General features: G+C 64.1%; 40 protein-coding genes. 23 read left to right on the top strand and 17 right to left on the bottom strand.

Annotated elements, in window-relative coordinates:
- Window positions 1–205 precede the first annotated feature (205 nt).
- The 5 genes from fabB to EGJ22_RS17290 all read right to left on the bottom strand — a co-directional run bounded on the left by fabB (window position 206) and on the right by EGJ22_RS17290 (window position 7,130).
- On the bottom strand, window positions 206–1,426 hold the full coding sequence (fabB, locus tag EGJ22_RS17310; protein WP_029887743.1) for a beta-ketoacyl-ACP synthase I: 1,221 nt from the start codon (window positions 1,424–1,426) through the stop codon (window positions 206–208).
- A gap of 11 nt (window positions 1,427–1,437) precedes the next feature.
- The gene (gene fabA / locus EGJ22_RS17305) at window positions 1,438–1,953 is read right to left on the bottom strand and encodes a 3-hydroxyacyl-[acyl-carrier-protein] dehydratase FabA (RefSeq protein ID WP_008089108.1); all 516 of its coding nucleotides are present in this window, start codon (window positions 1,951–1,953) and stop codon (window positions 1,438–1,440) included.
- Window positions 1,954–2,161: 208 nt separating this feature from the next.
- The gene (locus EGJ22_RS17300; RefSeq protein ID WP_029887742.1) at window positions 2,162–4,096 is read right to left on the bottom strand and encodes an ATP-binding protein; all 1,935 of its coding nucleotides are present in this window, start codon (window positions 4,094–4,096) and stop codon (window positions 2,162–2,164) included.
- Window positions 4,093–4,983, bottom strand: a complete 891-nt coding sequence (locus EGJ22_RS17295; protein WP_009683175.1) for an ABC transporter substrate-binding protein — start codon at window positions 4,981–4,983, stop codon at window positions 4,093–4,095. The genes EGJ22_RS17300 and EGJ22_RS17295 overlap by 4 nt, the downstream gene beginning before the upstream one ends.
- A complete protein-coding gene (locus EGJ22_RS17290; protein ID WP_029887741.1) occupies window positions 4,983–7,130 on the bottom strand; it encodes a TonB-dependent siderophore receptor in 2,148 nt (715 codons plus the stop codon). The genes EGJ22_RS17295 and EGJ22_RS17290 overlap by 1 nt, the downstream gene beginning before the upstream one ends.
- A 157-nt stretch (window positions 7,131–7,287) precedes the next feature.
- Here EGJ22_RS17290 and EGJ22_RS17285 point away from each other — a divergent pair, with 157 nt between their 5' ends.
- The 14 genes from EGJ22_RS17285 to EGJ22_RS17220 all read left to right on the top strand — a co-directional run bounded on the left by EGJ22_RS17285 (window position 7,288) and on the right by EGJ22_RS17220 (window position 21,301).
- Window positions 7,288–8,313: an NAD(P)H-dependent glycerol-3-phosphate dehydrogenase gene (locus EGJ22_RS17285; RefSeq protein WP_029887740.1), complete on the top strand. Its 1,026-nt coding sequence runs from the start codon at window positions 7,288–7,290 to the stop codon at window positions 8,311–8,313.
- A gap of 24 nt (window positions 8,314–8,337) precedes the next feature.
- Window positions 8,338–8,685 carry a DUF4389 domain-containing protein gene (locus tag EGJ22_RS17280; RefSeq protein WP_029887739.1) on the top strand — a complete coding sequence of 116 codons (348 nt, stop codon included), beginning with the start codon at window positions 8,338–8,340 and terminating at the stop codon, window positions 8,683–8,685.
- Window positions 8,682–9,140 carry a phosphohistidine phosphatase SixA gene (gene sixA, locus EGJ22_RS17275; RefSeq protein ID WP_029887738.1) on the top strand — a complete coding sequence of 153 codons (459 nt, stop codon included), beginning with the start codon at window positions 8,682–8,684 and terminating at the stop codon, window positions 9,138–9,140. Before EGJ22_RS17280 ends, sixA begins: the two co-directional genes overlap by 4 nt.
- 117 nt (window positions 9,141–9,257) lie before the next feature.
- Window positions 9,258–9,641: a hypothetical protein gene (locus tag EGJ22_RS17270; RefSeq protein ID WP_029887737.1), complete on the top strand. Its 384-nt coding sequence runs from the start codon at window positions 9,258–9,260 to the stop codon at window positions 9,639–9,641.
- Between the two features lie 95 nt (window positions 9,642–9,736).
- Window positions 9,737–10,525: an alpha/beta fold hydrolase gene (locus EGJ22_RS17265; protein ID WP_029887736.1), complete on the top strand. Its 789-nt coding sequence runs from the start codon at window positions 9,737–9,739 to the stop codon at window positions 10,523–10,525.
- Window positions 10,522–11,376 carry an alpha/beta hydrolase gene (locus EGJ22_RS17260; protein ID WP_009683168.1) on the top strand — a complete coding sequence of 285 codons (855 nt, stop codon included), beginning with the start codon at window positions 10,522–10,524 and terminating at the stop codon, window positions 11,374–11,376. Before EGJ22_RS17265 ends, EGJ22_RS17260 begins: the two co-directional genes overlap by 4 nt.
- A 108-nt stretch (window positions 11,377–11,484) precedes the next feature.
- Window positions 11,485–12,279 (top strand): DUF4892 domain-containing protein, encoded by a 795-nt coding sequence (locus EGJ22_RS17255; RefSeq protein WP_029887735.1) that lies wholly within the window; start codon window positions 11,485–11,487, stop codon window positions 12,277–12,279.
- A 12-nt stretch (window positions 12,280–12,291) separates the two neighbouring features.
- Window positions 12,292–13,344 (top strand): AI-2E family transporter, encoded by a 1,053-nt coding sequence (locus EGJ22_RS17250; protein ID WP_029887734.1) that lies wholly within the window; start codon window positions 12,292–12,294, stop codon window positions 13,342–13,344.
- Between the two features lie 175 nt (window positions 13,345–13,519).
- Window positions 13,520–13,609 (top strand): K(+)-transporting ATPase subunit F, encoded by a 90-nt coding sequence (gene kdpF, locus EGJ22_RS17245; RefSeq protein ID WP_033690477.1) that lies wholly within the window; start codon window positions 13,520–13,522, stop codon window positions 13,607–13,609.
- Between the two features lie 9 nt (window positions 13,610–13,618).
- Complete coding sequence (gene kdpA, locus EGJ22_RS17240) at window positions 13,619–15,313, top strand: potassium-transporting ATPase subunit KdpA (protein WP_029887733.1); 1,695 nt, start codon at window positions 13,619–13,621, stop codon at window positions 15,311–15,313.
- Window positions 15,314–15,322: 9 nt separating this feature from the next.
- Complete coding sequence (gene kdpB / locus EGJ22_RS17235) at window positions 15,323–17,377, top strand: potassium-transporting ATPase subunit KdpB (RefSeq protein ID WP_064314614.1); 2,055 nt, start codon at window positions 15,323–15,325, stop codon at window positions 17,375–17,377.
- A 10-nt stretch (window positions 17,378–17,387) separates the two neighbouring features.
- Window positions 17,388–17,951 (top strand): potassium-transporting ATPase subunit KdpC, encoded by a 564-nt coding sequence (gene kdpC, locus EGJ22_RS17230; protein WP_029887481.1) that lies wholly within the window; start codon window positions 17,388–17,390, stop codon window positions 17,949–17,951.
- Between the two features lie 3 nt (window positions 17,952–17,954).
- Entirely contained in the window at window positions 17,955–20,609 is a 2,655-nt protein-coding gene (locus EGJ22_RS17225) for a sensor histidine kinase KdpD (RefSeq protein WP_029887480.1), read from the top strand.
- Window positions 20,606–21,301, top strand: a complete 696-nt coding sequence (locus tag EGJ22_RS17220; RefSeq protein WP_009683157.1) for a response regulator — start codon at window positions 20,606–20,608, stop codon at window positions 21,299–21,301. Before EGJ22_RS17225 ends, EGJ22_RS17220 begins: the two co-directional genes overlap by 4 nt.
- A 101-nt stretch (window positions 21,302–21,402) precedes the next feature.
- Here EGJ22_RS17220 and EGJ22_RS17215 read toward each other — a convergent pair whose 3' ends face one another.
- The 5 genes from EGJ22_RS17215 to EGJ22_RS26175 form a co-directional block, all read right to left on the bottom strand.
- Entirely contained in the window at window positions 21,403–22,008 is a 606-nt protein-coding gene (locus EGJ22_RS17215) for a DUF6708 domain-containing protein (RefSeq protein WP_220464608.1), read from the bottom strand.
- Between the two features lie 164 nt (window positions 22,009–22,172).
- Window positions 22,173–25,352 carry a T6SS effector BTH_I2691 family protein gene (locus EGJ22_RS17210; RefSeq protein WP_029887478.1) on the bottom strand — a complete coding sequence of 1,060 codons (3,180 nt, stop codon included), beginning with the start codon at window positions 25,350–25,352 and terminating at the stop codon, window positions 22,173–22,175.
- Complete coding sequence (locus EGJ22_RS17205; protein ID WP_029887477.1) at window positions 25,349–26,308, bottom strand: hypothetical protein; 960 nt, start codon at window positions 26,306–26,308, stop codon at window positions 25,349–25,351. The genes EGJ22_RS17210 and EGJ22_RS17205 overlap by 4 nt, the downstream gene beginning before the upstream one ends.
- Before the next feature lie 165 nt (window positions 26,309–26,473).
- Entirely contained in the window at window positions 26,474–27,379 is a 906-nt protein-coding gene (locus tag EGJ22_RS17200) for a LysR family transcriptional regulator (protein ID WP_029887476.1), read from the bottom strand.
- 185 nt (window positions 27,380–27,564) lie between these two features.
- Window positions 27,565–27,732 carry a DUF6026 family protein gene (locus EGJ22_RS26175; RefSeq protein ID WP_009683150.1) on the bottom strand — a complete coding sequence of 56 codons (168 nt, stop codon included), beginning with the start codon at window positions 27,730–27,732 and terminating at the stop codon, window positions 27,565–27,567.
- Window positions 27,733–27,933: 201 nt separating this feature from the next.
- Between EGJ22_RS26175 and gnd the strand changes: the two genes are divergently transcribed.
- The 5 genes from gnd (at window position 27,934) to EGJ22_RS17175 (ending at window position 33,414) form a co-directional block, all read left to right on the top strand.
- Window positions 27,934–28,917 (top strand): phosphogluconate dehydrogenase (NAD(+)-dependent, decarboxylating), encoded by a 984-nt coding sequence (gnd, locus tag EGJ22_RS17195; RefSeq protein ID WP_029887475.1) that lies wholly within the window; start codon window positions 27,934–27,936, stop codon window positions 28,915–28,917.
- On the top strand, window positions 28,914–30,419 hold the full coding sequence (gene zwf, locus EGJ22_RS17190; protein ID WP_009683147.1) for a glucose-6-phosphate dehydrogenase: 1,506 nt from the start codon (window positions 28,914–28,916) through the stop codon (window positions 30,417–30,419). The genes gnd and zwf overlap by 4 nt, the downstream gene beginning before the upstream one ends.
- 141 nt (window positions 30,420–30,560) lie before the next feature.
- A complete protein-coding gene (locus EGJ22_RS17185; protein WP_029887474.1) occupies window positions 30,561–32,357 on the top strand; it encodes a glycoside hydrolase family 15 protein in 1,797 nt (598 codons plus the stop codon).
- A gap of 80 nt (window positions 32,358–32,437) precedes the next feature.
- On the top strand, window positions 32,438–32,794 hold the full coding sequence (locus tag EGJ22_RS17180) for a VOC family protein (RefSeq protein ID WP_029887473.1): 357 nt from the start codon (window positions 32,438–32,440) through the stop codon (window positions 32,792–32,794).
- Window positions 32,794–33,414 (top strand): TetR/AcrR family transcriptional regulator, encoded by a 621-nt coding sequence (locus EGJ22_RS17175; RefSeq protein WP_009683144.1) that lies wholly within the window; start codon window positions 32,794–32,796, stop codon window positions 33,412–33,414. The genes EGJ22_RS17180 and EGJ22_RS17175 overlap by 1 nt, the downstream gene beginning before the upstream one ends.
- 76 nt (window positions 33,415–33,490) lie before the next feature.
- On the opposite strand, the gene preA is transcribed toward EGJ22_RS17175, so the two are convergent.
- The 3 genes from preA to hydA all read right to left on the bottom strand — a co-directional run bounded on the left by preA (window position 33,491) and on the right by hydA (window position 37,735).
- Window positions 33,491–34,765: an NAD-dependent dihydropyrimidine dehydrogenase subunit PreA gene (gene preA, locus EGJ22_RS17170; protein WP_029887472.1), complete on the bottom strand. Its 1,275-nt coding sequence runs from the start codon at window positions 34,763–34,765 to the stop codon at window positions 33,491–33,493.
- The gene (locus tag EGJ22_RS17165; RefSeq protein ID WP_009683142.1) at window positions 34,765–36,132 is read right to left on the bottom strand and encodes an NAD(P)-dependent oxidoreductase; all 1,368 of its coding nucleotides are present in this window, start codon (window positions 36,130–36,132) and stop codon (window positions 34,765–34,767) included. The genes preA and EGJ22_RS17165 overlap by 1 nt, the downstream gene beginning before the upstream one ends.
- 163 nt (window positions 36,133–36,295) lie before the next feature.
- Entirely contained in the window at window positions 36,296–37,735 is a 1,440-nt protein-coding gene (gene hydA, locus EGJ22_RS17160; protein ID WP_009683141.1) for a dihydropyrimidinase, read from the bottom strand.
- Window positions 37,736–38,072: 337 nt separating this feature from the next.
- Between hydA and EGJ22_RS17155 the strand changes: the two genes are divergently transcribed.
- Window positions 38,073–39,563, top strand: coding sequence for an NCS1 family nucleobase:cation symporter-1 (locus EGJ22_RS17155; RefSeq protein WP_029887471.1), 1,491 nt, complete (start codon window positions 38,073–38,075; stop codon window positions 39,561–39,563).
- A gap of 139 nt (window positions 39,564–39,702) precedes the next feature.
- Window positions 39,703–40,986 (top strand): Zn-dependent hydrolase, encoded by a 1,284-nt coding sequence (locus tag EGJ22_RS17150; RefSeq protein ID WP_029887470.1) that lies wholly within the window; start codon window positions 39,703–39,705, stop codon window positions 40,984–40,986.
- Window positions 40,987–41,207: 221 nt separating this feature from the next.
- On the opposite strand, the gene EGJ22_RS17145 is transcribed toward EGJ22_RS17150, so the two are convergent.
- Window positions 41,208–42,167: a ribonuclease Z gene (locus EGJ22_RS17145; RefSeq protein ID WP_029887469.1), complete on the bottom strand. Its 960-nt coding sequence runs from the start codon at window positions 42,165–42,167 to the stop codon at window positions 41,208–41,210.
- Window positions 42,168–42,286: 119 nt separating this feature from the next.
- Window positions 42,287–42,832, bottom strand: a complete 546-nt coding sequence (locus EGJ22_RS17140) for a lipocalin family protein (RefSeq protein ID WP_009683136.1) — start codon at window positions 42,830–42,832, stop codon at window positions 42,287–42,289.
- A 141-nt stretch (window positions 42,833–42,973) separates the two neighbouring features.
- Between EGJ22_RS17140 and EGJ22_RS17135 the strand changes: the two genes are divergently transcribed.
- Together EGJ22_RS17135 and nudC are read left to right on the top strand one after the other, a co-directional pair.
- Window positions 42,974–43,786, top strand: coding sequence for a crotonase/enoyl-CoA hydratase family protein (locus EGJ22_RS17135; RefSeq protein WP_064314612.1), 813 nt, complete (start codon window positions 42,974–42,976; stop codon window positions 43,784–43,786).
- Between the two features lie 35 nt (window positions 43,787–43,821).
- Window positions 43,822–44,652 (top strand): NAD(+) diphosphatase, encoded by an 831-nt coding sequence (gene nudC / locus EGJ22_RS17130; RefSeq protein WP_029887467.1) that lies wholly within the window; start codon window positions 43,822–43,824, stop codon window positions 44,650–44,652.
- Here the strand turns inward: nudC and EGJ22_RS17125 are convergent.
- Window positions 44,620–45,399 carry a TSUP family transporter gene (locus tag EGJ22_RS17125; protein WP_029887466.1) on the bottom strand — a complete coding sequence of 260 codons (780 nt, stop codon included), beginning with the start codon at window positions 45,397–45,399 and terminating at the stop codon, window positions 44,620–44,622. The two genes, nudC and EGJ22_RS17125, sit on opposite strands and share 33 nt — an antisense overlap.
- A 146-nt stretch (window positions 45,400–45,545) precedes the next feature.
- Window positions 45,546–46,418 (bottom strand): RHS repeat-associated core domain-containing protein, encoded by an 873-nt coding sequence (locus EGJ22_RS17120; protein ID WP_223809653.1) that lies wholly within the window; start codon window positions 46,416–46,418, stop codon window positions 45,546–45,548.
- Window positions 46,419–46,796: the final 378 nt, after the last annotated feature.

Below are 46,796 nucleotides of genomic sequence, written 5' to 3'. Positions count from 1 at the left end.
GCGCGGGCGGCGCTCGATCTCACAGGCACTGAAGATGCAGCGGCTACCCTTGCCAGGAACCATAGAATCTCCCACAGGGTTGCGCAGGTTCCAAACCTTGCGCAGTACCTGTGGGAGCTGGCTTGCTGCGACAGGGCCAGTACAGGCCACACAAAAGAAAACGCCCCGAACCAGTCGGGGCGTTTTTGATTACTGCCAGGGCGCCTTACTTGCCTTCCCAGCGCTTGAGCACCAGGGTGGCGTTGGTGCCGCCGAAGCCGAAGCTGTTGCTCATGACCGTGTCGATCTTGGCGTTTTCTTCGGTTTTGCGCAGGATCGGCAGGTCGGCCACTTCCGGGTCCAGCTCGTCGATGTTGGCAGAGCCGGCGATGAAGTTGTTTTCCATCATCAGCAGGCAGTAGATCGCCTCGTGCACGCCCGCGGCGCCCAGCGAGTGGCCCGACAGGCTCTTGGTCGAGCTGATCTTCGGCGCCTTGTCCTTGAATACCTCGCGAACGCCTTTCATCTCGGCAACGTCACCGACCGGGGTCGAGGTGCCGTGGGTGTTCAGGTAATCGATCGGGGTGTCGACGGTGGACAGCGCCTGCTGCATGCAGCGGATAGCGCCTTCGCCACTCGGGGCAACCATGTCGTAACCGTCGGAGGTCGCACCGTAACCAACGATTTCGGCGTAGATCTTGGCGCCACGGGCCAGGGCGTGTTCCAGCTCCTCGACCACCACCATGCCGCCGCCGCCAGCGATGACGAAGCCATCACGGTCTGCGTCGTAGGCGCGGGAGGCCAGTTCCGGGGTTTCGTTGCGCTTGGTCGACAGGGCGCCCATGGCATCGAACAGGAACGACTGGCTCCAGTGCTCTTCTTCACCGCCGCCGGCAAAGACGATGTCCTGCTTGCCCCACTGGATCTGCTCCAGTGCGGTACCGATGCAGTGAGCCGAAGTGGCGCAGGCCGACGAGATCGAGTAGTTGATGCCCTTGATCTTGAACGGCGTAGCCAGGCACGCCGAAACGGTGCTGCCCATGGTGCGCGTGACGCGGTAAGGGCCGACACGCTTGACGCCTTTCTCGCGCAGGGTGTCCAGCGCTTCCATCTGGTTCAGGGTCGAGGCGCCGCCGGAGCCAGCCACCAGGCCGGTACGCGGGTTGGACACCTGCTCTTCGGTCAGGCCGGAATCCTTGATCGCGTCCTGCATGGCCAGGTAGGCGTAGGCAGCCGCGTGGCCCACGAAGCGGTAGACCTTGCGGTCGATCAATTCTTCGAGGTTGAGGTCGATGGACCCGGAAACCTGGCTACGCAGCCCCATTTCCTTGTATTCCGGGTTGTAACGGATACCCGGACGGCTGTTGCGCAGGTTTTCGGTGACGGTAGCTTTGTCATTGCCCAGGCACGAAACGATGCCCAGACCAGTGATAACGACGCGGCGCATGCGAATAACCCTTAGAAATTGTCAGTGGAGGTGAACACGCCGACCCGCAGGCCTTCGGCGGTGTAGATCTCGCGGCCGTCAACGCTGACCGAGCCATCGGCGATGGCCATGTTCAGCTTGCCCTTCAGGACGCGTTTGATGTGGATGTTGTAGGTGACTTTCTTGGCGGTAGGCAAAACCTGGCCGAAGAACTTCACTTCGCCCGAACCCAGGGCGCGGCCGCGGCCTGGCAGGCCCTGCCAGCCGAGGAAGAAACCGACCAGCTGCCACATGGCGTCGAGGCCCAGGCAGCCCGGCATGACCGGGTCGCCTTCGAAATGGCAGGCGAAGAACCACAGGTCCGGGGTGATATCCAGCTCGGCGACCAACTCACCTTTGCCGTACTTGCCGCCTTCTTCGCTGATGTGGGTGATGCGATCGACCATCAGCATGTTCGGCGCGGGCAGTTGCGCATTACCTGGGCCGAACAGCTCACCGCGACTGCAGCGCAGCAGGTCTTCCCGAGTAAAGGCGTGTTGTTTGGTCATGCGAGCTCCTCAATAACCCCCTGTGGCAGGGGATGAATCTTCCCGACCGACCCGAATAACCAACGGCTTCGGGGCGGTAGCCTACAGGTAGACTATTGCGTTGTGGTGAAAGTCACAGCGCACCTGGTGAAAGAAGTACAGGTGTGCACTGAAACGTCTATTTTCAGGGCCGATGAAGGTCCTGTCCAGTGTTTAAGACTGCCGCACTTTAGCATTTATCGCCAGTCGCGGTTGTCTGGCCGGGTAACCAGCGTTGCAGCACGCGCTGCAGTTCGCTGCGGCGCAAGGGTTTGCTCAGGTAGTCATCCATGCCGGCGGCCATGCATCGCTCGCGGTCGCCGTCGAGCGCGTTGGCGGTCAGGGCGATGATCGGCAGGCCTGTGCCGTTGTCCAGTTGGCGAATGCGGCGGGTGGCTTCATAGCCGTCCATGTGCGGCAACCGGCAGTCCATCAGCACCGCGGCAAAGCGCTGGCGGCCCACCAGGTCGACCGCCTCGAGGCCGTCTGCAGCGGTGCACACCGCCAGCCCCAGGCTGCGCAGCATGGCTTCTATGACACTCTGGTTGACCGGATTATCCTCGACCAACAGCACCTTTTTCTGCTCTGCAGCGGCCGCTGGCGGGTCGAGTGGGTGCGGCAGTGGCGCCGGCGCCTGGCTGGCCAGGGCCAACGGCATCTCCAGGGTGAACGTTGAACCCTGGCCCACGTGGCTCTCACCGCGCAGCTTGCCACCCATGCGCTCGGCCAGGGTGCGGGCGATCGACAACCCCAGCCCGGTGCCGCCATAGCGGCGGGAAATCGAGCTGTCCGCTTGCTGGAACGCGACGAACATCATTTCCAGGCGGTCGCTGTCGATACCGATGCCGGTATCACGCACGCTGCAGGTCAGCCAGATCAACTGCCGATCGACCACTTGCCAGCGGGCCTCGACCTGCACCTGGCCGCGTTCGGTGAACTTCAGCGCGTTGCCCACCAGGTTCAGCAGGATCTGGCGGATGCGCGTAGGGTCGCCGTTCACCTGCAACTGGCCGATGTCGGCCGGCAATTGCAGGTGCAGCCCAAGGCCGCGTTGCTGGGCGCTGTGCTGGAAGGACTGGACGCTGCTGGTGATCAGCTCGCCGAGGTTGAAGTCGATGTGTTCCAGTTGCAGCGCGGCGCGTTCGATGCGCGAGAAGTCCAGAATATCGTTGATGACTTTCAGCAGGTGCCCGGTGGACTCGCTGGCCACGGCGGTGTAATCGGCCTGTTCGTTGCTGAGCGGGGTGGTTTCCAGCAACTGCAGCATGCCCATCACACCGTTCATCGGGGTGCGCAGCTCGTGGCTCATCATCGCCAGGAAATCGGACTTGGCACGGTTGGCCTGTTCAGCCTCTTCGCGGGCCTGGATCAGCTCGGCAATGGTTTGTTGCTGTTCAGCGCTGGCTTGCTCCAGGGCGCTGGCCAGGTTGTTGATGTGGCGCGCCAGGTGGCCCAGCTCGCTGTCGTCTACCACCGGCAAGGGCGTGTTGTACTTGCCTTGCTGGATGGCCTTGACCGCGTGGCCCATGTCGCTGATCGGCTTGGCCAGGCTCAGGGCCAGGCGGCGAGCCAGCAAGAAGGTGAACAGCAGGGCGAACAGCGCGAGGATGCCCGCCTTGATCACGATTTCCTGCTGGCGCTGGCTGAACGCGTCATCGGACATGCCGACGATCACCCGGCCCAGGTAGTCGTCCCCGATGGCCGGGGTGTTGGCTTTGCCCTGTTGCAAGAAATCGTTGTCCAGGCGTATCTGCTGCAGGCGGATGGGCGCCTGGAACACTTCGACCTGCTGCGCGCGGTTGGCGCTTTCGTCGGACTGCTCCACGTAGACCAGGATGTGGTTGCGGCTGTCCTGTACCTCCAGGAAGCGGACGTGCGGGATGCTGAGGGTGGCCCGCATGAGCCCCTCGAGCACTTCGTTGTTACCGGAAATCACCCCGTACTCCGACGCGGGTGCCAGCTGGTTGGCGATCAATTGCCCGGTGTGGTTGAGTTCCTGGCGCAGGTCCTGGATACGAACGAAGGTAAAGAAGCTGATCAGCAGCAAGGTCAGCAGCAGCGCGGGGCCAAGGCTGATGATCTGGGTGCGGGTGTGAATGTCCCAACTCAGGCGTTTGCTGCTCATGGGGTGGGTTCTCCTTCGGCCAGTACCTGGGCGGCGGCGTTCGGATCGATCGGTTCAAGGCCCAGGGCCCGGGCCACTTGCTGGTTGCCGCTGACGCTGTAGCGCTTGGGGTAGAGGCTGCGCGGCCAGCGCGCCGGGGGCTGGTCGAGCAATTGGTCGAGTTCCGCCAGCCAGTCGTCCTGGTCGCTGTAGGTGCTGGCCAGTGCGCCGGCGCGGACAAAACCGGCGTTGGGGCCGATCAGCGCCATCTGCCGGCCATAGCTGCTCAGCAGCAGGTTCTTCGCCGTCTTGGAGTTGTACAGGTCAGGGTCGTCCAGCCCCAGCAGGACATCGCTGTTGCCCAGCAGGTGCTGCAATGGCCGGTTGTCGCGTGGGTCGGACCAGTCCTGGGCTACGATTTCCAGGCCCAGCGGCCGTGCCGCATGGCGCAGTTCCTCGAGTAGAAACCCGCTGTGCTGGCCGTACAGCACGCCGATACGCCGTGCCTGGGGCAGCAAGTAACGCGCTAGGCGCAACTGTCGGGCCGGTGGCGCGTCATTCCACAGGAAGGTGAGAAACGCCGGGCGCGACTTTCCCAGGCGCTGCTCAGCCTGAACCCGGCTGACGCGCATGACCAGGGCCGGTGGCCCGGCGGTTTCGCTCAGGCGCCAATCGAGGGCAGGGTTGTCGAGCAGGATCAGGCGCTGGTCGGCCTTGAGTTTGCCTGGTGATGGCAAGTCGGCGGTGGTCTGGAAGTGCACATGGTCGTGCGGCCTGCGGTTTTCCAGCGCCGCCACGAAGCTGCGGATGCCGGGCTGGTCCTCGGCGCCGATCAGCAGGATCTCGCTGGCCGACAATGGGCCCAGCGGCCACAGGCACAGTACCAGCAGGCGCAACAGCAGGCTCATCAGAACTCCAGCTCCGCGCTGACGCTCAGGCGGTGGCGGCTGTCGTAGCGGTTCTGGGCTGCCGTGGTCGGTTCATCGTCCAGGCGCTGTTGCCACAACGCCGCCAGCTCCAGGTTGCTGCCATATACCCGGAAACGCTTGGCCAGGCGCAGGTCCAAGCGCTCGTAGCGGTACGTGTTGAGGGCATCGTCGCCGTAGTAGAACAGCGCGCTCGACCAGCCGGCACCCCAGTCGCGCATCCACCCGGCCGAGCCGCTGTTGCGGGCGCTGAGGCGGCGATCGTCGGGGTTGCTGGCCCAGGCATCGACATAGGCGTAGGTCAGGCGCAGACGGTCGCGCAGGGTAGGGCGCCAGTCCAGTTGTGCCTCGCTGCCGCTGAAGCGGGCCTTGTTGGCGTTGCTGGCGATGTACTGGTTGTTGCGCAGCGGCTCGCTGATCATGCCGGTGATCTCGTCGTAGAACAGCTTCACGTCCATGCTCAGGTCAATGTCGCTGAAATAGCCGTTGTAGCCCAGTTCGCGCGAGCGCATGCGCTCTTGCTCGAGGTCGCCGGGGCCGCGGGTCTTGACGAAGTATTCGCCGTTTTGCAGGCCGAATGCATTGGGCGTGAGGTTCTTGACCGTGTAGCTCCAGTTGACGTTGTTCTCGAACATGTCGGGCGAGCGCACGGCCTCGGAATACACCGCACGCAGGCCATGGCGCGGGGTGATCAGGTAGTTGACCGCCACACGCGGGGTCAGCGAGTTGCCGGACAGCTGCGAGTCCTCGAACATGGCGCCGCCCTGCAGGATCCAGTGCTCGTCGGCGCGCCATTCCAGTTGCCCGAACAGGCGCCAGGTCTGGTCGTCGACGCTGCCGTTGAAGTAGGTCTGCGAATCGGCCCGGTCATAGCGGTAGTTCATGCCGCTGAGCAGGCGCAGGCTGTCGGTCAGGCTCAGGGTGTCCTGGATTTCCAGGTCGTAGCGGGTTTCGCGGGTACTCTGGTCAACATCGCCGCATACCTGTTGCTTGCCGCCGTTCTGCCATTGCTCCTGCACTTTCTGCAAAAGCCCTTGCAGGGCCGGGTCGTTCGTGGCCAGGGGGGCACCTGTGGCAATGCCGCGCGCCACGCTTTCGGCAAAGTTCGGGTTCAGTTGCCAGAGCTGGGTCAGCTCGGGGCTGAACGACTGCACCGCATCACAGGCGCGCCACACTTGCTGGCGGTCAAAATGTTGAGCCGAGCCCTGAACATAAAGGCTGTGTTCAGCGCTGAATTCCTTGGTCCAGCGCAGCGAGCCGGCGTAGTCCTTGGCGTTGACGTCGGCGTTGTTGCCGGCTTCGTACTGCTGGAAAACCGGCTGGTAGGTGTAGGGCCGTTGATTGCTGCCTTCTTTGGCCGCAAGTTGCCATTCCAGGGTCTGGTCGATGGCCAGGGTGTGACTGGCGCTGAGGTTGAAGCGGTTCAAACGGCGGCTGTCGCGGTAGTCCTGGCCGAACTGGTTCTCGTCGAAGCCGTCGTCGCGCTGGCCCGATACCGACAGGCGCATGTCGCCGCCATCCCAGCCGAAGCCGTGGCTGAGGTAATAGTCGTTGATGCCATCCTGGCCGCGGGTCAGTTTCATCCGCGTGCCATGGCTGTCGGCCGGGTTGCGGGTCAGGATGTTGACCACGGCCATCAGCGCGTTGGCGCCATAGCTGACCGTGTTCGGGCCACGGAACACCTCGATACGCTCGATATCCTCCATGGCCAGTGGAATGTCGCTCCAGTCCACCGTGGCCAGGCCGGCGCGGTACACCGAGCGGCCATCGATCAGCACCTGCATGCGCCGCGCGTCGCTGGCGTTGCTGCCATGGTAGTTGACCGTGGGCTGGTTGCCGGCGCCGTAGCCGATCATCATGCCCGGTACCAGGCGCAGCAGCTCGGGGATGTCACGGGCACCGCTGGCGCGGATCAGTTCGCTGTCGATGACGGTCATGCTGCCCGGTACCGCTGCCGGCGACTGTTTCAGGCGCGTGGCGGTCAGAACCTGGGGCAGGTCGGTGTTGTCGATGAACAGATCCTCGGCCACGGCCGGGCTACCGAGCAGGGCGGTCAATATGAGCAGACGCGGGAAAGGGGGCGTGCCAGGGAACACAGAGCAGCCTTGTCTCAGGATGGAAACAGGCATGGTAACCGACCTTGGCGCAATTGCCAGTGACCCGCCTCAAGCTTCTGGCTGCCAGCACACCGTGCCAGGCTTTTCTCGCTGCCGGTAGCTCGAAGCTTGCAGCTTGGCTTTATAATGCGCCGGTCGCCACTTAATTTATGGCTTTAACGGATTGAATATGACTGAACAGCAACCTGTTGCAGTTCTGGGCGGCGGCAGCTTCGGCACCGCCGTGGCGAACCTGCTGGCGGAAAACGGTGTGCCGGTGCGCCAATGGATGCGCGACCCGGCCCAGGCCGAGGCCATGCGTGTCAATCGTGAAAACCCGCGCTACCTCAAGGGCATTCGCCTGCACGACGGGGTGGAACCGATCAATGACCTGCTGGCCACCTTGCAAGCCAGCGAGCTGGTGTTCGTGGCCCTGCCATCCAGCGCATTGCGCAGCGTGCTGGCGCCGCATGCCGAGCTGTTGCGCGGCAAGGGCCTGGTCAGCCTGACCAAGGGCATCGAGGCGCAGAGCTTCAAGCTGATGAGCCAGATCCTCGAAGAGATCGCCCCCCAGGCACGCATCGGCGTGTTGTCCGGGCCCAACCTGGCCCGCGAAATTGCCGAGCACGCGTTGACTGCCACGGTAGTGGCCAGCGAACACGAAGCGCTGTGCCAGCAGGTGCAAACGGTGTTGCACGGGCGTACCTTCCGCGTTTATGCCAGTGCCGACCGATTTGGCGTGGAGCTGGGCGGGGCGCTGAAGAACGTTTATGCGATCATCGCCGGCATGGCCGTGGCCTTGGGCATGGGCGAAAACACCAAGAGCATGCTGATTACCCGTGCCCTGGCCGAAATGACCCGCTTTGCCGTCAGCCTGGGCGCCAACCCCATGACCTTCCTGGGCCTGGCCGGGGTCGGTGACCTGATCGTCACCTGTTCGTCCCCCAAAAGCCGCAACTACCAGGTGGGTTTCGCACTGGGGCAGGGCCAGAGCCTGGAGGAGGCCGTTACCCGCCTGGGCGAAGTGGCCGAAGGCGTCAACACGCTCAAGGTGCTCAAGGCCAAGGCCCAGGAGGTGCAGGTGTACATGCCGCTGGTGGCGGGCCTGCATGCCATTCTGTTCGAGGGCCGCACGCTGAACCAGGTCATCGAGCACCTGATGCGTGCCGAGCCCAAGACCGACGTCGATTTCATTTCCATCAGCGGCTTCAACTGAGCCGAACAGAGCAAGGAGCGGTACATGAACGATACCCCGGAGCGCGCCCAACGCGAGTCGATCATCCTGCGGGTGCTGTGGATGCTGGTGTTCCTGGTGGTTTGGCAACTGGCTGAATTGCTGTTGGGCGGCCTGGTGCTGGTGCAACTGGTCTACCGCCTGGTGTATGGCGCACCCAGCGCCAGCCTGATGAATTTCGGCGACAGCCTGAGCCAGTACCTGGCGCAGATCGGCCGTTTCGGCACCTTCCATACCGACCAGAAACCCTGGCCGTTCGCCGATTGGCCAGCAGCGCGTGCGCCGGAAGGCGAGGCGCCGCACGCCGTAGCCCCGGCCCCGCACCCTGTGCGGGACGAGGAGCCCAAGCTGTGAAACTGTGGGTACTGCGCCACGGTGAGGCCGAACTGCGGGCCAACACCGATACCGAACGGCGCTTGACTGCGCATGGTCGCGAGCAGGTAGTGCGCAGCGCTGCCCATCTGCTGGGGCAGCCATTGCAGGCGATCATCGCCAGCCCTTATGTGCGGGCCCAGCAGACTGCGGCGCTGGTGCACGAGACCCTGGGGTTTGCCGAGCCACTGCGCACCGTGCCTTGGCTCACACCAGAGGCCGATGTGCAGCAGGTCATCGGCGAAATCGAGCGGCTGGGGCTGGAGCATGTGCTGCTGGTCAGCCATCAGCCGCTGGTGGGCAACCTGGTCGGGCTGTTGCAGCATGGCCACCTGCAACAGCCAGCGGCCATGAGCACGGCCAGCCTGGCCCAGCTGGAAGGGGAGTGGCCCCTGGCCGGGCTGATGACCCTGAAGGCGCTCAACGCCCCTGCCTGAGCTTGCGAGGGCCTGGGGCCCCCATACACCGAGATGGCAACTGACATTTTTGCCAGTTGTCCCTCGCATCGACTGCTTGATAGCGTTGCCCGAAAACCAGCATTCAGGGAGCGATGCATGAGCGGTGCGATGTGGGAGCTGCTGTGCTCCCTGGACCTGCAACCCACCATAGACCAAATTGACCAAGGCGTTTCGCTGGACTTCGCCCAGTACAGCCTGCTGCGCGAGGCTGCCGACGCCAAATTCTACCAGCTGATGCGCAAGGTCGAGGGTTATAGAGTGCCGGGGCCGATCGCCCGGCAACAGAGCGAGCACGACCTGCAGACCCTGCAGGATGCCTGCCTGCGGGTATCCCATCTGCTGCAGTCCAGCTGCCTGGCCCTGCGCCGGCTGCAGCTGGATCACCAGGACCAGCGCCTGGCCCGTGAGGCGCTGCAAAGCCAACTGGCCTACATGCAGGCCTGCCTTCGCCGTTCACTGGAGAGTTTCGACCACGCTTGATGGCCTGATAGCCGCCGCCGATGACCTTTCCGGGCATTGCCGAACCGGCTCGCCATGCCGACAATGGGCCATCATTCCCGTCCGGATCAGGCGCCATGTCGCAGCAGATCTTTTTCGCCCATGCCAACGGTTTTCCCTCGGCCACCTACGGCAAGCTGTTCGCCGCGTTGGCGCCGGACTATCAGGTCCGGCACCTGGCTCAGCACGGCCATGACCCGCGCTTTCCGGTGGATGACAATTGGCAGAGCCTGGTCGATGAATTGCTGCACCACCTGGCGCAGCAGGAGCAGCCGGTGTGGGGCGTAGGCCATTCGCTGGGTGGGGTTTTACACCTGCACGCGGCGTTGCGCTGCCCCGAGTACTACCGTGGGGTGGTCATGCTCGACTCGCCGGTGCTGACCCGTGCAGACCAATGGCTGCTGCGCACCGCCAAGCGCTTCGGCTTCATCGACCGCATTACCCCGGCCGGGCGCACCTTGGGGCGCCGTCAGCTTTTCACGGACCGCGACAGTGCCCGTGAGTACTTCGCCGGCAAGTCCCTGTTTCGCCAGTTCGACCCCGACTGCCTGGACGCTTACTTAGAGCATGGCCTGCAGGCGATGGAGCAGGGCCTGCAACTGCGCTTCGACCCGGCCACCGAGATCAGCATCTACCGCAGTATTCCGCATACCAGCCCCGCCCCGGCGCGACAGTTGCAGGTGCCGCTGGCCATGGTGCGCGGTGACCGCAGCAAGGTCATCCGGCGCCACCATGCCCTGGCGGTGCGTGGCATGCCGCAAGGGGAGTATCACAGTGTGCCAGGGGGGCATATGTTCCCGTTGGAGCGGCCTGCCGATACCGCCAGCCTGCTCAAGGGCCTGTTCGACCGCTGGGGCCAGGCATGAGCGCGCAGGTCGAGGAAGTTCGCCTGAGTTTGGGCCACATCGAACTGGCCGCACACCTGTTCGGGCCTGTGGACGGTCTGCCGGTGATCGCCCTGCATGGCTGGCTGGACAACGCCAACAGCTTCGCCCGCCTGGCGCCGCTGTTGCGCGGCTTGCGCATCGTTGCCCTGGACCTGGCCGGGCATGGCTATTCGGAGCACCGCCCGCCAGGGGCCAGCTATGCCCTGGCCGACTACGCCCACGATGTACTGCGGGTGGCCGAGCAACTGGGCTGGCAGCGTTTCGCCCTGCTGGGCCATTCGCTCGGCGCCATCATTGCGGTGCAAGTGGCCGGTGCGTTGCCGGAGCGGGTCAGCCACCTGGCCTTGATCGACGGCGTTATCCCACCCACCGGCGCCGAGCAGGATGCCGGTGAGCGCCTGGGCATGGCGTTGCTGGCGCAGCTGCGCCTGGATGGCAAGCGCAAATCGGTGTACACCACCCTCGAGCAAGGTGTGCAGGCGCGCATGAAGGGCATGGTCGCGGTAAGCCGGGAAGCGGCCGAACTGCTGGCGCAGCGCGGGCTGATGCCTGTGCCCGGGGGCTACAGCTGGCGCAGCGACAGCCGCCTGACCCTGCCTTCGCCGTTGCGCCTGAGCGACGCCCAGGCCATGGCCTACGTGCGCCGGGTGAATTGCCCGGCGCAACTGGTGATTGCCGCCGACGGGATGCTGGTGCGCCATACCGCATTGCTGGAGCAGCTACCCTTTGAGCAAATGACACTGCCGGGTGGCCACCACCTGCACTTGAACGATGAGCAGGGCGCGGCCCTTGTCGCAGACTGTTTCAATCGCTTCTTTGGCTTTGCTTGACTTGCACCGGACAAGTGTCGAGGCTTGGCGGGTTGAAAGGGAGACAACCATGCAATTGCCAGACAACCTGGAGCTTCACCTCGGCGCACGGCGCCGCCTGGGTCGCCGATGAGCGCGCCCCTGTCCATCCGCACCGTTGCAGCTGCCTGCCTGGCATTGGCCAGCCCGCTGCTGTGGGCTGGCAGCCTGCCGGTGCCTGCAGACGCCAACGTGGTCGACCAGCGCCCGGCCGTGGAGCAGGAGCGCGTCTACCCGCTGGGCCCATTGCGCAAGATCAGCGGCCGCCTGCGGGTTGACGACAAGATCGAAAGCCGTGGCCAGGTCAGCTCGGTCACCTACGAGCTGCCGGTTGAACGCACCGCCCGCGAAGCCTTCACCAGCGCCCGCGAGGCGCTGCAGCGCGACGGTGGTTACCCGCTGTTCTGGTGCCAGGGCCGCGATTGCGGCGAGGCCAGCCTGTGGGCCAACGAGGTGTTTGCCAATGCCCGCCTCAACGGGGGGGACGAACAACAGGCGTTCATTCTGCTGCGCCGTTCGGCAGAACAGGCCGACACCCTGGTTGCGTTGTACAGCGTTACCCGCGGCAACCGCCGTGCGTATTTGCATGTGGAAGAGTTCGTCGCCGACAGCCCGTTGGGCGACTTGCTGCCCACGGCGGCCACGGTGCTGCGTGAAATGCGCGATACCGGCAAGCTCGACTACCCGGACCTGGCGGCACCCCAGCCTGCCTGGGCCAACCTGCTGGCACGCAGCCTGAACCTCGACAGTACCCTGCGTGCCAGCCTCAGCGGCGTTCAGGCCGAAGCCTGGCGCGAGGCGCTGATCAAGGCCGGGGTGCGCAACGGTCGCCTTGAAGTGGGCACTGCGCCTACCACTGGCTTGCACATTGAACTGATTCGTTGAGCGGGTGCTGCGATGGTCAACAATGATCGCCTGCTGGTCCAGATTCTGTTGCTGGCGTTGCTGGGGGCCGGCCTTTGGGTGATGGCGCCGTTCATATCGGCATTACTGTGGGGCGCTATCCTGGCCTTTGCCAGCTGGCCGTTGATGCGCCTGCTCACACGGGTACTGGGGGGGCGCGAGACCCTGGCGGCCAGCCTGCTGACCATGGCCTGGATCCTGATCGTGGCGCTACCGCTGGTGTGGCTGGGTTTCAACCTGGCCGACCACATCCGTGATGCCACCGCGTTCGTCCGTGACGTGCAGGTCGACGGCCTGCCAGATGCCCCGGCCTGGCTGGGGGGCCTGCCGTTCGTGGGCGAGCGCCTGGTCAGCTGGTGGCAGTCGCTGGACCAGCAGGGGGCAGCCTTGCTGGCCTCGGTCAAACCGCACCTGGGGCAGGTTGGCAACTGGTTGCTGGCGCGCAGCGCGCAAATCGGCAGCGGCGTGCTGGAACTCACACTCAGCCTGGTGTTCGTGTTCTTTTTCTACCGTGACGGGCCGCGTTTGTCGGCGTTCGTGCTGCGCCTGCTGCACCGCTTGGTGGGCGACCGTGCCGCGTACTACCTGGAGCTGGTGGCCGCCACCGTGCAGCGGGTGGTCAACGGGGTGATTGGTACCGCCGCGGCGCAAGCGCTGTTGGCGTTGATCGGTTTTCTGATCGCCGGCGTGCCGGGGGCCATTGTGCTCGGCCTGGTGACCTTCATGCTCAGCCTGATTCCCATGGGGCCGCCACTGGCCTGGATCCCGGCCACCGCCTGGCTGGTGTGGAAGGGCGAGTACGGCATGGCGGTGTTCCTCGGTATTTGGGGCACGTTCGTCATCAGTGGCGTGGACAACGTGCTCAAGCCCTACCTGATCAGCCGGGGCGGCAACCTGCCGCTGGTGATCGTCTTGCTGGGCGTGTTCGGCGGCCTGCTGGCGTTCGGCTTCATTGGCCTGTTCATCGGGCCTACCTTGCTGGCGGTCGGCTACAGCCTGTTGCTGGACTGGAGTCGTAACGCTGTAGAGCAACCGCCCCAGCACTAGCCTGTACGGGCCCGCTTCGCGCAGGCGTGCGCGAAGCGGGCCGCGCCGCGGCCTCGACACCCTGATCTTTACGCATTCTTTATACCCCTCGCTGCCCCTCCATCTCGTTCCTTTACACCCCTTCCTCGGACAATTCCCCAAAGCGGCCCAAGCCGCATCTCGGGGAGAACCACACATGAACATGCTCGACGGGCTGTCACTGCTACTGGCAGTGGCCTTGGCGTTTTATCTGCTGGTGGCGCTTTTGCGCGCCGATCGCGGCTAAGGAGCGGCCATGCACAGTTACGACTACGCCTTGCTCCTGGCATTCTTCGCCCTGGTGCTACTGCCGGCACCCTGGCTAGGGCGTTTCTATTTCAAGGTCATGGAAGGCCAGCGTACCTGGCTGTCACCGGTACTCGGCCCGGTCGAGCAGGATTGCTATCGGCTGGCAGGGGTGGATGCCCGCCAAGAGCAGAACTGGCGCCAGTACACCCTGGCGTTGCTGAGCTTCAACCTGGCCGGCTTCCTGCTTTTGTTCACGGTATTGCTGTTGCAGGGCTACCTGCCCCTCAACCCGCAGCACCTGCCTGGCCAGGAATGGTCGCTGGCATTCAATACCGCCGTCAGCTTCGTCACCAATACCAACTGGCAGGCTTACAGCGGCGAGGCGTCGGTCAGCTACCTGAGCCAGATGCTTGGCCTGACGGTGCAGAACTTCGTCAGCGCCGCCACGGGCCTGGCCGTGCTGGTCGCGCTGTGCCGCGGTATTGCCCGGCGTAGCAGCGCAACGCTGGGCAACTTCTGGGCCGACATGACCCGCGCCACCCTTTACGGCTTGCTGCCGCTGTGCCTGTTGCTGGCGCTGCTGCTGGTATGGCAGGGCGTGCCGCAGACCTTTGCCGACTATGCCCACGCGTTGACCCTGCAAGGTGCCGACCAGAGCATCCCGTTGGGCCCGGCCGCCAGCCAGATCGCCATCAAGCAGCTGGGCACCAACGGCGGCGGTTTTTTCGGCGTGAACTCGGCGCACCCGTTCGAGAACCCCACGGCCTGGAGCAACCTGTTCGAGGTGGCATCGATCATCCTCATTCCGGCGGCCCTGGTGTTCACCTTCGGCCACTACGTCAAGGACCTGCGCCAGAGCCGCGCCATCCTTGCCTGCATGCTCGCATTGTTCCTGATTGGCGGCAGCACGGCGCTGTGGGCCGAGCACCAGCCCAACCCGGCGCTCACAGGCGAACAGGTCCAGCAGAGCGGCCCCATGGAAGGCAAGGAAAGCCGCTTCGGGACTACCGCTTCGGTGCTGTGGACCGTGACCACCACTGCCGCATCCAATGGCTCGGTCAATGCCATGCACGACAGCCTCAACCCGCTGACTGGCATGGTGGCGATGGTCAACATGATGGTCGGTGAGGTGATTTTTGGCGGCGTCGGCGCGGGGCTGTACGGCATGTTGCTGTTCGTGTTGATCGCCGTGTTCCTGGCCGGGCTGATGATCGGTCGCACGCCGGAGTACCTGGGCAAGAAGCTGCAGGCACGTGAGGTGCAGTTGCTGGTGGCCACGCTGCTGGTGATGCCGCTGGGTGTGCTGGTGCTTGGCGCCATCGCTGCCAGCCTGCCGGGCCCGGCAGGGGCGGTCAGCAACCCGGGGGCGCATGGTTTCAGCCAGCTGCTGTACGCCTACACCTCGGGTGCCGCCAACAACGGCTCGGCGTTCGCAGGGTTCGGTGCCAACACGGTGTACCACAACCTGATGATCGGCCTGGCCATGCTGATCGGCCGCTTCGGCTACATCCTGCCGGTACTGGCCTTGGCCGGCAGCCTGGCGGCCAAGAAGACCGCGCCCCTTGGAGTCAACAGCTTCCCCACCCACGGCCCGCTGTTCACCGGCCTGCTGCTGGTGACCATCCTGCTGGTCGGTGGCCTGACATTTTTGCCGACCTTGGCCCTTGGGCCGATCGCCGAACATTTGAGCCTGGGTTTTTGAGGATCGACCATGAATATGCCCATTCCTGAAATGAAAGCCCGGCACAGTGCCAAAGACCAGACCCGGTTTGCGGCGCTGTGGCGCCCCGCGCTGGTACAGGCCTTGGTCAAGCTCGACCCACGCCAGTTGCAGCGCTCGCCGGTCATGCTGGTGGTGGCGGTGACGGCGCTGCTGACCACGGTACTGTGTTTTGCCCCTGGCAGTGGCGTCAGCCGCGGCGTGGCCGTGCAGATTGCCCTGTGGCTGTGGTTCACCGTGTTGTTCGCCAACTTTGCCGAAGCCCTTGCCGAAGGGCGCGGTAAAGCCCGCGCCGACAGCCTCAAGGCTGGCAGCCAAGGCTTGACCGCCCAGCGCCGTCAGCGTGACGGCCACTATGAAACGGTAGCTGCCGGCGCCTTGCGCAAAGACGATGTGGTGCGTGTGGTGGCCGGTGAAATGATCCCCGCCGATGGTGAGGTGCTCGAAGGGATCGCAGCGGTCAACGAGGCAGCGATCACGGGTGAGTCGGCGCCGGTCATTCGTGAATCCGGTGGCGACCGCTCGGCCGTCACCGGTAACACCCGGCTGGTTTCCGACTGGCTGCTGATCCGCATCACCAGCAACCCGGGCGAGTCCACCCTGGACCGCATGATTGCCCTGGTCGAAGGTGCCAAGCGGCAGAAAACCCCCAATGAAGTCGCCCTCGACATCCTGCTGATCGGGCTGACGCTGATCTTCCTGATCGTGGTGGTGACCTTGCAGCCATTCGCCCACTTCGTCGGCGGCAGCCTGCCGCTGATCTTTCTCGCTGCCTTGCTGGTGACGTTGATCCCCACCACCATCGGTGGCCTGTTGTCGGCCATCGGCATTGCCGGTATGGACCGGCTGGTACGGTTGAACGTGATCGCCCGCTCGGGCCGTGCCGTGGAAGCGGCCGGGGACGTGCATACCCTGATGCTCGACAAGACCGGCACCATTACCTTCGGCAACCGCCGTTGCAGCGCGCTGCACGCTGCACCGGGGGTAACCGCGCGGGAACTGGGGGAGGGCGCCCTGCTGGCCTCGCTGGCCGACGACACCGCAGAAGGCAAGTCGATCGTCGAGTACCTGCGTCAGTTGTATGACGTTGTCGAGCCCCCTGCCGGGCACTACGAAGCCGTGGCATTCAGTGCCGAAACGCGCCTGTCGGGCATCGACTTCCAGCAGCGCCGCTACCGCAAGGGGGCCGTCGATGCGGTGCTGGCATTCGTCGGCATGCAGCGCCTGGACATGCCGCCAGCGCTGGCCCGTGAGGTTGAACGCATCGCCCAGAGCGGTGGCACGCCCTTGCTGGTGTGCCTGGACAAGCGCCTGCTTGGGGTGATCCACCTCAAGGACGTGGTCAAGCCTGGCATCCGCGAACGCTTCGCCGAATTGCGCAAGCTGGGTATCCGCACCGTGATGGTGACCGGTGACAACCCGTTGACGGCTGCTGCCATCGCAGCGGAGGCCGGGGTGGATGATGTGCTGGCCGAGGCCACGCCGGAGAAAAAGCTGGCGCGCATTCGCCAGGAGCAGAACGACGGCCGCCTGGTGGCCATGTGCGGCGACGGTGCCAACGACGCCCCGGCGCTGGCCCAGGCCGACGTAGGCATGGCCATGAATGACGGCACCCAGGCGGCGCGCGAGGCGGCCAACATGGTCGACCTGGACAGCGACCCGACCAAGCTGCTGGACGTGGTGCAGGTCGGCAAGCAGTTGCTGGTGACCCGGGGGGCGCTGACCACCTTTTCCATCGCCAATGACGTGGCCAAGTACTTCGCCATCCTGCCGGCGCTGTTCGCTGCCATCTACCCGCAGTTAGGGGTGCTCAACCTGATGCACCTGGCCAGCCCGCAAAGCGCGATCCTTTCGGCCATCGTGTTCAATGCCCTGATCATCGTCGTGCTGATTCCTTTGGCGCTACGGGGTGTGCGGGTCCAGGCGGCCAGCGCTGCCCACTTGTTGCGGCGCAACCTGTTGATCTACGGGCTGGGCGGCATCGTGGTGCCGTTTGCCGGCATCAAGCTGATCGATCTGTTGCTCAACGCCCTGCACCTGGTCTGAGGAGGCCACCATGAACGCTTATCTACGCCCTGCCTTGAGCCTGGCCTTGACGATGACCTTGATCACTGGCGCGCTATACCCCCTGGTGGTGACCGGGGTCGCCCAGGTGGCTTTCCCGGTACAGGCCAACGGCAGCCTGGTGCGCGATGACCAGGGCCAGGTGCGGGGTTCGGCCCTGATTGCCCAGAACTTCCAGGGCGATGGCTGGTTCCATTCACGGCCTTCGGCAGGCGCGTACGCCACCGTGGCCAGCAGCGCCAGCAACCTTGCGCCGAGCAACCCGGCGCTGGTGGAGCGGGTCCAGGGCGATGCGGCGCTGCTTTACCAGGCCCAGCAAGGGCCGGTACCGCAGGCGCTGCTGACCACCTCGGGCAGCGGCCTGGACCCGCACCTGCCACCGGCGGCGGTGGCCTACCAGATTCCCCGGGTCGCAGCGGCGCGGCAGTTGCCCGTGGCGCGCTTGCAAGCCTTGCAAGAAGAGGCCACCCTCAGGCCATTGATCGGCCCGCCGGTGGTCAATGTGCTGGCGTTGAACCGGGCCCTGGAAAAACTCGCCAGCAAGAGCAAAGGATGAAACATGAGTGATTCCGCGCGTGCAGACGCGTTGTTGGCTACGCTGCCGCGCACCGGCCGTGGCCGGCTGAAGGTGTTCCTCGGTGCTGCGCCGGGGGTGGGCAAGACCTTCGCCATGCTGCAAGCCGCGCATGCCCAGCAACGCCAGGGCGTGCAGGTAGTGGCCGGGGTGGTCGAAACCCACGGCCGTGGCGAAACCGAGGCGCTGCTTGCCGGCTTGTTGCAGCAGCCCATGCTGCGCAGCCAGTATCGGGGGGTCACCCTTGAGGAAATGGACCTCGACGGCCTGCTCGGGTGTGCGCCAGCCTTGGCACTGGTCGATGAGCTGGCGCACACCAACGCCCCCGGCAGCCGCCACGCCAAGCGCTGGCAGGACGTGCAGGAGCTGCTGGCCGCGGGCATCGACGTGTACACCACGGTCAATGTGCAGCACCTGGAAAGCCTCAACGACAAGGTGCGCGACATCACCGGCGTGCACGTGCGCGAAACCTTGCCTGACTGGGTGCTGCAGGAAGCCTTCGAGCTGGTGCTGATCGACCTGCCACCGCGTGAGCTGCTGGAGCGCTTGCGTGAAGGCAAGGTGTACGTGCCCGAGCAGGCGCGGGCCGCCATTGATGCGTTTTTCTCGCAAACCAACCTCACCGCTCTGCGCGAACTGGCCATGCAGACGGCCGCCGCCCAGGTCGATGCCGACCTGGCCCATGGCTACCGCCAGCGCGGGCAGGCAGCCCCCGCGTTGCGCGGCCGGCTGCTGGTCGGTGTGGATGGCGATGACCAGGCCGAGCGCCTGGTGCGTCACGCCAGCCGCGTGGCCCAGCGCCGCCACTTGCCGTGGAGCCTGGTGCACGTGGACAACGGCCGTTTGCGTGACGAGGCAGCCCGCCAGCGCCTGCAGGCGGCCCAGCAACTGGCCGAGCGCCTGGGAGGCGAAGTGGTGTTGCTGCGTGCCGGTGAAGTGGCGCGCACGCTGATCCAGCATGCGGCCGAGCGGCGCGCCAGCCTGGTACTGGTCGGCCAGTCGCGCGACCGTGTGCACCGGCGCTGGTTCGGTGCAGGGGTGGCTGCCCGGCTGTTGCGTGAAAGCCATGGGCTGGAAATCAACGTGCTGGACCGCGATGTACAGCCCTCGGCGCCGCGTTCGGCGGTGCGCCGGGTGTGGGTCTGGCGGCACTACCTGCTGGCGTTGCTGGCCACCGGGATGGCTGCAGGCCTGGCTTGGGCCGTGTCGAGCGTGCTGGCACTGCCGAACATCTCGCTGGTGTTTCTGGCCGCGGTGCTGCTGGTGGCGGTACGCAGCAGCCTGGGGCCGGCCCTGGCCTGCGCGGCACTGTCGTTCCTGGCGTATGACTTTCTGTTCATTCCGCCCAATTTCTCGTTCAGCATCCAGCGCGAAGAAGATGTGCTGACGCTGGTGTTCTTCCTGCTGATGGCCGCCCTTACCGGCAACCTGGCCGCCCGCCAGCGCCGCCAGTTGCAGGCGCTGCGCGAAACCCAGGCGCAGACCAGCCAATTGCTCGACCTGTCGCGCAGGCTGACGGTGGCCACTGACCGCCAGGCCGTGTTCAACGCCGCCGGGCAGCACCTGGGCGGCTGGCGCGACCTGCAAGTGTGCCTGCTGCAGCGCACAGCCGATGGCCAGCTGCAGGTGGCCAGCGGCGAGCACCAGGGCTTCAGCGCCACCGAGCGGGCCGCCGCCGATTGGGCCTGGCAACACGGGCAGGCCGCCGGGCACGGCAGCGACACCCTGCCGGAGGGGCGCTGGTGGTGGTGGCCACTGGCGGTGGATGATCAACCGCTGGCGCTGTTGGGCGTGCGCCCACGCTCAGACCAGCCGCTGAGCGACCCGCGTCGGCGCCTGCTAATCGCCCTTGGCCAGCCGCTGGCCCAGGCCCTGGCCCGAGCCCGCCTTGCCGAACAACTCGAAGCCGCGCGCTTGCACGGCGAGACCGAGCAGCTGCGCAGTGCCTTGCTGGCTTCGGTGTCCCACGACCTGCGCACCCCATTGACGGCCATGCGCGGCAGCATCGACAGCTTGCTGGCGCTGGGCGAAGCGATTCCGCTCGACGACCGCCGCGAGCTGTTGGAGGGCACCCGCGACGAGGCCGAGCGCCTGGACCGCTACATCCAGAACCTGTTGGACATGACACGCCTGGGGCACGGTGGCCTCAAGCTGGCCCGCGACTGGGTGGCGCCAGCCGATATCGTTGGCAGTGCGCTCAACCGCCTGCGCGTGGTGTTGGCGCCGCTTCGCGTGCACACCGACGTGCCCGGCGATCTGCCGCTGCTGTTCGTGCATGCGGCATTGATCGAGCAGGCATTGGTCAATGTGCTGGAGAACGCTGCGCGCTTCTCGCCGGCCAATGGTCGGCTGGAACTGCGGGTGGCGGTGCAGGACGAGCGGCTGTGCCTGACCGTGAGCGACCAGGGGCCGGGCATTCCCGTGGGGGAGCGCGAAAAGATCTTCGACATGTTCTACACCGCCGCCCGTGGCGATCGCGGCGGGCAGGGGACTGGCCTGGGCCTGGCCATCTGCCAGGGCATGATCGGTGCCCATGGCGGGCAGATCCTGGTGGGCGAAGGCATTGATGGCCAGGGCACCGGCATCACTTTATGCTTGCCGCTGCCCCCGCAACCTGCAGCCGAAAGTGAAAGCCCATGAGCCAGCCCGCCACCCTGTTGGTTATCGACGATGAACCGCAGATCCGCAAATTCCTGCGTATCAGCCTGGCCTCGCAAGGCTACAAGGTGCTTGAGGCGGCTACCGGTGCCGAAGGCTTGGCCCAGGCGGCCTTGGGCAAGCCGGACCTGGTCGTGCTGGACCTGGGCCTGCCTGACATGGACGGCCAGCAGGTGTTGCGGGAGCTGCGGGAATGGAGCTCGGTCCCGGTGTTGGTGCTGTCAGTGCGTGCCAGTGAGCTGCAGAAGGTCGATGCGCTGGATGGTGGGGCCAACGACTATGTGACCAAACCGTTCGGTATCCAGGAATTTCTCGCCCGGGTCCGTGCGTTATTGCGCCAGGTGCCGCAAGCCGGGGGCTCGGAAGTGAAGGCCAGCTTCGGGCCGTTGACGGTGGACTTCGCCTTTCGCCGGGTAACCCTGGAGGGCGTGGAGGTGGCGCTGACACGCAAGGAGTACGCGCTGCTGGCGTTATTGGCCGGGCACCCGGGGCGAGTGATGACCCAGCAGCAACTGCTCAAGGATATCTGGGGGCCCAGCCATGTGGAGGATACCCATTACCTGCGCATCGTGGTCGGGCACCTGCGCCAGAAACTAGGCGATGACCCCACGGCGCCACGCTTCATCATCACCGAAGCGGGGGTCGGTTACAGGCTGGTGGCGCCTGTTGCCTAGCGGAAAGTCGCGCTGGTTGCGGCTGGACCACGCAGCGCCGACCACGCGGCTGCCTGGGGTGGAACAGGTTCTTCGCCCGGTGAATTGAGCATCGGGTGACTTCAAGGGGCTGTTCTTGACTCCAGGTCCATTTCGGCTGGCCATTCCACTTTAGGGGCCAGGCGCAAGGCGAACTCACACCAGAGTACGTCGTTGTGATCCTTCGGCTCCCCAGGTGGGGGTAAGGCGCTGGGGCCATGCTGCATGTAAGTGCAGATGTAAGCCCATGCATGCTGATCCGCCCCCATGGTACTTAGGGGAAACCGGTCGATGACGTTGTTCGTTCCGGGTGCGACGATGGACAGCACCACCCCACATTTGAAACTGGGCGCACCGCTTCCCGGCAGGCCACGCTGAAACCAGCGCTCGGCGCGCACTTGCGACCAGTCGTAGCAGACAGTCTCGACTTTCCAGGTTCCGAAAGGCTTCCACCAACAATATTTGAAGTTGTAGGCATAGATTTTTTTTCGTTTTCGGTTGAAACGAATGGGTTCGTCGCGGGGGGGAGATAGACTGATTCGAATGAAAAAAACGGATCCCCATACTCCGCTGACTAATGAAAAAATGCTAATAATTAGGAACTCAAAGTCAAATTGTTCGAGAGTTTTTATTGTCTCAATGGGTAAGTAGGCAGTGAAGAAAATAACGGGCAGTGAAATTATGGCCATTAATTCCCTGGCTCCGCTGATAGCTCTAGCTATTTCAAGGTAGATTGAATCTTGGTGGTTTGGGGGTTGGTAACCTAAGCCAGGTATACTTGTGCAGGGAGCATCGGGTAGGGGAAGGTCTTCCTTCCAACCAGCACAAGGAGGATTCAGTAGCGGCCGGGGCATTAGAAGATACTCCAGGTGGAATCAATTTTATTCTCGAGTGTTATCACTTTTGCATGGTTCGATTTATCGTGTCTGTTGGGCCAATAGGCAAGAGTCAACTCTATCCCCTCTATATTATGATTGTCCAAAAGGGGAAGTGAGCCAGTGATGCGAATGGTTCTGTCGAGGGCTTTGAAGATAAAGTGTTTATCGAGACTCGCAGGCTCAGCGAGGACACCTTCTGAAGCTCTTGAGTTGTATTCGATTCTCCCAGTATCAGAGTTATAAGCGGCGATGCAACATGGTTGACCAACGCGTGATGGGATTATTACAAGATGCCATTCGTACTGCGTCAATTCGGAGGTCGGGTTCGGCAGACTGAGATCTACGTCTAGATAGAAGCCCGCCGCAACAGCGTTTCCGTCATTAAGCATCCCTCCTGCTGAATATGGCGTATTTGCGGTGTGGGAGGAATGAAATCTCGTTTCGATCGACACGTAAGCGTGTAGACCAATGACTGCTGCATTGAATGCGCTAACAGCGTTGTCGAGGTCTTTGTCTTCGATCCAGCGTCGATGGCCCTCTGGCTTTCCCCATTTACTGTGTCGTGTCCACAGCTCTAACAATGAAGACTCATGGTCTTTGGCGTTTATCGCCAGTGCGTAGGCCGCCAGTCCAAGTAAAACAACAGTGCCTAGCGCGATGAGAAGAGAGGTCTTCAATACGGCGCTAACAATGCCAGCGCCAGCAGAGAGTACTGATGCTGCGGCTGCGTGCTTGTATGAGAGGCTCGCTAACTCATCACCCTCACGGCCAGTTCGAAGGCCGGCATTCCAGTACTGCACGGCATCCATAACACCAGCCATCGCCGCGATGCCGCCGCCGTACCGCGCAATACTGATGCCCAAACCCGCCGTTAGTATCTGCCCAGGGCGCTGTGTACGTGCGAATACCTGCGCAACAACCAGTCCTGCGGCCTCAACACTGGCACCTAGCACCCCCAGCGATGAAGACCAGACCGCCGCCTGCGCCTCGGGGTTGTGCTGATGGGTCTGCTGTAACGCCCGGTAATTTCTGCGCAGGCTGTCCTGCTGAAACCACAGCCCGCCCAGCGCAAGCAGCAGGCCGACGCTGCCCGTACCGGTCGCCGCATCCCGCAGGCTACGCATTGCATCGCTGGCCACGCTTTGCGCCGCCATCGAACTGATCTGCAGCCCGGCAGACACCTGTGCCTTTACCGAGGCTGCACCGATCGCCACATTGCGCACCAGCGCGCCGAAACCTTCGGCCGTCGACGTTTTCAGCTGGACCAACCGTGCCTGTAATTGCTCGGCGCCCTCGAAGGTCCACAGCACCACGTCGATCATCTGGTTGCGGTTACCGACCGCGGCGATATTGATTGCGCCGCTCAGCACCATGGCGCGGACCTTGCGCCCCACGGGGTCGCGGAACTGCTGGTCGACCTGCTGCAGAAATGCATCGGTACGGATTTGCAGGGCCTCGTCGAGCACGCTCAGGTACTCGCCGACAGTCAATGAAACGCGCAGCGGGGTTACGTGCTGCCCGGCATACAGCGCGAAAGCCGCCCGGTGCACATGGCCGACCAGGGTGCGGCTGCGTTCGCTGAGGTGCTGGGCGAGCGTATTCCCTGCGCTGGTGGTCGCGGCCAGCAGTTGACCGATGGCATCCTGCAGCGGCTTGACCATCAGCAACTGGCCCTCGGGAGTGCCAGCGATGGCTTTGATGATGTCGTAGACCTTGCCGAAGTCGTCGCCTGCCAAGCCGCCGATCACGTGCTGCAGCAGCGTCTGGTTCCTGGCCATCAGCGCCTGGTACAACAAGCTGTGCTCGTCTTCCAGCAGGTGCTGCCAGACGAGCTGCGTCATACCCAGCGGCTGACCTTCCTCGGGCATCAGTTCGCTAGGGCCCCCGGCCAGGCAGTCGGCCATCATCTGGATGAAGTACTCGACCGAGACCGGGTCGGCAGCGTCGTAGTCGAAGCGACCGATCTGGTGAAACGCCGGCTGGGCGTAGTGCAGCGCGTACAGCTGGCCAACCTGGTCGATCATCGACTGCCAGTGGTTCAGTTCACGGTCGTAGCCAGCCTGGAACGCCGCGCGGGCGCTTTCGTCGTAGCGCGCTTGCAAGCGGTCCCGGGCCTGCTCCTGGTTGCGGGCGGTGTTGCGGCGGGTCTGCCTTGCGATATCCACTGGCGGCAGGTGCGCCTTGATGCCGACGGGGCTGTCGTTCCACTGTTCGACCTGGCGTGCCTCACGCTCAGCTGCCTCGGCGCCCTTTGCGGCTGCCGTGGCCGCGTGCAGTTGCTGGATGCCCAGCAACGCCTGGGAGGTGAAGTACTCGAAGTGCCGCTGTGGCTGCGCGCGCCATGCCTGCATGGCCTGGACCCAACCTGTGCGCTGGGCGTTCAGTTCCACCACCATGCCGACGGGGTCGGGCAAGGTCAGCGCCAGCACACCGTTTGGCAATTGTTCCCGGGCAATGACGGTACGCAGATAGTTGTGGGTTTCGGACCACCGACCCAAACGGCTGTAGAAGCCGTGAGCACTCGTGAACCGGGCCGATGAAAAGGTGGAGAACTCGAGCACGCCCTCCATGCCGAAGCGGAAACTGTCGGTCATGGCGATGCCGAGGCTGGCGGGGTCGTTGCGTGCACGGTGCAGGTCGACTTCAACGAAGCGGGCGAGGGTGGCTGGGTCTGACTGGGCGATGCCTTTGCGGTAGCGGTCGAGCACGGTGCGCGGCCACGGATCGTTGGCGAAGGCAACCCAAGCGGTGCGGTACAGCGACGTGTCGATATTGATGAACGAGGCGATGACGTCATGGCCTGCGGTGGCACACCATTTGGGCAATGGCCTGGGCGGCCCCAGCGGCATCTGCGATACCGGAAACCGCTGCAAGGTGGCATCGGCCGCCACTGCGTAGGCCTGCCAGGTGGCCTGGTCGAGCAGTACGTAAACGTAGCCCTGGCGCAACAGTCGGAGCTGGTCGGTGTGCATCGGGTGGTAGGTGATTTCGCTGTCACTGGCCCAGCGAAACAGGTGCCCGGCATCGGGGCGCGGGGCATAGGCCTCGCGCAGCAGCAGGATGGGCAGGCCAATACGCCCGCAGGCGTTGCAGCCGCCGTGGCTGTTGGGGATTTCTTCCTGCATGGCGGCATGGATGGTTGCACTGATGCTCATGAGTAGCCTCCTGCCTGCGGCAGGTCGGCAACGATGCGTGCCCAGGCACTGTCGCCGTAGCGGGCGAAGCAGGCGGCCAGGCGTTGCTGGCCAGCCACCGCCTGTGCCACGTCGCGCTGGATGGTCGGGTGCTGCAGCAGCAAGGGGTGGACCATGAGCAGGTGCAGGCACATGCACTGGATATCGCCACGGTCGCGCAGGCCCTGCTTGAAGGCCCTGATCATCAGGTTCATGACATGGACGGGCGCGTTGGCCGGCAAGCCGGATGAGCCTGGGCATTGGCCACGGGTGGCGCCAGTTTGCGCGGTCGCCAGGCGATGCCAGGCACTGAGCAACTGAATGATCTGTGGCGCGACGTTCTGGGTTGCGCGGACTTCCCGGGTGATGCACAGCTCGCCAGCCGGCGATGGCCGTTCGAGCACCGTGCAACTGCCGCAACCATCGGGATGCAGCCAGCTACGAATCGGCCCGAGTACTGCGCCAGCATTGTTCAGGGTGACGCGCAGCAACGTCAGCCTCACGGGTTCGTACCAGGCCGTGATGCCATGCGGGGCGGGCTGATGCAGCACATGGCACTGCTGGCTGATATGCCGGGCAATGGCTTCGGCGGGTTGATCGCTGAGCAGCCAGGCACACACGTAGTGCCAGGTGGCCGTAGCCTCTCGGGCGGCGTATGTTGCGCTCAATGCGGCCAGCGCGCCGCATGCCTGGCCGGGGCGGGCCAGCCGCACCAGCGCAGGCCAGCGTTCAGGGGCCTGCACCAGGCCGCTGCTGTCGATGCGCGTTACGGCGTCACTGCCCAGCGCCTCGGCTAGCATGGCGATGTCCAGCGGGTGCCCGCCCGGGCAGCCAGCGAAGGGGGCCAGCAGCAGGTAAAAGGCTTCATCGGGGTGGCGGTGCCGGTGCGCGAAGTCATCCACCGACTGCTGGTAGCCGCGTGCGGCTTGGCTCGACATGAGAAGTTCCTTTTCTTCTGGATGGCGAGCGCGAATCTAGCGAGGAATCGCTTCAGTGGGCAGTTACTGGAGTCTTAGCGGGCTGTAAGAATTTTCTTTTTTTTGAATCAGGCCGCACCGTGCCGCCGGCACCCCTTGGCCTGCCCGGCGCTGGGCGACCGCCGTTCAGGCCCTGGGCGGCTCTGCCTCGAAGCACTGGCGCATGACGTCCAGATAACGGCGGGCGCCCAGGCCCAAGGGGCGTGCCTTGAGCCAGATGATGTCCACCCACAAGCGCAAGCGGCTGGCCATGTTGTCGAAGCGCACTTCGGCCAGCGCGCCGGATGCAATCAGCGGTTCCACCAGGGGTTGTGGCAGGTATGCCCAACCCAGCCCGGACTGCACCAGATCCAGGGTGGCCAGGTAGCTGTCGGTCAGCCAGATGCGCCGCGACAGCACCATGCGCGGGTCTGAGCCGGTGGGCTTGCCCGAAGCCACGATGATTTGCCGTTGCTCGGCGAAGGCTTCTTCGGGCAGCGGCGTGCCGCTGTTCTGCCCGGCCGGATGGCGCGGCGAGGCCACCGCAACCAGCAGCTGGCTACCGGCTTCGAGGAATGACTCGCGCTCATCGATGCCTGGCCGCTCGAACACCAGTGCCAGTTGCACGCTGCCTTCGTGCAGCAGGCGAATGGCCTCGGTCTGGGTGGCCGAGCGCACTTCCACTTCCAGGCTGGGAAACGCCTGGGCGAGGGTTTCCAGTGGCTGGCTCCAGCGCCCGGTCTGCAGTTCGGGCGCCATGGCGATGGTCAGGCGTTTCTCCAGGCCCTTGTGCAATTGCAGGGCCTGGGCGTCGAGCAGGTTGAGCTGGCAGATCACTTGCCTGGCTTGAGGCTCCAGGGCCAGGGCGGCGCTCGTGGGCAGGGCCTTGCGCGTTGCCCGGTCGAACAGCGGCAGGTCCAGTTCGGCCTCGAGTTGTGCGATTGCCATGCTAACCGCGGACGGCACCCGCCCCAGCTTGCGGGCGGCGGCGGAGAAAGAGCCGGCATCCAGCACTGCGAGGAAGATTGCCAGGGAGTCGCTGGAGAAGGCCATGTTCGCTGAACCTGATGTGGAGGCGTTGATAGCCGATGGTACTGGATGGGGTGGCTGGTGGAGGGTTCGAGTTTTTCGAGGCCTGAAATCGCGCGCCTTGAAGGCGAACCCTTCACAATTCAACTTTTACCGCGGGGCAGGGCTGCAGCGTGGGAGCGCAGGACTCCCACCGAGGGCGGGGGGGATCAGAGGTCGATGGCTTTTGCAGCGATGCGTGCCTGGTCCAGCAACACGTTCAGCTCGGCGACCTGTTGGCGCAGTTGGTCACGTTCGTCTTTGAGTTTACGCAGCTCATCACGGCGCACGGAGACATAGAGGGTCTGGGTTGGGGTTGCAGGCATCAAGGTACCCATGAGCACACCTCGCGGTTTTGGCTGGTGACAATTCAAAGCGTAGACGCTTCTGGCGGGCGCATTTTGAATTCTTTCACAAGCCTTGGGAACTTTTTTGTTTATCGTGGTCTTGCCGTTCGTCGCTGAACCCTCGGGCGGCATGCTGGACTAACCTGAACAGCTGGACTGTTGTCATCTATTTCGAAAGGGGAGCATCGGCTCATGCAACTGGGAATCGTCGGGCTGGGCCGCATGGGCGGCAATATCGCAAGGCGCCTGATGCGCGCTGGCCACCGCACCGTGGTGCACGACCGCAACCGCGAGGCGGTTACCGGCCTTGAAGGCGAGGGCGCCCAGGGCGCACACGACCTTGGCGCGCTGGTGCAAAAACTGAAAGCGCCACGCGCGGTATGGGTGATGCTGCCGGCTGGCGAGCCGACCGAGCAGACCATCGCACAACTGGCCGAGCTGCTGGAGCCGGGCGATGCCATCATCGACGGCGGCAACACCTTCTACAAGGACGACATGCGCCGCGCCGCCGAGCTGGCCAAGCGTGGCCTGCATTACCTGGACGTAGGTACCTCTGGCGGGGTATGGGGCCTGGACCGCGGCTACTGCATGATGATCGGTGGCGAGAAGGACGTGTTCGAGCGCCTGGAACCGCTGTTCAAGGCGTTGGCACCGGGTGTAGGCGACATTCCGCGCACCCATGGCCGCAGCGGCGAACACCAGCGCGCCGAGCATGGTTATATCCACGCTGGCCCACCGGGCGCCGGCCACTACGTGAAAATGGTGCACAACGGCATCGAATACGGCCTGATGCAGGCCTATGCCGAAGGCTTCGACCTGCTGCGCAGCAAAGGCGGCAACGAACTGCCGGAAGACCAGCGCTTCGACCTCGATGTGGCCGAAATCGCCGAGGTATGGCGCCGGGGCAGTGTGGTCACCTCGTGGCTGCTCGACCTCACCGCCGACGCGCTGGTGGCCGACCCGCAACTGTCGCAGTTCAGTGGCTCGGTATCCGACAGTGGCGAGGGCCGCTGGACCATCGATGCCGCCGTGGAGCAGGCAGTGCCGGTACCGGTCCTGTCCAGCGCATTGTTTGCCCGTTTCCGCTCGCGTCAGCAGCAGGGCACCTACGGTGACAAAGTGCTCTCGGCCATGCGCCTGGGCTTCGGTGGCCATGTCGAGAAAAAAGACGAATGACTAAAAAGAGCACTCCGGCCGCCCCCCCCTGCACGCTGTTTCTGTTCGGCGCCAATGGCGACCTGGTCAAGCGCTTGCTCATGCCTGCGCTGTACAACCTCAGCCGCGACGGTTTGCTCGACCGCAACCTGCGCATCGTTGGCGTTGACCACAACCCTGCCACGGCCGAGGAGTTTGCCGCACGCCTGCATGCGTTCATGGCCGAGCGGGACAAGGGCGGCGAAGGCGCCGCCCAGTGCCTGGACGAAAAACTCTGGGCGCGGCTGGCCAAGCGCCTGGACTACCAGACGGGCGATTTCCTCGACCCGGCCACTTACCAGGCCCTGGGCAAGCGCATCGACAAGACCAGCCACGGCAACGCCATCTTTTACCTGGCCACCTCGCCGCGTTTCTTCCCTGAAGTGGCCCAGCGCCTTGGCGAGGCCGGCTTGCTCGACGAGTCTGCCGGCGGCTTTCGCCGGGTCGTGGTGGAGAAGCCGTTCGGCACCGACCTGGCCAGTGCCGAGGCGTTGAACGCCTGCCTGCTGAAGGTGATGGGCGAGCGGCAGATCTACCGTATTGACCACTACTTGGGCAAAGAAACGGTGCAGAACATTCTGGTCAGCCGGTTCTCCAATGGGTTGTTCGAGTCGTTCTGGAACAACCACTACATCGACCATGTGCAGATCACCGCCGCGGAAACCGTCGGTGTCGAGACGCGGGGTGGCTTCTACGACGCCACCGGCGCCTTGCGCGACATGGTGCCCAACCACCTGTTCCAGCTGCTGGCCATGGTTGCCATGGAACCGCCGGCAGCGTTCGGCGCCGACGCCGTGCGCGGCGAAAAGGCCAAGGTGATCGGCGCCATCCGCCCGTGGTCGGCGAAGATGGCGCTGAAGCATTCCGTGCGGGGCCAGTACAGCGCCGGCAAGCAGGGGCGCAAGCACCTGCCCGGCTACCGCGAGGAGGCCAATGTCGCGCCCGACAGCCAGACCGAAACCTACGTGGCGCTGAAGGTGATGATCGATAACTGGCGCTGGGCGGGGGTGCCGTTCTACTTGCGTACCGGCAAGCGCATGAGCGTGCGTGACACCGAGATTGCCATCTGTTTCAAGCCGGCACCGTACGCGCAGTTCCGCGAGTCGGAGCTGGAGCGGCCCAAACCCAACTACCTGAAAATCCAGATTCAGCCCAACGAAGGCATGTGGTTCGACCTGCAGGCCAAGCGCCCCGGGCCGGAGTTGGTAATGGAGAACGTCGAGCTGGGCTTTGCCTACAAGGACTTCTTCAAGATGACCCCGGCGACCGGCTACGAGACCTTGATCTATGACTGCCTGACCGGTGACCAGACCTTGTTCCAGCGGGCCGACAACATTGAGAACGGCTGGCGTGCCGTGCAGCCGTTCCTCGACGCCTGGGCCCAGGGGGGCGAGGTGCACGAGTATCCGGCGGGTGAAGATGGCCCCGAGGCGGGCAATGACCTGCTGAGCCGGGACAAGCGGGAATGGCACCGATTGGGGTAACAGGTTTTTCGACGTGTGCCGGCCGCTTCGCGAGTGCCCCCCCCTCTGACAGGTGCTGCACAACCCCTTGGGCGGCGCGGCCCTGTGGGGCGGGTTGACAAGCGAAAGGGCCAGCACAGGCAACCACTTTAAGGAAACGCGATGCCCGCCCACATAGAAGATTACGCCCTGTTGGGCAATTGCCGCAGCGCCGCCCTGGTCAGCCGGGATGGCTCGCTCGACTGGCTATGCCTGCCACGCTTCGACGCCCCGGCGGTGTTCGCCGCCTTGCTGGGCAACGAAGAAAACGGCCGCTGGCGCCTGGCCCCTTGCGACCCGGTCGAGCACTGCAGCCGGCAGTACCTGAACGATACCCTGGTGCTGGAAACCACGTGGGTCACCGCCACTGGCCGTGCCCGCGTTCTCGATTTCATGCCGCTGGGTGACGTGAACGCCGTGGTGCGCATCGTCGAAGGCCTCTCGGGCGAAACCAATTTCGAAATGGACCTGGTCATGCGCTTCGACTACGGGCGCAGCGTGCCATGGGTCGAACGCCTGGACCCGCTCACCCTCAGCGCGGTGGCCGGCCCCGACCGCCTGATCCTGTGCAGCACCGTACCGCCCCATGCCCGCGACCACCACACCGGCGCGCGCTTTCGCGTGGCGGCCGGCCAGCGCCAGGTGTTCAGCCTGCGCCACCAGCCCTCGCACCTGCCGGTGCAGCCCGGCTGCGATGCCGACGCGGCCCTGGCCCATACCTGCGAGCACTGGCAGGCGTTCGCCGACCGCTGCCCTCAGGTAGGCCCCTACAGCGCACTGGTCCGTCGCTCGTTACTCACCCTGAAAGCCATGACGTATGCCCCCACTGGCGGCATCGTTGCGGCCGTCACCACGTCGTTGCCGGAACAACTCGGCGGCGAGCGCAACTGGGATTACCGTTTCTGCTGGCTGCGTGACGCCACCATGACCTTGCTGGCATTCATGAACCTGGGCTATTTCGACGAGGCCCAGGCCTGGCGCGAATGGCTGCTGCGCTCGGTGGCCGGCAACCCCGAACAGATGCAGATCATGTACGGCCTGGGTGGCGAGCGCGACCTGCAGGAATACACCTTGCCCTGGTTGCCGGGGTACGAGCACTCGCAACCGGTGCGGGTGGGCAATGCCGCGTCGGCCCAGGCGCAGCTGGATATCTATGGCGAACTGGCCGATGCCATGAGCCAGGCAATCAAGGGCGGCTTGCCGCGCCATCCGCGTAGCGCCGCCATCTCTCGGCTGATCCTGCCCTATGTGGAGCGTATCTGGCGCGAGCCGGACGAAGGTATCTGGGAGGTGCGCGGCGGCCGCCAGCAGTTCGTGCACTCCAAGGTGATGGCCTGGGTGGCGTTCGACCGCGCTGCCGGCTTGGCAGACACCACCGAAGAAGGCCGTGAGCATGGCCAGCATTACCGCCAGGTGGCCGACCAGATCCGCCGTGAAGTGTGTGAGCAAGGGCTCGACAGCAGCGGCAGTTTCTTCGTTCAGGCCTATGGTTCGCACGAGATGGACGCCAGCCTGCTGCAGATCGCCCTGACCGGCTTCCTGCCTGCCGATGACCCGCGCTTTCTGCGCACGCTGGAACAGATCGAGCAACGCTTGCTGAAAAACGGGTTGCTGATGCGCTACGACAGTGACAGTGCCGGGGATGGCCTGGCCCCGGGCGAAGGTACGTTCCTGGTGTGCTCGTTCTGGCTGGCCGACGTCTACATCCTGCTGGGCCGGATAGCGCAAGCGCAGGCGTTGTACGAGCGTTTGACCGGCCTGTGCAACGACGTGGGCCTGCTGGCAGAGCAATACGACCCGGCCTGCCAGCGCATGCTTGGCAACTACCCGCAGGCGTTCAGCCATATCGGCATCATCAACACCGCCCTGAACCTCCAGCAGGCCCGCTGCCCGGCCCGCGACCGGGCCAGTTGCGGTTGAGCCGGCTGCACCGAATTTGTGCACGCTCCGGCAAGCGAGCGGGGTAGACTAGGTCAAATCTCATTCGGCAAGGAGCGTCCATGGGTATCCGCGGTTCGGATCGGCAGATCGACAACATCGAGTTCAATGTCAGCGATATCGCACGCAGCAAGGCGTTCTATGGGCATGTTTTCGGCTGGCGCTTTACCGACTACGGGCCAACCTACAGCGAATTCAGCGACGGCCGCCTGACGGGCGGCTTTACCACGGGGGAGCCGGTGCGCCCTGGGGGGCCGCTGATCATCCTTTACGCCGATGACCTGCAAGCCACGCAGCAGCGCGTGACCGCGGCGGGGGGCAGTATCAGCCGCGCGACCTTTGCCTTCCCCGGTGGGCGGCGTTTCCATTTCATTGACCCGGACGGTTATGAACTGGCGGTGTGGACGGCTCAAGCCTGATGGCCAATCACAAGATCGAAATTCGCCGGCGCAACGTTGGCAAGATCCTGCACGCGGCGGAAAAGGTGTTCGCCGAAAAAGGCTACGGCGCGACCTCCATGGGCGATATCGCCGAGCAGGCCGAACTGCCGCGTTCCAACCTGCATTACTACTTCAGCACCAAGGACGATCTGTTCCGTGCGGTGCTGCAGGACCTGCTGGATGTGTGGAAGCAGGACGCGCTGTGTTTCGAGAATTTCGACGACCCACGGGTGGTGCTGACCAGCTACATCCGCGCGAAAATGGGGCATTCGCGGTCACGGCCGCTAGGCTCGAAGATCTGGGCCGAGGAAATGCTGCATGGGGCACCGGTGCTGGGGGGCAACCTGGATGACAGCCTGGTGCCGTGGGCAAAGCTGAAGGAGGCGAAGATCCGCCGATGGGTGGAGGAGGGGCGGATTCTGCCGGTCGAGCCCTCGGCGCTGCTGTACATGATCTGGGCCTCGACCCAGCATTACGCCGACTTCGGTTACCAGGTGCAGTTGCTCAACGGCGGCGATGAACTGTCGGACCTGGCGTTCGAAAGTGCGGTGCAAACGGTGACCAGTGTGATCCTGCGGGGGATTGGCCTGGAGCCGTGACCGGCCATGCCTGCCGCGCACGGTCTTTTTGCTGCCCACAAAAAGGCCGTGCCAGTGCGGCAGGCGCCGGTCTACATCAGCTCGCTTCGCGGTAGGGGTTGCGCGGGTCTTGGGTCCAGTTCAGGTAAGGCTTGCCAGTGTCCTGCGCCTGCATGTCGATGCAGTTCTCCACCGGGCAGGTGATCTGGCACAGGTTGCAGCCCACACATTCTTCCTCGATCACGCTGTAGGCATGCGTACCGTCTGCCTTCAGCGTACTGGCGATGGCCTGGTGCGAGGTGTCCTCGCAGGCGATGTGGCAGCGACCGCAACCGATGCACGCCTGCTGGTCGATATGCGCCACCGACTTGTAGTTGATGTCCAGGTACTTCCAGTCGGTGGTACGCCCTACCGCCTGGCCACGGAACGCCTCGATGTTGGCGTGGCCGTGCTGGTCCATCCAGCGGGCCAGGCCGTCTTTCATGTCTTCGACGATGCGAAAGCCATGCAGCATGGCCGCCGTGCACACCTGCACCGCGCCGCTGCCCAGCGCCATGAATTCGGCCGCGTCGCGCCAGTTGCCGATGCCGCCGATGCCGCAAATCGGCAGGCCATGGGTGGCCGGGTCACGGGCAATCTCCGCCACCATGTTCAGCGCGATCGGCTTCACCGCCGAGCCGCAGTAACCGCCATGGGTGCTCTGGTCACCGACGATGGGGTGGGCGACCATGCGGTCAAGGTCGACGCTGGTGATCGAGTTGATGGTGTTGATCAGCGACACTGCATCGGCCCCGCCGCGATGCGCAGCCCGTGCCGATTGGCGGATGTCGGTGATGTTCGGCGTCAGCTTGACGATCACCGGCAGCGAGCAGTGCTGCTTGCACCAGCGGGTGACCATTTCCACGTACTCCGGCACCTGGCCGACCGCCGCGCCCATGCCGCGCTCCGGCATGCCGTGCGGGCAGCCGAAGTTCAGCTCGATGCCATCGGCGCCGGTGGCTTCCACCAGCGGCAGGATGAACTTCCACGACGCTTCCTCGCACGGCACCATCAGCGACACGATCAACGCGCGGTCGGGCCAGTCCTTCTTCACCTGGGTGATTTCGCGCAGGTTGATTTCCAGTGAACGGTCGGTGATCAGTTCGATGTTGTTGATGCCCTGCACCTGGCGGTTGGCGCCGTAATGGGCCGAGTAGCGCGACGAGACGTTGACCGCGGCCGGGTCTTCGCCAAGGGTCTTCCACACCACGCCACCCCAGCCGGCTTCAAAGGCGCGGACCACGTTGTAGGCTTTGTCGGTGGGCGGCGCGGACGCCAGCCAGAACGGGTTGGGGGCCTTGATCCCGGCGAACACGATAGACAAATCGGCCATTACGCTGCCTCCACGTTGAGCATGAGTTGGGCATGGATGGCTTCGGCGGCCACTTTGCCGTGTTGTACGGCCTGAACGGTGAGGTCCTGGCCCAGCGCGGTGCAGTCGCCACCGGCGTATACCCCTGGCAGGCTGGTCTGCATGTTCACGTCAACGCGAATGCGCTCACCGTCGCGGGCCAGTTGTGCGGCCACAGGGTCGGCGAGGCTGCTGTCGTCGAAACGCTGGCCGATGGCCTTGAAGATCGCGTCGGCGGCCAGTTCGAAGGTTTCGCCGGTGTCGCGCAGGCGGCCGTCGGCCAATTCGGTACGGGCAAAGCGCATGCCGCGTACGTTGCCGGTGTCATCCAGCAGCACGCTGTCGGGGCGGGCCCAGGTGTGCAAGCGCACCTGGTTGGCCTTGGCGATGTCCTGCTCGTGCCCGGTGGCCCCCATGTCGGCGTGGCCACGGCGGTACACCAGGTTGACGTCGCGGGCACCCAGGCGGCTCATTTGCACCGCCATGTCGATGGCGGTGTTGCCAGCACCGATCACCAGGCAGCGTTCGGCCAGCGGCAGTTGGCTGAGGTCGTCTGCCTGGCGCAACTCGCGGATGTAAGCGGTGGCGGCGAGCAGGCCGGGGGCCTCTTCATCGGCCAGCCCCAGCTGGCGCACGGCATTCAGGCCCAGGCCAAGGAACACCGCATCGTATTGTTCGCGCAGTTCGCCCAGGCTGAGGTTGCCCCCCAGGCGCTGGCCATGGCGCAGCTCGATACCGCCGATACCCAGCAGGAATGCCACTTCCCGCTGGGCATAATCGTCAACCAGCTTGTAGCGGGCGATGCCGTATTCATTGAGGCCACCCGGCTTGTCACAGGCTTCGAACACCACCACGTCATGGCCATGCATGGCCAGCCGATGCGCGCAGGCCAGCCCCGCAGGGCCAGCGCCGACCACCGCAATGCGCTTGCCCGTGGCCGGTGAACGCTGGAACGGGTGGTCGCTGAACTGGGCATTGTCCAGGGCGTAGCGTTGCAACTGGCCGATCAGTACCGGGGCGCATTCCTGCGCGTTGTTGCGCACACACGCTTGCTGGCACAGGATTTCGGTCGGGCAGACGCGGGCACAGCTGCCGCCGAGAATGTTGGCCGACAGAATCCGTTCGGCAGCGCCTTGCAGGTTCTCGTCGCTGATGCGGTGGATGAATGACGGGATGTCGATTTCGCTGGGGCACGCGTTGACGCAGGGCGCGTCGTAGCAATACAGGCAGCGGGCGCTTTCCACGGCGGCCTGGCGTGCGGTGAGGGGTGGGGCCAGGTCGCTGAAGCACTCGGCCAATTGGTCGGCGCCGGCCCGGGGGCGCGGCAAATGGTTCAGGGCGTCGATCACGGTTGTAGCCTCTCTATTTTTTTGGTTCAGGCGACAGCTGTTGTGGTGGGATCGGGGGCCGCTGTGCGGCCCATCGCGACGCAAGGCCGCTCCTACAAGGGACCGCGCATTCCTGCAGGAGCGGCCTTGTGTCGTGATGGGCTGCGCAGCAGCCCCAATGGCTTCAGCGCTGAACGGGCGTCGGCCGCTGCTGGTCGGCCCGACGCTCCAGCACCTCATACACCGACGGATACGCCGGCCGCTCCACATAGCGCCCCGCGCCCGCCTCGGCGCGCAGGTCGCCATCAGCCCAGACCACTTTGCCCTGGCTGATGGTGTGGCTGGGGACGCCACGTACAGTGCGGCCTTCGAAGATGTTGAAGTCCACCCGTTGGTGGTGGGTCTGGGCCGAGATGGTGCGCGTGCCTTGCGGGTCCCATAGCACCAGATCGGCATCTGCCCCTACGCGGATGGCGCCCTTGCGTGGGAACAGGTTGAAGATCTTCGCCGTGTTGGTAGAGGTCAGTGCCACGAACTCGTGCATCGACAGGCGCCCGCTGTTGACCCCGGCATCCCACAGCACCGCCATGCGGTCTTCGATGCCGGCGGTGCCATTGGGGATGCGGCTGAAGTCATCCCGGCCCATGGCTTTCTGTTCGGCGCAGAAGCAGCAGTGGTCGGTGGCTGTGGTGTGCAGGTTGCCCGCCTGCAGGCCGCGCCACAGCGCCTCCTGGTGCTCGCGCGGGCGGAACGGCGGGCTCATGACGTAGCCGGCGGCTGTGGCCCAGTCCGGGTCACGGTAGACGCTGTCGTCCAGCAGCAAGTGGCCAGGCAGCACTTCGCCGTAAACCGGTTGGCCCTTGGCCCGCGCATAGGCGATTTCATCCAGCGCCTCGCGGCTGGAAATGTGCACCAGGTACAGGGGTGTACCGAGGGTTTCGGCAATGCGGATGGCGCGGCTGGCCGCCTCGCCTTCAACCTGCGAAGGGCGTGACAGGGGGTGTGCTTCCGGCCCGGTCAGGCCCTGTGCCAACAGCTTTTTCTGCAGGTGGAACACCAGCTCGCCATTTTCGGCATGCACGGTGGGCACTGCACCTAGCTGCAGGCAGCGCTCGAAGCTGGCCACCAAGGTGTCGTCGGCCGCCATGATGGCGTTTTTGTAGGCCATGAAGTGCTTGAAGCTGTTCACCCCATGCTTGGCCACCAGTTCGCCCATCTCTTCGGCCACCTGCTCGCTCCACCAGGTGACGGCGACGTGGAAGCCATAGTCGCTGGCACTTTTCTGGGCCCAGCCGCGCCAGGTGTGAAAGGCCTCCAGCAGTGACTGCTGCGGGTTGGGAATGACGAAGTCGATGATCGATGTGGTGCCGCCCGCCAGGCCGGCGGCGGTACCGCTGAAGAAGTCTTCACTGGCCACGGTGCCCATGAACGGCAATTGCATATGGGTGTGCGGGTCGATGCCGCCTGGCATCAGGTATTGCCCGCTGCCGTCGAGGATCTCGCAATCGGTCGGCGCTTCCAGGCCAGGCCCGACTGCACGGATCAAGCCATCGGCACACAGCACATCGGCGGGGTAACTCTCTTCGTGGGTAACAACGGTGGCGCCACGGATCAACAGGGACATGCCGTTTTCCTCGCAGGCTGACCGGTCTTGGCCGGTTCTTGGAATTTTCGGAAGCAGGGCGGGCAGGGGTTAATCCTGTCATACCTGACAAGATTCGAGGCTAGATGCTGATCCTGAATTCAGCAAGAAAATTCCTATTTATTTTGTGGTTTTTAAATCATTGATTTAAATGAATTAAATATTTAGAGCCCGCTGAATTCGGGGCCTCCAGGGTTTTTGACTAACTTGACAAGATAGAAAATTGGTCGAGATTTCTAAGGCACTCATACGCGTGTGTACTCCGGCCATCGAATTAGCCCGATGAGCAGACAACTCGAAAAAGTCTGGAGAAAGGCCCATGCAACAGAGCAGATCGCAAGTGGTCGAGCAGGATGGCCTGTTCGAGCTGGCCGAGGGCAGTGATGTTCTCGACAGCCCGCGCTACAACCACGACATCGCCCCGACCAAGGTGCACCAGCGCACCTGGAACAAATGGCACATCACGGCCCTGTGGGTAGGCATGTCCATCTGCGTGCCAACCTACACCCTCGGCGGCGTGCTCACAGCCTACTTTGGCCTGAGCGTTGGCGAGGCGTTGCTGGCGATCCTGCTGGCCAACATCATCGTGCTGATCCCGCTGACCCTCAATGCGTTCCCCGGCACCAAGTACGGTATCCCGTTTCCGGTGCTGCTGCGCTCGTCGTTCGGCATTCTGGGCTCCAACGTGCCGTGCCTGATTCGCGCCGTGGTGGCCTGCGGCTGGTTCGGGATCCAGACCCTGTTCGGCGGGCTGGCCATCCACCTGTTCCTGGGGTCGGTGTTCGACGGCTGGAAGGCCCTGGGCGGTGTCGGCGAGGTGACCGGGTTCATGATCTTCTGGTGCCTGAACCTGTGGGTGGTACTGCGGGGCGCCGAGTCGATCAAGTGGCTGGAGACGCTCTCGGCGCCGCTGCTGGTGGCCGTTGGGCTGGGCCTGCTGGTGTGGGCCTTGCCACACATGTCGATGACCGAACTGCTGGCGCAACCGCCCAAACGCCCTGAAGGCGCCAGCGTGGTCAGCTACTTCTGCGCTGGGCTCACGGCCATGGTCGGCTTCTGGGCCACGCTGTCGCTGAACATTCCCGATTTCAGCCGCTATGCCCGCAGCCAGAAGGACCAGATCCTCGGGCAAATCTTTGGCCTGCCGCTGACCATGTTCCTGTTCGCGGCCTTGGGTGTGGTGCTGACTGCGGCCTCGGCGTCGCTGGTGGGCGAAACGGTGTCCGACCCGGTCAGCCTGATCGGCAAGATCCACAGCCCGTTCTGGGTCGCCCTGGCCATGGCGCTGATCGTGATCGCCACCCTGTCGACCAACACTGCGGCGAACATCGTGTCGCCGACCAACGACTTCCAGAACATCGCCCCGCGCCTGATCGGGCGCAGCCGTGCGGTATGGCTGACCGGCTTCATCGGCCTGGCGCTGATGGGCCACGAGTTGCTGAAGAAACTGGGCTTGATCGTGTCCGACCTGAGCCTGGAAAGCGTGTACTCCAATTGGTTGCTGGGCTACTCCAGCTTGCTCGGGCCGATAGCCGGGATCATGGTGGTGGATTACTTCCTGATCCGCCGGCAAAAGCTGGACCTCGCCGGGCTGTACCGCGACGACGTGTACCCGGCGTGGAACTGGGCTGGCTTCGCCGCCTTCGTGCTGCCCGTGGGGTTGACGGTGCTGGCGATCGGCAACAGCAGCTTCAGCTGGTTCTACGACTATGGCTGGTTCACCGGCTCGCTGCTGGGGGCGGCGTTGTACTACGTGTTCGCTGGCTTGGCGGCGCGCAGCCCGGCGCGGCTGGTCAAGCCCTTGCCCTGAGACCGTGTCTGCTTCTTCGCGGGCATGCCCGCTCCTGCAGGTACTACGCAGTACTGGAAAACCTGTGGCGATCTGGTGGGAGCGGGCATGCCCGCGAAGAGGCCCGAACAGACAACAAAAAAGCCTGAAGGAGAAACCCGTGACCCCTTTCCAAGACATCCTCAAGACCACCGCCCACCACATCGACAGTGCCCGCCTCTGGCAATCGCTGATGGACCTGGCCCGCCTCGGCGCCACGCCCAAGGGGGGTGTCTGCCGCCTGGCCCTGACCGACCTCGACCGCCAGGCCCGCGACTTGTTCGTGCAATGGTGCGAGGCGGCCGGTTGCACGGTCAGCGTCGATGCCGTGGGCAATATCTTCGCCCGTCGCCCTGGGCGTAACCCCAAGCTGCCACCGGTGATGACCGGCAGCCATATCGATACCCAGCCCACTGGCGGCAAGTTCGACGGCTGTTTCGGCGTGATGGCCGGGCTGGAAGTGCTCCGTACCCTCAACGACCTGGGCGTGGAAACCGAAGCACCGCTGGAGGTGGTGGTGTGGACCAACGAAGAAGGTTCGCGCTTTGCCCCCTGCATGATGGGGTCGGGTGTGTTCGCCGGCAAGTTCACCCTGGAAGAAACCCTGGCCAAACGCGATGCCCAGGGCACCAGTGTGGGCGAGGCGTTGAACGCCATTGGCTACGCCGGCCCACGTGCGGTGCTCGGGCACCCGGTGGGGGCATATTTCGAAGCGCATATCGAGCAAGGGCCGATACTCGAGGACCAGGCCAAGACCATTGGGGTAGTCCTCGGTGCCCTTGGCCAGAAGTGGTTCGACCTGACCCTGCGCGGCGTCGAAGCCCATGCCGGCCCCACCCCCATGCACCTGCGCAAGGATGCCCTGGTGGGTGCCGCCGCGGTGGTCGAAGCGGTCAACCGCACAGCCCTCGGCCACCAGCCGCATGCCTGCGGCACGGTGGGTTGCTTGCAGGCCTACCCGGGCTCACGCAACGTAATCCCTGGCGAAGTGCGCATGACCCTGGACTTCCGCCACCTTGAGGGCGAACAACTGGATGCGATGATCGCCGAGGTACGAGGGGTCATCGAGGCGACCTGCGCCAAGCATGGCCTGAGCCACGAACTGGTGCCCACCGCGGACTTCCCGGCATTGTACTTTGACAAGGGCTGTGTCGATGCCGTGCGCGATTCGGCCAAGGCCCTGGGGTTGCCGCACATGGACATCGTCAGCGGGGCAGGGCATGACGCGATCTTCCTTGCCGAGCTGGGGCCGGCGGGGATGATTTTCGTACCGTGCGAGAACGGCATCAGCCACAACGAAATCGAAAACGCCGCACCCGATGACCTGGCGGCGGGTTGCGCGGTGTTGTTGCGGGCGATGCTGGCTGCTTCGCAGGCCATTGCCAGCGGCCGCCTGGCAGCCTGATCAGGCGTAAGGGCCACTCCTTCACTGGTCGTGTTTGGCCATAGATCGGCGGAGCCACACCGTCCGTTTGTAGGAGCGGGCTCACCCGCGAACACCGGCGTAGCCGGTGCCAGCCACCGCGCTGGATTCTTCGCGGGCGCGCCCGCTCCCACACAGGCCGCGTCGCGCTTACGAATTGAGTTCTCTGCGCGACAGCGCAGCCCGTAGTGCTGTGTTATCTCCTACAGGGCTGGTTCCAGGTAGCCGTCACGGCCGATGTGATAGCGCTGCAGGTCCTGGGCTAGCACCAGCCGGCCGCGGTAGTGCGCCAGTGCCTCATCACGCACGTCGTTGATGCTCGGGCTGCGTCTTGGGTCGCTCTGATAGCGGGCACTGAAGTGCGTCAGCACCAGGTTGCGCACGCCTGCCGCCTCGGCAAAGCGCGCCACTGCCGCCGCAGTGCTGTGCCCAAAGGTGACCCCGGTCCGCTCCACCACCGCCTGCGTGAAGGTTGCCTCATGCACCAGCACATCGGCGCCTCGGGCGGCGTCGGCGAGCAATTGCGGGTTGTCATTGTCACCACACACGATAACTCGCCGGGGCGGGCGCGAGCCACGCAGGTATTCATTGCCATGCAACAGCTGCTCGCCGAATTGCACGGTACGCCCCTTGGCCAGCTCGCCCCACATCGGGCCCCGCGGTACGCCCTCAGCCTCCAGGCGCAGGGTGTCCAGGCGGGGTTCGGGGTTGAGTTCGGTAAACACGAAACCTACGCTCGGCACCCGGTGCGACAAGCGCACCGCTGTCACCTGCAGGGTCTGGTTGCGCCAGCCCTGCCAATCCTCCACGGCCAGCAGGCGCAGATCGAACGGCAGGAAGGTATCACTGGCGGCCAGGCCTTGGCGTAGCCAACCATGCAGCGCGGCAGGCAAGACAATATCCAGCGGTTGGTTACGGCCACTCATGCCGGCACTGGCAAGCAGCCCGGGCAGGCCAAAACAATGGTCACCATGAACGTGGGTAATGAAGACCGCCTGCAGGTCGCGAACCGACAGCGGCGTGTGCAACAGTTGGTGCTGGGTGCCCTCGCCGCAGTCGACCAGGTACCAGTGGCTACCACTGGCTTCGACTACGGCGGTGGCGCTGACGTTGCGGGCTTTGGTCGGCACCCCGGCGGAGGTACCGAGAAACAGCAGGTCCATGTTGCGGCTCCTTGTGCCAGTCCAGTCGCGCAAAATCGCGCAATACGCAGGGCCTCGTTCCTTCGAGACGAACAACGCCGCACACCTTAGCCGGATTGCCGCAGGCCGTCGATTGCCCGCTAGTCAGCCTGCCGCCAGACCAGCTTGCTGGTGTCGTAGCCTTGCTCGCGGGCAATGCTCAGCAACTGTTCGCGCTGCTGGTCGGTGACCGCAGGGGTGCGCGACAGCAGCCACAGGTACTCACGGTTGGGGTGGCCGACCAGTGCCACGCGGTAATCCTTGTCGTGGTACAGCACCCAGTACTCACCCTTGGTCAGGCCAGGGGCGAGGCGGCTGAACCAGTTGTCGAAGCGTACCCACAATTTGTCAGTCCTGCCCGGCTGCTGGGCTTCAGCAATGCCTTTGGCTTCGTTCACCTCACCGTCCTTTTCCTTGCAGCGGTTGGTCACGTCGATACGGCCATCGGCGCGTAGCCCATAATGAGCCTCGGACTGTACGCAATTACGCTGGAAGAACATCGGCAGCCGCGCCAGTTCGTACCAGGTGCCCTGGTAGCGTTGCAGGTCCACCTGCTGGGTGCGCGGCGGTGCAGGGTGGTCGTTGCCGGCGCAGCCGAGCAAGGCAAGGGTCATGCAGGAAAGCAGCAGCGTGGTGCGTAGCGCCATGGTTGATCTCCTTGAAACGGATGAGTGCTTACCTGGGGTTCGATCCCGCGGCGGGGCAAAAGTTGTATGCGCAAACCATTGTCTGCTCCAGCTGGGTTACCATCCACGATGGTGAACCATCCAACCCTAGGAGTTCCGTTCGTGACCGAATACACCGCATTCAAGGTCGAGCTGACCGATAGCATCGCCCACGTTCAGATCAACCGCCCGGAGAAGGTCAACGCGATGAACGCGGCCTTCTGGGAAGAGATCGTCGATATCTTCCAGTGGATCGACGACACCGACGCCGTGCGTGCGGTGGTCATCAGCGGTGCCGGCAAGCACTTCTCGGCCGGTATCGACCTGATGATGCTGGCCTCGCTGGCCGGGGAGATGGGCAAGGACGTGGGCCGCAATGCGCGCTTCCTGCGCAAGACCATACAGCGCCTGCAAGCCTCGTTCACCGCCGTGGACAGCTGCCGCAAACCGGTGCTGGCCGCGGTGCAGGGCTATTGCATCGGTGGCGCCATCGACCTGATCTCGGCCTGTGACATGCGTTACTGCAGCAGTGACGCGCAATTCTCGATCAAGGAAATCGACATGGGCATGGCCGCTGATGTCGGCACGCTGCAACGTTTGCCACGTATCATCGGCGACGGCATGATGCGTGAGCTGGCGTTCACCGGGCGCAATGTCGCGGCGGACGAGGCGCTGCGCATCGGCCTGGTGAACCGGGTCTATGAAGACCACGCCGCGCTGCTGGACGGGGTTTTTGCCATCGCCCGCCAGATTGCTGCAAAATCGCCGATCGCGGTGGCGGGCACCAAGGAAATGCTCAGCTACATGCGCGACCACCGCATCGACGATGGCCTGGACTACATCGCCACGTGGAACGCCGCGATGCTGCAGTCCGAAGACCTGCGCGTGGCTGTGGCCGCGCACATGAGCAAACAGAAACCGACGTTCGCCGACTGATCGGGCCGGCGCACGCGCAGTAAAGGAAACCCGAGATGTCAGCACGCTGGACTACCGCAGTACTCGACCCTCAGATCACCGGCGGGCTGGCCGTGGCGCGCAGCCCGGAAGGGTTTCTGCACGACGCCAACGGCGCGCTGTTCCCTCGTGACTGGCTCAAGCGCCAGGGCCTGGATGTGCTGTGCGAACACGGCATTGGCCACTTCGACGGCCAGCCTGTGTTCCTGCTGGAACTGCGCGCTGCCAGCGACGTGCCCGGTTGCAACTGGCGCGGCCTGCGCGCGTTCATGCTGGAGGGTGACTTCGACACCTACAAGGTTCTGGGTTATGCCGCGCAGATCGGCACCTGGGCTCGCGAGCACCGATTCTGCGGCAGCTGCGGGCAGGCGATGACACAAATCCGCTGGGAGCGCGCGATGTACTGTCAGCCTTGCGACCTGCGCAGCTACCCGCGTATTTCGCCGAGCATGATCGTGCTGGTGACCCGTGGCGACGAAATCCTGCTGGCACGCTCGCCGCGCTTCGTCACGGGGGTGTACAGCACCCTGGCAGGCTTTGCCGAGCCGGGCGAGTCGGCCGAGGACTGCCTGGTGCGCGAAGTGCGTGAAGAAGTGGCGGTAGAGGTGCAGAACATCCAGTACGTCGGCAGCCAGTGCTGGCCGTTCCCGCACTCGATGATGCTGGGCTTCCATGCCGAATACGCGGGTGGCGAGATCGTCATGCAGCCGGACGAGATCGAGGACGCCCAGTGGTTCAGCGTGCACGACTTGCCGCCGCTGCCGGCTGGGCGCTCTATTGCGCGCTACCTGATCGACCTCTATGTCGCTCGCCGCTTAGGCCTGCCCGAACCAGTGCTGCCACGCTAGGCGCACGGTCAACGCCAGCACCACGGTGATGAACACCGGGCGGATGAACTTGCTGCCGCCGCTGATCGCCGTGCGTGCGCCAAAGAAGGCGCCGACCATCACCGACAAACCCATGCACAGCCCGACGATGTAGTCGACCTGCCCGGAAATGATGAACACCGTCAGCGCCGCGATGTTGCTGACGAAGTTCATGCTGCGCGCCACGCCGCTGGCGCGAACCAGATCGATGGGGTACAGCAGCAGGGTGCTGACCGTCCAGAACGCCCCGGTGCCCGGACCGGCCACGCCGTCATAGAAACCCAGGGTAAAGCCCTGCGGCGCCTGCCATTTCTTCCTGATCGGGGCATCGGCGTCCAGCGGTGCCTTGGGCGTGCCGCCGAACAGCAGGTACACGCCACAGGCGAAGACGATGACCGGCAGCATCTTGTTCAGCCATTCGGCTGGCATGTAATAGGCCACGATCGCCCCGATCAACGCGCCCACCAGCGTGGCGAACAGCGCCGGGCGCCACTGCGCCGGGTGGAACAGCTTGCGCTTGTAGTAGGTAAAGCTGGCGGTGGCCGAGCCGAAGGTGGAACTGAGCTTGTTGGTACCCAGTACCAGGTGCGGCGGCATGCCGGCTGTGAGCAGCGCCGGGGTGGTGAGCAGGCCGCCGCCGCCGGCGATGGCATCGATGAAACCGGCGACGAAGGCGACCAGGGCCAGAATCAGCAGGGTGAGGGGTTCTACGGTGAGTTCGAAGGGCATGGGAGGCTTCAAGCTGAAGGGCCGGGGTGCGGCAAATGGACAGATAAAAGAGCATGATAATCCCTCGTCCCTAAGGCTGTCAGTGTTTCAGGCCGCTTACTTGTTTCAAACCAACCCTGCAGGGGTGCTCGTTCAGGTTAATGTATCTATTTGCCACGTACCGCGGCTGTGGCAGCTGCTGGACTTGATGGCTCAGAGGGCACCTGACTGCTCGAATTCATTGTAGTGGGTTGCTGTGCTGTCAAGCTGTCAAGCATCTTTCTATATTTGATGGTTTTTGCCTTTAACGCTATGTAAGGAAGTTGCTCGTCGTAGTCCAGATATTTAGAATAGTCAAAGTCTTGATTGATGGGGCCTTCAATGTTTTTATACTTTAAACGCCAGTTACGGACTGCTGTATTCTCGAGGTCTTTAAGCGTGGCGTCACCCTTCGAAAGCCTGTGAATCGTCTTGAGGGTTTCTTTGGTTACGTTCGGGTTATCAATGACAGCGGAATACTTTTCGAGATCCGGGGTCTTGGCAATTGCCTCCCTTGCTTTATTAATGTAAAGGATTCTGGGTTTTTTGAGCTTACTCGTTACGCCACTCCATATATTGTTGGCGCGACGCCACATATGCCCTGAAGGGTCGTGATGATTCACAGGGTCGCCCAAACAATAGGCATAGGCGTTATGTGTGTGCTTTGTAAACGGACTGAGGCTGTCCACTGAATAAAATCGCGCCAGTCTCGGACTGAAGGCACGATAGCCGTTGCCAAGGAGGTAGCAGTTTGTGACGCTATCGTAGCGTTGTCCGGTGAAGCCCATCACAAGCGCTGTGGGGCTGTATCCGTAAGCGGTGTAGGCCAGGTTGTGAGCGCCTTCGCGCCGAGAATGGTTGATTATGGAACTCTGCGAGTCTACTGCCAGCAGGACTGTCTTGGCCGAGCGTTGCGCTAGAGGAGTGTTTGAGATTGAAAACACTGTGACGGCGCGATCGGTGCCGATTTCCAAACATAGTTGGCTATTGTTGTAGAACAAACGCCGCGTCCTGTTCTGTTGCATGGTCAGCCTGCTTGTGCGGGAGGTGATTGATTGGGACCAACCTCGGACAAAACGGGCTGGCGCGCAACTGACAAATTTGCCAGTTGTATACAGAGACAGGTTAACTGCGTCGCCTGCGCTGGCCTCTTCGCGGGTGAACCCGCTCCCACAGGTTTTCAGCGTCTGTGGGGGCCTTGTGGGGCAACTGTCTCGTATTGCCTGGACTGGCCTCATCGCCGGCAAGCCAGCTCCCACGGGGATCGCATCAGGGCTGACAGGTGTTTGCCACAAGGTATGAAGCGCCTGTTAGAGCGAGCGCCGCCCGCGCGGCGCATCGCGAGCTGCGCTCGCTCCTACGTTTGTTTCGGGCCAGTA

This window comes from Pseudomonas sp. p99-361 (assembly GCF_003935475.1).
Lineage (GTDB): Bacteria > Pseudomonadota > Gammaproteobacteria > Pseudomonadales > Pseudomonadaceae > Aquipseudomonas > Aquipseudomonas juntendi.
The sequence above is the reverse complement of the archived record's forward strand: the minus strand, read 5'-3'. Positions and strand labels throughout refer to the sequence as shown.

Excerpts from the sequence above, each read along its gene's own strand:
- hydA (WP_009683141.1), bottom strand. The coding sequence starts at position 37,735 with ATGTCCCTGTTGATCCGTGGCGCCACCGTTGTTACCCACGAAGAGAGT.
- EGJ22_RS17215 (WP_220464608.1), bottom strand. The coding sequence starts at position 22,008 with ATGGCCATAATTTCACTGCCCGTTATTTTCTTCACTGCCTACTTACCC.
- EGJ22_RS17255 (WP_029887735.1), top strand. The coding sequence starts at position 11,485 with ATGAGCGCGCCCCTGTCCATCCGCACCGTTGCAGCTGCCTGCCTGGCA.
- EGJ22_RS17205 (WP_029887477.1), bottom strand. The coding sequence starts at position 26,308 with ATGTCGAGCCAAGCCGCACGCGGCTACCAGCAGTCGGTGGATGACTTC.
- EGJ22_RS17220 (WP_009683157.1), top strand. The coding sequence starts at position 20,606 with ATGAGCCAGCCCGCCACCCTGTTGGTTATCGACGATGAACCGCAGATC.
- EGJ22_RS17180 (WP_029887473.1), top strand. The coding sequence starts at position 32,438 with ATGGGTATCCGCGGTTCGGATCGGCAGATCGACAACATCGAGTTCAAT.
- EGJ22_RS17140 (WP_009683136.1), bottom strand. The coding sequence starts at position 42,832 with ATGGCGCTACGCACCACGCTGCTGCTTTCCTGCATGACCCTTGCCTTG.
- preA (WP_029887472.1), bottom strand. The coding sequence starts at position 34,765 with ATGGCCGATTTGTCTATCGTGTTCGCCGGGATCAAGGCCCCCAACCCG.
- EGJ22_RS17295 (WP_009683175.1), bottom strand. The coding sequence starts at position 4,983 with ATGAGCCTGCTGTTGCGCCTGCTGGTACTGTGCCTGTGGCCGCTGGGC.
- EGJ22_RS17175 (WP_009683144.1), top strand. The coding sequence starts at position 32,794 with ATGGCCAATCACAAGATCGAAATTCGCCGGCGCAACGTTGGCAAGATC.
- EGJ22_RS17145 (WP_029887469.1), bottom strand. The coding sequence starts at position 42,167 with ATGGACCTGCTGTTTCTCGGTACCTCCGCCGGGGTGCCGACCAAAGCC.
- EGJ22_RS17260 (WP_009683168.1), top strand. The coding sequence starts at position 10,522 with ATGAGCGCGCAGGTCGAGGAAGTTCGCCTGAGTTTGGGCCACATCGAA.
- EGJ22_RS17280 (WP_029887739.1), top strand. The coding sequence starts at position 8,338 with ATGAACGATACCCCGGAGCGCGCCCAACGCGAGTCGATCATCCTGCGG.
- EGJ22_RS26175 (WP_009683150.1), bottom strand. The coding sequence starts at position 27,732 with ATGGGTACCTTGATGCCTGCAACCCCAACCCAGACCCTCTATGTCTCC.
- kdpB (WP_064314614.1), top strand. The coding sequence starts at position 15,323 with ATGAATATGCCCATTCCTGAAATGAAAGCCCGGCACAGTGCCAAAGAC.
- EGJ22_RS17200 (WP_029887476.1), bottom strand. The coding sequence starts at position 27,379 with ATGGCCTTCTCCAGCGACTCCCTGGCAATCTTCCTCGCAGTGCTGGAT.
- EGJ22_RS17185 (WP_029887474.1), top strand. The coding sequence starts at position 30,561 with ATGCCCGCCCACATAGAAGATTACGCCCTGTTGGGCAATTGCCGCAGC.
- fabA (WP_008089108.1), bottom strand. The coding sequence starts at position 1,953 with ATGACCAAACAACACGCCTTTACTCGGGAAGACCTGCTGCGCTGCAGT.
- EGJ22_RS17250 (WP_029887734.1), top strand. The coding sequence starts at position 12,292 with ATGGTCAACAATGATCGCCTGCTGGTCCAGATTCTGTTGCTGGCGTTG.
- kdpA (WP_029887733.1), top strand. The coding sequence starts at position 13,619 with ATGCACAGTTACGACTACGCCTTGCTCCTGGCATTCTTCGCCCTGGTG.
- gnd (WP_029887475.1), top strand. The coding sequence starts at position 27,934 with ATGCAACTGGGAATCGTCGGGCTGGGCCGCATGGGCGGCAATATCGCA.
- kdpF (WP_033690477.1), top strand. The coding sequence starts at position 13,520 with ATGAACATGCTCGACGGGCTGTCACTGCTACTGGCAGTGGCCTTGGCG.
- nudC (WP_029887467.1), top strand. The coding sequence starts at position 43,822 with ATGTCAGCACGCTGGACTACCGCAGTACTCGACCCTCAGATCACCGGC.
- kdpC (WP_029887481.1), top strand. The coding sequence starts at position 17,388 with ATGAACGCTTATCTACGCCCTGCCTTGAGCCTGGCCTTGACGATGACC.
- EGJ22_RS17300 (WP_029887742.1), bottom strand. The coding sequence starts at position 4,096 with ATGAGCAGCAAACGCCTGAGTTGGGACATTCACACCCGCACCCAGATC.
- EGJ22_RS17155 (WP_029887471.1), top strand. The coding sequence starts at position 38,073 with ATGCAACAGAGCAGATCGCAAGTGGTCGAGCAGGATGGCCTGTTCGAG.
- fabB (WP_029887743.1), bottom strand. The coding sequence starts at position 1,426 with ATGCGCCGCGTCGTTATCACTGGTCTGGGCATCGTTTCGTGCCTGGGC.
- EGJ22_RS17125 (WP_029887466.1), bottom strand. The coding sequence starts at position 45,399 with ATGCCCTTCGAACTCACCGTAGAACCCCTCACCCTGCTGATTCTGGCC.
- EGJ22_RS17270 (WP_029887737.1), top strand. The coding sequence starts at position 9,258 with ATGAGCGGTGCGATGTGGGAGCTGCTGTGCTCCCTGGACCTGCAACCC.
- EGJ22_RS17285 (WP_029887740.1), top strand. The coding sequence starts at position 7,288 with ATGACTGAACAGCAACCTGTTGCAGTTCTGGGCGGCGGCAGCTTCGGC.
- zwf (WP_009683147.1), top strand. The coding sequence starts at position 28,914 with ATGACTAAAAAGAGCACTCCGGCCGCCCCCCCCTGCACGCTGTTTCTG.
- EGJ22_RS17225 (WP_029887480.1), top strand. The coding sequence starts at position 17,955 with ATGAGTGATTCCGCGCGTGCAGACGCGTTGTTGGCTACGCTGCCGCGC.
- EGJ22_RS17265 (WP_029887736.1), top strand. The coding sequence starts at position 9,737 with ATGTCGCAGCAGATCTTTTTCGCCCATGCCAACGGTTTTCCCTCGGCC.
- EGJ22_RS17210 (WP_029887478.1), bottom strand. The coding sequence starts at position 25,352 with ATGAGCATCAGTGCAACCATCCATGCCGCCATGCAGGAAGAAATCCCC.
- EGJ22_RS17290 (WP_029887741.1), bottom strand. The coding sequence starts at position 7,130 with ATGCCTGTTTCCATCCTGAGACAAGGCTGCTCTGTGTTCCCTGGCACG.